The sequence below is a fragment of the Antarcticimicrobium sp. genome (assembly GCF_029212575.1).
Classification (GTDB): Bacteria; Pseudomonadota; Alphaproteobacteria; order Rhodobacterales; family Rhodobacteraceae; genus Antarcticimicrobium.
In genome coordinates this window covers 1-56,265 of the sequence record NZ_JARGPK010000014.1, presented here as the reverse complement: position 1 = coordinate 56,265, position 56,265 = coordinate 1, and the positions used below count along the sequence as shown (strand labels likewise).

General features: G+C 65.5%; 54 protein-coding genes. 11 read left to right on the top strand and 43 right to left on the bottom strand.

Going from position 1 to position 56,265, the window contains the following annotated elements; translation table 11 throughout:
- Positions 1-314: 314 nt before the first annotated feature.
- Together P1U75_RS02535 and P1U75_RS02530 are read left to right on the top strand one after the other, a co-directional pair.
- Positions 315-1,769: a DEAD/DEAH box helicase gene (locus P1U75_RS02535; protein ID WP_300239411.1), complete on the top strand. Its 1,455-nt coding sequence runs from the start codon at positions 315-317 to the stop codon at positions 1,767-1,769.
- A 186-nt stretch (positions 1,770-1,955) separates the two neighbouring features.
- Entirely contained in the window at positions 1,956-2,273 is a 318-nt protein-coding gene (locus tag P1U75_RS02530) for a hypothetical protein (RefSeq protein ID WP_300239409.1), read from the top strand.
- 76 nt (positions 2,274-2,349) lie between these two features.
- On the opposite strand, the gene P1U75_RS02525 is transcribed toward P1U75_RS02530, so the two are convergent.
- The 34 genes from P1U75_RS02525 to P1U75_RS02360 all read right to left on the bottom strand — a co-directional run bounded on the left by P1U75_RS02525 (position 2,350) and on the right by P1U75_RS02360 (position 36,156).
- Positions 2,350-4,020 carry a ribonuclease J gene (locus P1U75_RS02525; RefSeq protein ID WP_300239407.1) on the bottom strand — a complete coding sequence of 557 codons (1,671 nt, stop codon included), beginning with the start codon at positions 4,018-4,020 and terminating at the stop codon, positions 2,350-2,352.
- Positions 4,020-4,796 (bottom strand): type III pantothenate kinase, encoded by a 777-nt coding sequence (locus P1U75_RS02520; RefSeq protein ID WP_300239404.1) that lies wholly within the window; start codon positions 4,794-4,796, stop codon positions 4,020-4,022. Before P1U75_RS02520 ends, P1U75_RS02525 begins: the two co-directional genes overlap by 1 nt.
- 19 nt (positions 4,797-4,815) lie before the next feature.
- Positions 4,816-5,565: a biotin--[acetyl-CoA-carboxylase] ligase gene (locus P1U75_RS02515; RefSeq protein WP_300239402.1), complete on the bottom strand. Its 750-nt coding sequence runs from the start codon at positions 5,563-5,565 to the stop codon at positions 4,816-4,818.
- 66 nt (positions 5,566-5,631) lie between these two features.
- Positions 5,632-7,071: an NADH-quinone oxidoreductase subunit NuoN gene (gene nuoN, locus P1U75_RS02510; RefSeq protein WP_300239400.1), complete on the bottom strand. Its 1,440-nt coding sequence runs from the start codon at positions 7,069-7,071 to the stop codon at positions 5,632-5,634.
- Between the two features lie 13 nt (positions 7,072-7,084).
- Positions 7,085-8,626: an NADH-quinone oxidoreductase subunit M gene (locus tag P1U75_RS02505; protein ID WP_300239398.1), complete on the bottom strand. Its 1,542-nt coding sequence runs from the start codon at positions 8,624-8,626 to the stop codon at positions 7,085-7,087.
- Positions 8,626-10,737 (bottom strand): NADH-quinone oxidoreductase subunit L, encoded by a 2,112-nt coding sequence (nuoL, locus tag P1U75_RS02500; RefSeq protein ID WP_300239395.1) that lies wholly within the window; start codon positions 10,735-10,737, stop codon positions 8,626-8,628. The genes P1U75_RS02505 and nuoL overlap by 1 nt, the downstream gene beginning before the upstream one ends.
- Before the next feature lie 6 nt (positions 10,738-10,743).
- Positions 10,744-11,049 carry an NADH-quinone oxidoreductase subunit NuoK gene (gene nuoK, locus P1U75_RS02495; protein WP_282094509.1) on the bottom strand — a complete coding sequence of 102 codons (306 nt, stop codon included), beginning with the start codon at positions 11,047-11,049 and terminating at the stop codon, positions 10,744-10,746.
- An 83-nt stretch (positions 11,050-11,132) separates the two neighbouring features.
- Positions 11,133-11,282: a hypothetical protein gene (locus P1U75_RS02490; protein WP_300239391.1), complete on the bottom strand. Its 150-nt coding sequence runs from the start codon at positions 11,280-11,282 to the stop codon at positions 11,133-11,135.
- Positions 11,283-11,286: 4 nt separating this feature from the next.
- The gene (locus tag P1U75_RS02485; RefSeq protein WP_300239388.1) at positions 11,287-11,889 is read right to left on the bottom strand and encodes an NADH-quinone oxidoreductase subunit J; all 603 of its coding nucleotides are present in this window, start codon (positions 11,887-11,889) and stop codon (positions 11,287-11,289) included.
- Positions 11,886-12,299 (bottom strand): carboxymuconolactone decarboxylase family protein, encoded by a 414-nt coding sequence (locus P1U75_RS02480; RefSeq protein WP_300239385.1) that lies wholly within the window; start codon positions 12,297-12,299, stop codon positions 11,886-11,888. Before P1U75_RS02480 ends, P1U75_RS02485 begins: the two co-directional genes overlap by 4 nt.
- Positions 12,296-12,790 (bottom strand): NADH-quinone oxidoreductase subunit NuoI, encoded by a 495-nt coding sequence (nuoI, locus tag P1U75_RS02475; protein WP_300239382.1) that lies wholly within the window; start codon positions 12,788-12,790, stop codon positions 12,296-12,298. The genes P1U75_RS02480 and nuoI overlap by 4 nt, the downstream gene beginning before the upstream one ends.
- Positions 12,791-12,792: 2 nt before the next feature.
- Positions 12,793-13,830 (bottom strand): NADH-quinone oxidoreductase subunit NuoH, encoded by a 1,038-nt coding sequence (nuoH, locus tag P1U75_RS02470; protein ID WP_300239380.1) that lies wholly within the window; start codon positions 13,828-13,830, stop codon positions 12,793-12,795.
- A gap of 6 nt (positions 13,831-13,836) precedes the next feature.
- On the bottom strand, positions 13,837-14,226 hold the full coding sequence (locus P1U75_RS02465) for a hypothetical protein (protein WP_300239378.1): 390 nt from the start codon (positions 14,224-14,226) through the stop codon (positions 13,837-13,839).
- Positions 14,223-16,238 carry an NADH-quinone oxidoreductase subunit NuoG gene (gene nuoG / locus P1U75_RS02460; RefSeq protein WP_300239375.1) on the bottom strand — a complete coding sequence of 672 codons (2,016 nt, stop codon included), beginning with the start codon at positions 16,236-16,238 and terminating at the stop codon, positions 14,223-14,225. The genes P1U75_RS02465 and nuoG overlap by 4 nt, the downstream gene beginning before the upstream one ends.
- 3 nt (positions 16,239-16,241) lie before the next feature.
- Positions 16,242-16,655: a DUF5333 domain-containing protein gene (locus P1U75_RS02455; protein ID WP_300239372.1), complete on the bottom strand. Its 414-nt coding sequence runs from the start codon at positions 16,653-16,655 to the stop codon at positions 16,242-16,244.
- Between the two features lie 98 nt (positions 16,656-16,753).
- A complete protein-coding gene (locus tag P1U75_RS02450) occupies positions 16,754-17,155 on the bottom strand; it encodes a hypothetical protein (RefSeq protein ID WP_300239370.1) in 402 nt (133 codons plus the stop codon).
- On the bottom strand, positions 17,155-17,862 hold the full coding sequence (locus P1U75_RS02445; protein WP_300239368.1) for a class I SAM-dependent methyltransferase: 708 nt from the start codon (positions 17,860-17,862) through the stop codon (positions 17,155-17,157). Before P1U75_RS02445 ends, P1U75_RS02450 begins: the two co-directional genes overlap by 1 nt.
- A 139-nt stretch (positions 17,863-18,001) precedes the next feature.
- Positions 18,002-19,297, bottom strand: coding sequence for an NADH-quinone oxidoreductase subunit NuoF (gene nuoF / locus P1U75_RS02440; protein WP_300239365.1), 1,296 nt, complete (start codon positions 19,295-19,297; stop codon positions 18,002-18,004).
- A gap of 5 nt (positions 19,298-19,302) precedes the next feature.
- Entirely contained in the window at positions 19,303-19,527 is a 225-nt protein-coding gene (locus tag P1U75_RS02435; RefSeq protein ID WP_300239363.1) for a DUF5337 domain-containing protein, read from the bottom strand.
- 43 nt (positions 19,528-19,570) lie between these two features.
- Positions 19,571-20,734, bottom strand: coding sequence for an NADH-quinone oxidoreductase subunit E (locus P1U75_RS02430; protein WP_300239360.1), 1,164 nt, complete (start codon positions 20,732-20,734; stop codon positions 19,571-19,573).
- 88 nt (positions 20,735-20,822) lie between these two features.
- On the bottom strand, positions 20,823-22,043 hold the full coding sequence (locus P1U75_RS02425) for an NADH-quinone oxidoreductase subunit D (RefSeq protein WP_300239356.1): 1,221 nt from the start codon (positions 22,041-22,043) through the stop codon (positions 20,823-20,825).
- Entirely contained in the window at positions 22,043-22,213 is a 171-nt protein-coding gene (locus P1U75_RS02420; RefSeq protein ID WP_300239354.1) for a hypothetical protein, read from the bottom strand. The genes P1U75_RS02425 and P1U75_RS02420 overlap by 1 nt, the downstream gene beginning before the upstream one ends.
- Positions 22,213-22,818 (bottom strand): NADH-quinone oxidoreductase subunit C, encoded by a 606-nt coding sequence (locus P1U75_RS02415; protein WP_300239352.1) that lies wholly within the window; start codon positions 22,816-22,818, stop codon positions 22,213-22,215. Before P1U75_RS02415 ends, P1U75_RS02420 begins: the two co-directional genes overlap by 1 nt.
- Positions 22,819-22,843: 25 nt before the next feature.
- Entirely contained in the window at positions 22,844-23,377 is a 534-nt protein-coding gene (locus P1U75_RS02410) for an NADH-quinone oxidoreductase subunit B family protein (protein ID WP_300239349.1), read from the bottom strand.
- The gene (locus P1U75_RS02405) at positions 23,368-23,733 is read right to left on the bottom strand and encodes an NADH-quinone oxidoreductase subunit A (protein ID WP_300239346.1); all 366 of its coding nucleotides are present in this window, start codon (positions 23,731-23,733) and stop codon (positions 23,368-23,370) included. Before P1U75_RS02405 ends, P1U75_RS02410 begins: the two co-directional genes overlap by 10 nt.
- A gap of 305 nt (positions 23,734-24,038) precedes the next feature.
- Positions 24,039-24,827 (bottom strand): crotonase/enoyl-CoA hydratase family protein, encoded by a 789-nt coding sequence (locus tag P1U75_RS02400; protein ID WP_300239344.1) that lies wholly within the window; start codon positions 24,825-24,827, stop codon positions 24,039-24,041.
- A gap of 3 nt (positions 24,828-24,830) precedes the next feature.
- Positions 24,831-25,694 carry a hydroxymethylglutaryl-CoA lyase gene (locus P1U75_RS02395; protein WP_300239522.1) on the bottom strand — a complete coding sequence of 288 codons (864 nt, stop codon included), beginning with the start codon at positions 25,692-25,694 and terminating at the stop codon, positions 24,831-24,833.
- A 69-nt stretch (positions 25,695-25,763) separates the two neighbouring features.
- Positions 25,764-27,701, bottom strand: coding sequence for an acetyl/propionyl/methylcrotonyl-CoA carboxylase subunit alpha (locus P1U75_RS02390; RefSeq protein ID WP_300239342.1), 1,938 nt, complete (start codon positions 27,699-27,701; stop codon positions 25,764-25,766).
- An 81-nt stretch (positions 27,702-27,782) separates the two neighbouring features.
- Positions 27,783-28,757: a nitronate monooxygenase gene (locus tag P1U75_RS02385; RefSeq protein WP_300239339.1), complete on the bottom strand. Its 975-nt coding sequence runs from the start codon at positions 28,755-28,757 to the stop codon at positions 27,783-27,785.
- 22 nt (positions 28,758-28,779) lie between these two features.
- Complete coding sequence (locus P1U75_RS02380) at positions 28,780-30,384, bottom strand: carboxyl transferase domain-containing protein (RefSeq protein WP_300239336.1); 1,605 nt, start codon at positions 30,382-30,384, stop codon at positions 28,780-28,782.
- Positions 30,381-31,919, bottom strand: a complete 1,539-nt coding sequence (locus P1U75_RS02375) for an AMP-binding protein (RefSeq protein WP_300239334.1) — start codon at positions 31,917-31,919, stop codon at positions 30,381-30,383. Before P1U75_RS02375 ends, P1U75_RS02380 begins: the two co-directional genes overlap by 4 nt.
- On the bottom strand, positions 31,916-33,079 hold the full coding sequence (locus P1U75_RS02370; RefSeq protein ID WP_300239331.1) for an isovaleryl-CoA dehydrogenase: 1,164 nt from the start codon (positions 33,077-33,079) through the stop codon (positions 31,916-31,918). The genes P1U75_RS02375 and P1U75_RS02370 overlap by 4 nt, the downstream gene beginning before the upstream one ends.
- 131 nt (positions 33,080-33,210) lie before the next feature.
- The gene (locus P1U75_RS02365; RefSeq protein ID WP_300239328.1) at positions 33,211-34,701 is read right to left on the bottom strand and encodes a PAS domain-containing sensor histidine kinase; all 1,491 of its coding nucleotides are present in this window, start codon (positions 34,699-34,701) and stop codon (positions 33,211-33,213) included.
- A 255-nt stretch (positions 34,702-34,956) separates the two neighbouring features.
- Positions 34,957-36,156: an aminotransferase class I/II-fold pyridoxal phosphate-dependent enzyme gene (locus P1U75_RS02360; RefSeq protein WP_300239326.1), complete on the bottom strand. Its 1,200-nt coding sequence runs from the start codon at positions 36,154-36,156 to the stop codon at positions 34,957-34,959.
- Positions 36,157-36,285: 129 nt separating this feature from the next.
- Between P1U75_RS02360 and P1U75_RS02355 the strand changes: the two genes are divergently transcribed.
- Positions 36,286-37,590, top strand: coding sequence for an MmgE/PrpD family protein (locus P1U75_RS02355; RefSeq protein ID WP_300239324.1), 1,305 nt, complete (start codon positions 36,286-36,288; stop codon positions 37,588-37,590).
- Here P1U75_RS02355 and P1U75_RS02350 read toward each other — a convergent pair.
- Entirely contained in the window at positions 37,566-38,237 is a 672-nt protein-coding gene (locus P1U75_RS02350) for an HAD-IA family hydrolase (RefSeq protein ID WP_300239322.1), read from the bottom strand. The genes P1U75_RS02355 and P1U75_RS02350 overlap by 25 nt on opposite strands.
- A 131-nt stretch (positions 38,238-38,368) precedes the next feature.
- On the opposite strand from P1U75_RS02350, the gene glmU reads away from it, so the two are divergent.
- On the top strand, positions 38,369-39,724 hold the full coding sequence (gene glmU / locus P1U75_RS02345) for a bifunctional UDP-N-acetylglucosamine diphosphorylase/glucosamine-1-phosphate N-acetyltransferase GlmU (RefSeq protein ID WP_300239320.1): 1,356 nt from the start codon (positions 38,369-38,371) through the stop codon (positions 39,722-39,724).
- Complete coding sequence (gene glmS, locus P1U75_RS02340) at positions 39,724-41,547, top strand: glutamine--fructose-6-phosphate transaminase (isomerizing) (RefSeq protein WP_300239318.1); 1,824 nt, start codon at positions 39,724-39,726, stop codon at positions 41,545-41,547. Before glmU ends, glmS begins: the two co-directional genes overlap by 1 nt.
- Positions 41,548-41,574: 27 nt before the next feature.
- Here glmS and P1U75_RS02335 read toward each other — a convergent pair whose 3' ends face one another.
- Positions 41,575-42,123 (bottom strand): FkbM family methyltransferase, encoded by a 549-nt coding sequence (locus P1U75_RS02335; protein WP_300239315.1) that lies wholly within the window; start codon positions 42,121-42,123, stop codon positions 41,575-41,577.
- A 6-nt stretch (positions 42,124-42,129) separates the two neighbouring features.
- Entirely contained in the window at positions 42,130-42,294 is a 165-nt protein-coding gene (locus P1U75_RS02330) for a hypothetical protein (protein ID WP_300239313.1), read from the bottom strand.
- A gap of 91 nt (positions 42,295-42,385) precedes the next feature.
- Between P1U75_RS02330 and P1U75_RS02325 the strand changes: the two genes are divergently transcribed.
- Positions 42,386-43,090, top strand: a complete 705-nt coding sequence (locus P1U75_RS02325; protein WP_300239311.1) for a DNA alkylation repair protein — start codon at positions 42,386-42,388, stop codon at positions 43,088-43,090.
- Here the strand turns inward: P1U75_RS02325 and P1U75_RS02320 are convergent.
- A complete protein-coding gene (locus P1U75_RS02320; protein WP_300239309.1) occupies positions 43,075-43,527 on the bottom strand; it encodes a hypothetical protein in 453 nt (150 codons plus the stop codon). The two genes, P1U75_RS02325 and P1U75_RS02320, sit on opposite strands and share 16 nt — an antisense overlap.
- Before the next feature lie 84 nt (positions 43,528-43,611).
- On the opposite strand from P1U75_RS02320, the gene moaA reads away from it, so the two are divergent.
- Genes moaA through P1U75_RS02305 form a run of 3 tightly spaced genes read left to right on the top strand, consistent with a single transcriptional unit; the run spans position 43,612 to position 46,954 of the window.
- Positions 43,612-44,619: a GTP 3',8-cyclase MoaA gene (moaA, locus tag P1U75_RS02315; protein ID WP_300239306.1), complete on the top strand. Its 1,008-nt coding sequence runs from the start codon at positions 43,612-43,614 to the stop codon at positions 44,617-44,619.
- Complete coding sequence (locus tag P1U75_RS02310; RefSeq protein WP_300239304.1) at positions 44,620-45,918, top strand: 3-deoxy-D-manno-octulosonic acid transferase; 1,299 nt, start codon at positions 44,620-44,622, stop codon at positions 45,916-45,918.
- The gene (locus P1U75_RS02305) at positions 45,911-46,954 is read left to right on the top strand and encodes a glycosyltransferase family 4 protein (RefSeq protein ID WP_300239301.1); all 1,044 of its coding nucleotides are present in this window, start codon (positions 45,911-45,913) and stop codon (positions 46,952-46,954) included. Before P1U75_RS02310 ends, P1U75_RS02305 begins: the two co-directional genes overlap by 8 nt.
- Positions 46,955-47,063: 109 nt before the next feature.
- Here the strand turns inward: P1U75_RS02305 and P1U75_RS02300 are convergent, their stop codons facing one another.
- From P1U75_RS02300 to P1U75_RS02280, 5 genes are all read right to left on the bottom strand, one after another.
- A complete protein-coding gene (locus P1U75_RS02300; RefSeq protein ID WP_300239298.1) occupies positions 47,064-48,227 on the bottom strand; it encodes a M20 aminoacylase family protein in 1,164 nt (387 codons plus the stop codon).
- Between the two features lie 136 nt (positions 48,228-48,363).
- Complete coding sequence (locus tag P1U75_RS02295; protein WP_300239295.1) at positions 48,364-49,533, bottom strand: M20 aminoacylase family protein; 1,170 nt, start codon at positions 49,531-49,533, stop codon at positions 48,364-48,366.
- A gap of 40 nt (positions 49,534-49,573) precedes the next feature.
- Complete coding sequence (locus tag P1U75_RS02290) at positions 49,574-50,740, bottom strand: M20 aminoacylase family protein (RefSeq protein ID WP_300239293.1); 1,167 nt, start codon at positions 50,738-50,740, stop codon at positions 49,574-49,576.
- Positions 50,741-51,913 (bottom strand): acetylornithine deacetylase, encoded by a 1,173-nt coding sequence (gene argE / locus P1U75_RS02285; protein ID WP_300239291.1) that lies wholly within the window; start codon positions 51,911-51,913, stop codon positions 50,741-50,743.
- Positions 51,914-51,921: 8 nt separating this feature from the next.
- Complete coding sequence (locus P1U75_RS02280; RefSeq protein ID WP_300239289.1) at positions 51,922-53,742, bottom strand: ABC transporter ATP-binding protein; 1,821 nt, start codon at positions 53,740-53,742, stop codon at positions 51,922-51,924.
- Positions 53,743-54,012: 270 nt separating this feature from the next.
- Here P1U75_RS02280 and P1U75_RS02275 point away from each other — a divergent pair, with 270 nt between their 5' ends.
- Both P1U75_RS02275 and P1U75_RS02270 read left to right on the top strand, forming a co-directional pair.
- A complete protein-coding gene (locus tag P1U75_RS02275; protein WP_300239286.1) occupies positions 54,013-55,716 on the top strand; it encodes a peptide ABC transporter substrate-binding protein in 1,704 nt (567 codons plus the stop codon).
- A gap of 93 nt (positions 55,717-55,809) precedes the next feature.
- The coding region (locus P1U75_RS02270; RefSeq protein WP_300239283.1) for an ABC transporter permease at positions 55,810-56,265 on the top strand (456 nt) is incomplete at its 3' end.

Below are 56,265 nucleotides of genomic sequence, written 5' to 3'. Positions count from 1 at the left end.
CGGCAGGAGGTTGACGAGAAGAAATGCTAATTTCAGAATATCTGTACATCCGCGCCGAAACAGCTTTATGGCCCGACACTCCGCCGCCAGCCGGGACGTTATCGGTTCGCGAACAGTTCTGGAAATTTCACTTTATTGTTTCGAAATGCCCCCAATCCTGCGGCGATTGCCCGCGTGTGGTGACTCTGTTTGACCGGCCCTCGGGTTTTTGCTATGCGGCGTGCAGGGCTATCATGCGCAAGACGCGGGACCATCCGGGTCCGGCCCACACCAGACGCGCGGGCCATGTCGATGTCCGCGAAACGCGGAAACACATGACAAAATTTACTGATCTGAATCTCAACCCGAAGGTTCTCAAGGCCATCGAAGAGGCCGGCTATGAAACGCCCACACCGATCCAGTCGGGGGCGATCCCGCCCGCGCTCCAGGGTCGCGACGTGCTGGGCATCGCCCAGACCGGCACCGGCAAGACCGCCAGCTTCACGCTGCCGATGATCACCCTGCTGGCGCGCGGCCGGGCGCGGGCGCGCATGCCGCGCAGCCTTGTGCTGTGTCCCACACGGGAACTCGCTGCCCAGGTGGCCGAGAACTTCGATACCTATTCCAAGCACGTCAAGCTGACCAAGGCGCTGCTGATCGGCGGCGTCAGCTTCAAGGAGCAGGATGCGTTGATCGACAAGGGCGTCGATGTTCTGATCGCCACGCCGGGACGGCTGCTCGATCATTTCGAGCGCGGCAAGCTGCTGCTGACCGGCATCGAGATCATGGTCGTGGACGAGGCCGACCGCATGCTCGACATGGGGTTCATCCCCGATATCGAGCGTATATTCTCGCTCACGCCCTTCACCCGGCAGACCCTGTTCTTCTCCGCCACCATGGCGCCCGAGATCGAGCGGCTGACAAACACCTTCCTGTCCAACCCCGACCGGGTCGAGGTCGCCCGCCAGGCCACCGCCGCCGAAAACATCGAGCAAGGCGTGGTGATCTTCAAGGCGTCGCGCAAGGACCGCGAGGCCAGCGAGAAACGCAAGCTGCTGCGCGCGATGATCGACGGCGAGGGCGACAAATGCACCAACGCGATCATCTTCTGCAACCGCAAGACGGATGTGGATATCGTCGCGAAATCGCTCAAGCAATACGGTTATGACGCCGCCCCGATCCACGGCGATCTGGACCAAAGCCAGCGCACGCGCACCCTGGACGGCTTCCGCGAGGGATCGCTGCGGTTCCTGATCGCCTCGGACGTGGCCGCGCGCGGGCTGGACGTACCCAGCGTCAGCCATGTGTTCAACTTCGACGTGCCTGGCCATGCCGAGGATTACGTGCACCGGATCGGCCGCACCGGCCGTGCCGGACGCGACGGCAAGGCGATGATGATCTGCGTTCCGCGCGACGAAAAGGCGCTGGATGCGATTGAGCGGCTGGTGGAAAAGGAAATTCCGCGGCTGGAAAACCCGCTGGGCTCCGCACGCCCCGAACCGGCGGAAGAGTCCGTGCCGCGACCGGCGAAATCGCCCCGCTCCAAGAAGGAAAGCGCGGCGGAGGTCCCGGCCGAGGCGCCCGCAGCCAGGCCCCAACCGGCGCCTCGTGACCCCGCGCCCGAACCCGCGGCCCGTGACGAAGATCGCGGCCCCAAGCCGTCGCGCAAATCCAGCAGCGCGCGCAGCCGCAGCGACCGGGGCGACAGGAAGAGCAGCAACGTGGTCGGCATGGGCGATCACATGCCCAGTTTCATCGCGCTCAGCTTCGATGATCGCCGCGCCGGCTGACACGCTGAGAGCGTTCGGCCTTCACGCAAAGGTGTTGCAGCCAACGCAGGGAAAGAATCGCCAAGGCTTTCATTAGCTTTGGGTTGTAATCCGGTTTGACGCGTCATCCCCATCTCACTAGTTTTTAACTTGGGCAGCTTCTGTCGGAGCTGCCCTTTTTCTTTTAGTGAAAATGGACTGGGTAACATGATGAAAAAAATTATCGCCGCCGCTGGTTTCAGCTTGCTGTTTGCAGCACAAGCCATGTCCGCCGATCAATCCGTTGTCGGCAGCTATAACATGACCTGGGGCAACGGGAAAACTGGTACGTACGAAATTCACGCAATCGACGACAAAGCGGCCAAAGTTACCTACAGCTATGGCGGCAAAGCCAAGACGAAGGTGCTCAAGGTCAAGAAGAACAGGATCGTCGGAGGGGGCTGGTTCCCGACAGCGACCTTGGGCGGCGGCGGTGTTTCCGACGCCTCGCACTCCGGCGGGGGCGCATCGGTTAGCCGAAACTGAATCTGATCTGTCGAAAGCCTGGACGGCGCAGCTTGCTGCGCCGTTTCTTTGCATAAGACGACGGACGACGCGACTGTCAGCCCAGCCGGCTGACCACCACCGTGACTTCGGGTTTCTTGCCGATCTCGGCCAGCGCGCTCTGCCGTGCGACCCGGCGCAACCCCTCTTCCAGCTTGTCGTCATCGGTCAGGGTCTTGCGCCCGGCCCGGCCAAGGAACTGCCGCAGGTCCTCTTCCAGGACATCCACCAGCGGCGCGTTCGAGGTGCCGGTTCCAGCCAGCCCCATGGCATCCACCCAGGCGCCGTCGATCGGCTCGTCCTGCTCGTCCATCACGACCGAAACCACCAGGTGCCCGTTCAGCGCCATGCGGATGCGGTCGCGCACGATCCCGTCCAGCGCCCCGATCTTGACCGACCCGTCCAGATAGGTGCGCCCGGTCTCGACGTATTCGGCCACTTTGGGGGCATTGCCCGACAGGTCCAGCATCATCCCGTTGACCGCAACCACCGAGGCGATCCCCTGCGCCTCGCCCAGGCGGGCATGGGCGCGCAGGTGGCGATGCTCGCCATGCATCGGGATCAGCATCTGCGGCTGCACGATCTGGTGCAACCGCTCCAGGTCCGGCCGGTTGGGGTGCCCCGAGACGTGGTAAACCCCGGAGCTGTCATCGACCACGTCGACGCCCTTCTCGCTGAGCTGGTTGATGATGCGGATCACGCCGCGCTCGTTGCCCGGAATGGTCTTGGACGAGAACAGGAACAGGTCGCCCTCGGCCAGTTCCAGCCCACGGTACTTGCCGCGCGCAAGCTGCGCGCTGGCCGCTCGCCGTTCGCCCTGGCTGCCAGTCACCAGCAACAGCAGATGATCGCGCGGGATGTCCTTCGCCTCTTCCGGGCTGATCACCTTGGGGAAGGACCGCAGCACGCCGGTCTCGACCGCCGCCTCGATCATACGCCGCATCGCGCGCCCCAGCAGAACGATGGACCGCCCGGCGCGTTCGCCCGCCTCGGCCAGCGTTTTGACCCGCGCGACGTTGGAGGCAAAGGTGGTCGCCACCACCATACCCCCGGCGTTCGACACCAGCTCCTCGATTGCCGGGCCCAGCTCGGATTCCGAGCGCCCCGGGTGCAGCGAAAACACATTGGTGGAATCGCAGATCAGCGCTCGCACCCCCGGCTTTGCCACCTCGGCCCAAAGTTCGGGATCAAACGGTTCGCCCACTACCGGATCGGGGTCGAGCTTGAAATCGCCGCTGTGGATCACCCGGCCCTCGGGGCTGTCGATCACGAGGCCTGCGCTTTCGGGGATGGAGTGTGACACCGGCAGGAAGCCCACCTTGAACGGACCCGCTTCGACCTGCTCGGGCCAGGCCGAAACCGTGCGCACCGCCTCTTCCGGATGGCCGAACTCGTCCATCTTGCCGCGCGCGATATTGGCGGTGAAGGCACGCGCATAGATCGGCGCGCCGAGGTCGCGGTAGAAATGGCCGACCGCGCCGACATGATCCTCATGCGCGTGGGTGATGAAGATCCCCTCCAACCGGTCGGCGCGGTCCTTCAGCCAGGTGACGTCGGGCAGGATCAGATCAACCCCGGGAGAGCCGTCCATATCGGGAAAGGTCACGCCCAGATCCACCAGGATCAGGCGTTCCTTTCCCGGCGCGCCATAGCCGTAGACATAGGCGTTCATGCCGATCTCGCCGGCCCCGCCCAGGGGCAGGTAGATCAATCGTTGTTTACCACTCATTACGTAGCGTTTTCCTTGTTGTAGCGATGGATCACGGTCAGCCCGTGCATCGTCAAATCATCTTCGAAGACGTCAAACAGCGCCTCGGTCTGCTGGAACAACGGCGCCAGCCCGCCGGTTGCGATCACTTTCATGGTCTGGTCACGCTCGGCCTTGATCCGGGCGCAGATTTCGCGCACCAGGCCGACATAGCCCCAGAACACGCCCGATTGCATGCAGGCCACCGTATTGGTGCCCACCACGCGCTGGGGCTTGGCGATATCCACATGCGGAAGGGCCGCCGCGGCCATGTGCAGCGCCTCGAGGCTCAGGTTCACCCCTGGCGCGATCACGCCGCCCACATAGGCGCCGTCATGGCCTACCACGTCGAATGTAGTGGCGGTTCCGAAATCTACAACGATCAGGTTGCCGCCATGCCGGTCGAATGCACCGGCGGAATTGACCAGACGGTCGGGGCCGACCTGGGTTCCGGCATCGACACGCGGCTGTTGCGGCAGCAGGCATTCGGGCTTGCCCACCACCAGCGGGCGGCAGCCAAAGAAACGGTCGGCGAAAACCCGAAGGTTGAACACCACCCGCGGCACGGTCGACGAAATGATCACCTCGGTAATATCCGCCTCGATCTGATAATGTTTCACCAGCGTCGAATACCAGGTGAAATAGGCATCCGCCGTGCGCGCGTGGTGGGTCGAGGTGCGCAGGGTACAAAGGAATGTCTCACCGTCCCAGATCGAGAACACGGTATTGGTGTTGCCGCAGTCGATGGCCAGAAGCATGGGTCTTCCCCCTCGCGTTTCAGAAAAAGACGTCGGCCGCAGGAATGCGCACCCGCCCTGCCGGGGTCATTAGAACAAGCTGCCCCTCGGCGTCCACCGTCTCGAAGGTGCCGACCGTCTCGGCATTGCCGGTGCGCGCCGTGACCTGCTGCCCCAGCCGCGCCGCGCGGGACAGCCAGGCCTCGCGAATCGGGGCAAAGCCAAAGGATGCGAACTGCGCCTCATGCCGGGCATAGGCGGCGGCCAGTTCGGTCAGGAAATCCTCGGGGCCGACCCGGACTCCGGTTTCCCCGGCCAGCGACACCGGCAGCAGCGCGCGCGCCTCGACCAGATCGGCGGGCGGTGCCTCGGACAGGTTGACACCTACGCCGATGAACAGCGGCATCGCCCCACCACCGCCTCCTGCGCTCTCCAACAGGATGCCGGCCAGTTTGCCGCCATTCAGCAGCACGTCGTTGGGCCATTTCAGCGAAAACCCGTCGGGCCGCCCGGTCACCGCGACACAGGCATCGAACAGCGCCAGGGCGGCGACGAAACTGCGCAGGGCCGCTTGCTGCGCCGGGCCGTCCAGGCGCAGGACCAGCGTGGCGGCGAAATTGCCGGTGGGGCTGACCCAACCGCGGCCTCGGCGACCGCGCGCCGCGGTCTGGCGGCGGGCCAGGATCCATTCCGGCGCCGCGAGGTCCGGCGCGATCCGGGCCGCCTCGTTCAGCGTGCTGTCCACCTCGTCAAGCACACGGCGCCCGTAACCATCCGGCCAGTCCGTCATGCGCCCTGCCCCGGAACGGATACGGCCGCCAGAGCGCTCCGGCGGCCGCGCACCTTCTGAAAGGGATCAGTTGACAAGCGTTGCCGCCGCGGCCGCGGCCGCCCCCTCGACACCGAACATGTTGACAATGCCCAGCAGCATCATCGCCGCGGCGCCGGTCAGCACCACCCAGAGCACCGGAGAGGAATGGGTGTCCAGCTCTTCGCCCTCCTCGCCAAAATACATGTAGTAGACGATGCGCAGATAGTAAAAGGCGGCGATCACCGAGGCGACCACACCGGCGATGGCCAGCCAGGCCAGCCCGCCCTCATAGGCCGCGCGCAGCACATAGAACTTCCCGAAGAAGCCCAGCATCGGCGGCACGCCGGCCATCGAGAACATCAGGATGAGCATCGCCAGCGCCTTGCCCGGCTCGCGCTTGGAATACATGTTCAGGGCGCGGATGTCCGTCACCGGCTTGCCGTCCTTTTCCATCATCAGGATGAATGCAAAGGTGCCAAGGTTCATGGTCACGTAGATCGCCATGTAGATCAGCATGGACTGCACGCCAAAGGCGGTGCCAGCCGCCAGTCCCATCAGCGCATAGCCCATATGCGCGATCGAGGAATAGGCCATCAGGCGCTTGATGTCGCGCTGGCCGATCGCGGCCACGGCGCCGAGGAACATCGACAGCAGCGACAGCAGCGCGATCACCTGGCTCCAGTCTGCCACGGCATTGCCGAAGGCGTCATGCAGAACCCGCGCGATCAGGGCCATCGCGGCAACCTTGGGCGCGGTGGCGAAGAACGCGGTCACCGGCGTGGGCGACCCCTCGTAGACATCCGGCGTCCACATGTGGAACGGCACCGCCGAAACCTTGAAAGCCATGCCCGAGATCAGGAACACCAGCCCGAACAGAAGGCCCACCGAAACCGAACCATGCTGCGCGGTCTGGATGATGCCGCTGAACAGCGTGGTGCCCGCGTAACCATAGACCAGCGACGCCCCGTAGAGCAGCAGACCCGAACTCAGCGCGCCGAGCACAAAGTACTTGAGCCCTGCCTCGGTCGATTTCACGCTGTCGCGGCGCAGCGCCGCCACGACGTAAAGCGCCAGCGACTGCAGCTCCAGCCCCATGTAGAGCACCATCAGGTCGCTTGCGCTGACCATGACCATCATGCCCACCGCGGCCAGCGTCACCAGCAGCGGATACTCGAACCGCAGCAGACCGCGGCGCGACATGTACTCCTGGCTCATCACCAGGACGGCGGCGGCCGAGAACAGGATCGCCACCTTGGCGAAGCGGGCGAACCCGTCGTCCAGGATCATGCCGCCAAAAGCCGCACGGGTGCCGCCCGGCCCTGTCATGATCCACAGCCCCAGAAGCGCCATCAGCGCCCCCGTGGTCCAGACCAGCGTCGGTGCGAGCCGGTCCTTGGAGGTATAGACCGCCACGATCAGCGCCAGCATGGCGTAAACCGCCAGAACGACTTCCGGCAGGATAACGGTGAGATCGGCCTGGATCATCTGTCCGGCTCCCTTAGTTCGAGGCGTGCTGGGTGGCGGCCTCGGCCGCGGCCAGCGCAGTGTCAAATTTATCGATCAGGGCAGTGGTCGAGGGTCCGATGATGTCGGTCACCAGCGACGGGTAGACGCCCAGCAGCAGGGTCATCGCCACCAGCGGGGCAAAGATCCACTTTTCGCGCGCGGACATGTCCTGGATGGTCTTCAGGCTTTCCTTGATCAGGTCGCCGAACACCACCCGCCGGTAGAGCCAGAGCGCGTAACACGCCGAGAAGATCACCCCCGAGGCCGCCACGGCTGTGACCCAGGTGTTGACCTGGAAGGCGCCCATCATGGTCAGGAATTCACCGATGAACCCGGAGGTGCCCGGCAGGCCGACATTGCCCATGGTGAAGAACATGAACACCAGCGCATAGGCCGGCATCCGGTTCACCAACCCGCCATAGGCGTCGATATCGCGGGTGTGCATGCGGTCATAAATGACGCCGACACAGAGGAACAGCGCGGCAGAGATGAACCCGTGGCTGACCATTTGGAAGATCGCCCCGTCGAGCCCCTGCTGGTTGGCGGCGAAGATGCCCATGGTGACAAAGCCCATGTGCGCCACCGACGAGTAGGCGATCAGCTTTTTCATGTCGTCCTGCACCAGCGCCACCAGCGAGGTGTAGACAATCGCGATCGCGCTCATCCACAGCACTAGCGGCGCCATCACCTCGGAGCCGACCGGGAACATCGGCAGGCTGAACCGCAAGAAGCCATAGCCGCCCATCTTGAGCATGATCGCGGCCAACACGACCGATCCGGCGGTCGGCGCCTGGACGTGCGCGTCCGGCAGCCATGTGTGCACCGGCCACATCGGAATCTTGACCGCGAAGCTGGCGAAAAAGGCCAGGAACAGCAGCGTCTGCATCCCGCCGAGCACATGGAAGCCCAGCACCGAGAAACCGTCCGAGGCGAACTCATGCGCCAGCAGCATCTCGATATCGGTGGTGCCGGCATCGGCGAACATCGCCACCATCGCAACCAGCATCAGCACCGAGCCGAGGAAAGTGTAGAGGAAGAACTTGAAGCTGGCATAGATCCGGTCCTTGCCGCCCCAGATGCCGATGATCAGGAACATCGGGATCAGCCCCGCCTCGAAGAACAGGTAGAACAGCACCAGATCCAGCGCCATGAACACGCCCAGCATCAGCGTTTCCAGCAGCAGAAAGGCGATCATGTATTCCTTGACGCGGGTCTTGACCTGCCAGCTCGCCAGGATGCTCAGCGGCATGATGAAGGTGGTCAGCAGGACGAACAGAACGCTGATGCCATCCACGCCCATCTTGTATTTCAGCCCCAGCAGCCATTCGCCCTCTTCCACCATCTGGAATCCGGTATCGGCCGGATCAAAGCCGGAATAGATCGCGAGCGACACCAGGAAGGTGACCGATGTGGCAAACATTGCAACCCACTTGGCGTTGCGCTGCGCCGCCGCGTCCTCGCCCCGCAGGAACAACGCCAGGATCAGCGCGGCCAGCGCCGGGATGAAGGTGACAATCGAAAGAAGGTTGTCCATCAGTGCGCTCCTCCGCCGATCGACATCCAGGTGACAAGGGCGGCGATCCCCAGCACCATCCAGAAGGCATAGGTGAAGATGAAGCCCGACTGCGCCCGACCGGCAAGCCGGGTAAAGAACGGGATGATCCCAAGGGCGACACCGTTGAGGAACCCGTCAATGGCGCTGCCGTCGCCGCGCTTCCACAGCAGCCGACCCAGCATCAGGACCGGCTTGACCAGCACGGCGTCATAGATCTCGTCGAAATACCACTTGTTCTTGAGGAACAGGTAGAGCGGCCGCTGGTTCTCGGCCAGCCGGCCGGGCAGCGACGGGTTCACGATATAGAACCAGACCGCCATCAGCAGGCCCAGCACCATGGCGACAAAGGGTGAAACCTTGACCCATTTCGGTGCCGCGTGCGCATCGTCCAGCACCTGGTTGTCCGGCGCGATGTAGATCGCGCCCTGCCCCGGTTCCCCGGCAAAGACATAGTGGTGTTCGCCCGCATCGGCGGCGTGACCGGTGTCTTCGCCATGGGTGGTGGCCGCTTCGTCGTGGGCGGCGCCTTCGGCGGCCGCCTCCTCATGGGCGCCGGCCTGCACCACCGGAATACCGTAGAACTTGCCGACCTGATCGGCATGACCGAAAAAGTTGCCATACCACAGCATCCCCGCAAAGACCGCGCCCAGGCTGAGAACGCCCAGCGGCACCAGCATGGTCATCGGGCTCTCATGGGCGTGGTCGTGGGTATGCTTGTCTCCGCGCGCCTCGCCGAAGAAGGTCAGGAAGATCAGCCGCCAAGAATAAAAGCTCGTCATCGCAGCGGCAATCACCAGGAGCCAGAACCCGTAACCCGAGCCACCGGCCCAGGCGCTTTCGATGATGGCGTCCTTGCTGAGAAAGCCCGCGAACCCGATCTGGGTCAGCGGAATTCCCACCCCGGTGATCGCCAGCGTCCCGATCATCATCGCCCAATAGGTATAGGGGATCTTCTTGCGCAGACCGCCATAGTTCATCATGTCCTGCTCGTGGTGCATCGCGTGGATGACCGAACCGGCCCCGAGGAACAGCAGCGCCTTGAAGAAGGCATGCGTCAGCAGGTGGAACATCGCCGCCGAATACATGCCCACACCGGCGGCCACGAACATGTAGCCCAGCTGCGAACAGGTCGAATAGGCGATCACGCGCTTGATGTCGGTCTGCACCAGCCCCACGGTCGCGGCGAAAAACGCGGTGGTCGCCCCCAGCACGGTGACGAAACCGGCGGCATGGGGCGCAAACTCCATCAAAGGCGACATCCGGCAGACCAGGAACACGCCCGCGGTCACCATGGTCGCGGCGTGGATCAGCGCCGACACCGGCGTCGGGCCCTCCATCGCGTCGGGCAGCCAGGTGTGCAGGATCAGCTGCGCTGACTTGCCCATCGCGCCGATGAAGAGCAGCACCGCGATCACCTCGGTCGCGGTCCATTCGCCCCACAGGAAGGTCAGCTTGGTCTCGGCCAGAACCGGCATGTCGGCGAAAAGATCGTCGAACAGGATGCTGTCACTCAGGAAGAACAGCGCGAAGATCCCCAGCGCAAAGCCGAAATCGCCCACCCGGTTGACGACAAAAGCCTTCATCGCCGCCGCGTTGGCGCTGGGTTTGCGGTAGTAGAACCCGATCAGCAGGTAAGAGGCCACGCCGACCCCTTCCCAACCGAAGAACATCTGCACCAGGTTGTCGGCGGTCACCAGCGACAGCATGGCAAAGGTGAAGAACGACAGATAGGCGAAGAAACGCGGCTTGTAGCTCTCGCTGTCGCGAAAATTGGCATCATGCGCCATGTAGCCAAAGCTGTAGAGATGCACAAAGGCGGACACCGTGGTCACCACGATCAGCATGATCGCGGTCAGCCGGTCCAGCCGGATCGACCAGGAGGTCGAAAGCGTGCCGCTCTCGATGTACTTCAGGATCTCGATATGCTGGGTGACCCCGTCGAAGCTGAGAAAGACGATCCAGCTCAGCACGCAGGACAGGAACAACAGGCCCGTCGTCACCCACATCGCGGCGGTCTCGCCGATCGCCCTCCAGCCGAAGCCGGCCAGGACGGCGCCCACCAATGGGGCAAGCAGGATAATGGTTTCCATGATCTCTTACCCCTTCATCACGTTGATGTCTTCGACCGCGATGGTGCCGCGGTTGCGGAAGAAGCAGACCAGGATCGCCAGCCCGATGGCGGCCTCGGCGGCGGCCACTGTCAGCACGAACAGGGTAAAGACCTGGCCCACCAGATCGCCCAGAAAACTGGAGAACGACACAAGGTTGATGTTCACCGCAAGCAGCATCAACTCGATGCTCATCAGCAGGATGATCACGTTCTTGCGGTTCAGAAACAGCCCGAAGATTCCGATGACGAACAGCGTCGCCGCGACGGTCAAATAATGTTCAAGTCCGATCATGTCGTCCCTCTGGGCCCGCGCCCGTTCGTTCCTTGTCTGTCGGTCCCGGTTGCACCGGGGCCTGCCGGATCATCGCGCCCGGCCTAGTCCTTGATCACCGCCACCGCGGTGCGTTTGATCTTCCACCAGCGGTAGAGCGTCCAGCTCACTGCCAGTTTCAAACCCCATATCAGCGCGACCCCGAAAATCCCCACCTTGCTGAAAAGAAGGTGGGCAAGGCCGATCAGCTCCATCGCGTTACAACCCCTGCCCCGGCTTGACGTCCCGCAACTCCATCGCCTTGGCCGGATCGCGGTAGATCTGCGCCAGAATGTCCTGCCGCTTGATGTCCTGGCGGTGGCGCAGCGTCAGCACGATCGCCCCGATCATCGCCACCAGCAGGATCAGCCCCGCCAGCTGGAACAGGATGAAATACTGGTCGTAAATGATCGCGCCCAGCGCCTCGGTGTTGTGCATGTCCGTCGGAATCGGCTGCGCCCGCAGCCCCTCGGCGGCCGAATTCGCCTCCCAGGCGCCAAAGGCCATCACGAACTGCATCAGGATGATCAGCCCGACCAGCAGCGCCAGCGGCATGTAGCGGGCCATCTCGGCCTTGAGCTCGGCGAAATCGACGTCGAGCATCATCACCACGAACAGGAACAGCACCGCCACGGCGCCGACATAGACGATCACCAGCAGCATGGCGACGAATTCCGCCCCCAGCAGCACAAAGAGCCCCGCCGAAGAGATGAAGGACAGGATCAGCCACAACACCGAATGCACCGGCTGGCGGCTGATCACCGTGAACAGCCCGCCAACGACGGCGCTGATCGCGAACAGATAAAAGGCAAACACGCTCATGCTTCGTCATCCTCGTTCTCGCCGCCCATGGCCTCCTGCGCCAGCTCCAGCGCCCGGGTCATGGCCGGAATGCCGGCAAACACCGACATCTGGCCGATCGTTTCCACGATCTCTTGTTTCTTCGCACCCGCCGCGATGGCATGGCGCACCGTCTGGCGCAGCGCCGTATCGGCCTGCGCCCCCTGGCAGGTCAGCCCCGCCAGCGTCAGCAGCAGCCGTGTCCTGGCATCCAGCCCGCCCTTGTTGAAGGCGTTCCCGAAGATCAGCTCCATCACGTCCTTCGGCATGGTCGGCCACAGCGCCTCGAACCCCTTCGGGCTGAAGTTCTCCAGCGCCGGGTTGAAGGCCCGGGCCATGTCCTGGGCCTGCTTCATCATGGCCTCGAAGGGGTTTCTGGGCGTGTCGTTCATCGGTAGGGCGCGTCCAACTCCAGGTTACGGGCGATCTCGGCCTCCCAGCGGTCGCCGTTCTCAAGCAGTTTCTGCTTGTCGTAGAACAGCTCTTCGCGGGTCTCGGTGGCAAATTCGAAGTTCGGTCCCTCGACGATGGCATCGACCGGGCAGGCCTCCTGGCAGAAGCCGCAATAAATGCATTTGGTCATGTCGATGTCGTACCGCGTGGTGCGGCGGCTGCCATCCTCGCGCGGTTCGGCATCGATGGTGATCGCCTGCGCCGGGCAGACCGCCTCGCAGAGCTTGCAGGCGATGCAGCGTTCCTCGCCGTTGGGATAGCGGCGCAGCGCGTGCTCGCCGCGAAATCGCGGGGAGAGCGGACCCTTTTCGTGCGGGTAGTTCAGCGTCGCCTTGGGCGCGAAGAAGTATTTCAGCCCCAGCTTCATGCCGACGAAGAAGTCGGCCAAAAGGAAGTATTTGGCGGCGCGGGTATAATCGATCTGCGTCATTGTCAGCCCCCCGTGGCCCAGCGGGCAAAGCTGCCCCAGAACCAGTCGAATTTTGCGGCGAAGGATACGAAGACCACCCAGACCAGGCTGAACGGCAGGAACACTTTCCAGCCCAGCCGCATAAGCTGGTCATAGCGGTAGCGCGGCGTGATCGCCTTGACCATCGCGAAGAGGAAGAAGAAGAACGCCATCTTGCCGACCATCCACAGCACGCCGTCAGGGATGCCCGGGATCGGCGACAGCCAGCCGCCGAAGAACAGCAGCGAGGTCAGCGCGCACATCAGGAAGATGGCGATGTATTCCCCGGCCATGAACAGCAGGAAGGGCGTGGCGGAGTATTCCACCTGATACCCCGCAACCAGTTCCGATTCCGCCTCCGGCAGATCGAAGGGCGGGCGGTTGGTCTCGGCCAGCGCCGAGATGAAGAACAGGAACACCATCGGCAGATGCGGCAGCCAGTACCAGCTGAAGAACCCGAACCGACCGTCCTGCGCCTCGACGATATGGGAAAAGTTCATCGAGCCGGTGGAGATGATCACCCCGATGATGATCAGCCCGATCGACACCTCGTAAGAGATCATCTGCGCGGCCGAGCGCAGCGAGCCGAGGAACGGGTATTTCGAGTTCGACGCCCAGCCGCCCATGATCACGCCGTAGACCTCGAGCGAGGAGACCGCGAAAACGTACAAAATGGCCACGTTAATGTCCGAAAGGACCCAGCCGTCGTTGAACGGGATCACCGCCCAGGCGATCATCGCCAGCACGAAGGAGGTCAGCGGCGCGAGGATAAAGACGGCTCGGTCGGCCCCGGCCGGCACCACCACCTCTTTCACCACGTATTTCAGCGCGTCTGCCACCGATTGCAGGATCCCGTAGACGCCGACCACATTGGGCCCGCGCCGCATCTGCACCGCCGCCCAGATCTTGCGGTCGCCGTAGACCAGGAACAGAAGCGAGATCATGACGAATGCGACGACGGCAAGCACCTGCGCCAGGATCAGGATGGCGATGCCGCCCGGGGTGGAAAAGAATTCAGCCATAGGTCCTCACACCGTGGGTATTCCGTTCTCCGCGCAATGCGCAACAACAACCTCGGCGTCGAGATTGCGCAATCCGCGGGGCAGCGATGGCGAGATGGTGTAAACAGCATCTGCCGACCACACGCCACCCTCTTCTTGTACATTTGTGCGCAGATGCCGGGCAAAACCGTAGCCACGGATCAGCGCGTATTGCGCCGCCGCGCATTCGGCATAGGCATCCACGTCCGCATTGTCGCCGGCGCCGGTCATCGCGACGGTGAACTGCACCAGATCGCCGTCGAGCAGGCGGGTCTCGACGCCGCGGTATTCCGGCGCGATTTGCTGCGTCACCGCGCCGCCGGGCTGCATTGCGCAGGCCGCCAGCACCAGGGGCGATATGAGCATCGCCCGGATCATTCCGCCGCCAGTTTCCCGGATTTTCGCGCAGCCGCATTGGCGCTCAGCTCGGCCATCAGGGCCGAGGCGCGGGCGATCGGGTTGGTCAGGTAGAAATCGCGGATCGCGTTGCGGAAATCGGCCTTGCCCAGCGGGGCGGCCTCCAGCGGCTGCCAGGCGTTCTCCGGCACGCTGCCGATTCCGGCCAGGTGCGGCACCTCTGCGACCAGCGCCTGGCGCAGCTGCGCCAGCGAGTCATAGGGCAGCGCGGCCCCCAGCTCGCCCGACAGCGCCCGCAGGATCGCCCAGTTTTCCTTGGCCTCGCCGGGGGCAAAGCCCGCCCGAAGCGCCAGTTGCGGGCGCCCCTCGGTATTGACGAAAAGCCCCGGCTCCTCGGTATAGGCGGCGCCGGGCAGGATCACGTCGGCCCGATGCGCGCCACGATCGCCGTGGCTGCCCTGGTAGATGACAAAGGCGCCCTCGCCGATCTCGACCTCGTCCGCACTGAGGTTGTAGATCACGTCGGCGGAACTGACCGCCTCCATGCCGCCCTCGGCGGTGGCATCCACATCCATCGCGCCGACCCGGCCCGCTGCGGTGTGCAGTACCAGCAGTTTCGACCCCGTGGCCTCGGCCATCTGCATCGCCTTGGCGATCACCGCGGCGCCGTCGGCCTCGCGGATGGCGCCCTGGCCGAGCACGATCACCGGGTTCTTGTCGGCCATGTCATGCGCATTGGCCGCCGCCGCATCCAGCGCGGCACGGTCGCTGCCCACATGGGTATAGTCATAGGTCAGATCGACCGCCTCGCCGATCAGCCCGACCGCCGCGCCATTGATCCAGGCCTTGCGGATGCGGGCGTTGAGCACCGGCGCCTCATCGCGCGGGTTGGTGCCGATCAGCAGGATCGCCCTGGATGCGTCGATATCCTCGATCGCCGCGGTGCCGACATAGGCCGAGCGGTTGCCGGAAGGAAGCCGGGCGCCATCGGTGCGGCATTCGACGACACCGCCCTGCCCCTCGATCAGTTGCTTGAGCGCAAAGGCCGCCTCGACCGGGGCCAGATCGCCGACCAGACCGGCGAGCTTGTCGGCGCCCTTGATCGCGGTGGCGGCCTTGTCCAGCGCCTCCGGCCAGGTGGCCGGGCGCAGCTTGCCGTTCTCACGGATATAGGGCTTGTCCAACCGCTGGCGCCGCAGCCCGTCCCAGACAAAGCGGGTCTTGTCGGAAATCCATTCCTCGTTCACGCCGTCATGGTTGCGCGGCAGGATGCGCATCACTTCGCGCCCCTTGGTATCGACCCGGATGTTCGATCCCAGCGCATCCATCACGTCCACGCTCTCGGTTTTGGTGAGTTCCCAGGGGCGCGCGGTAAAGGCATAGGGTTTCGACGTCAGCGCCCCCACCGGGCAGAGGTCGATGATATTGCCCTGCAGGTTGCTGTCCAGCGTCTCGCCCAGGTAGGAGGTGATCTCGGCATCCTCGCCGCGCCCGGTCTGGCCCATCTGGGTGATGCCGGCCACCTCGGAGGTGAAGCGCACGCAGCGGGTACAGGAAATGCAGCGCGTCATGTGGGTTTCGACAAGCGGGCCAAGGTTCAGGTCATCGACCGCGCGCTTGGCCTCGCGGAAGCGCGAGAAGTCGACGCCATAGGCCATCGCCTGATCCTGCAGATCGCATTCGCCGCCCTGGTCGCAGATCGGGCAATCCAGCGGGTGGTTGATCAGCAGGAACTCCATCACCCCTTCGCGGGCCTTCTTGACCATGGGCGAGTTGGTCTTGACCACGGGGGCCTGACCCTCGGGCCCCGGGCGCAGGTCCTTGACCTGCATGGCGCAGGAGGCCGCCGGTTTCGGCGGGCCGCCGACCACCTCGACCAGGCACATCCGGCAGTTGCCGGCGATCGACAGACGCTCGTGATAACAGAACCGCGGAATCTCGACCCCGGCCTGTTCGCAGGCCTGGATCAGGGTCATGGCCCCGTCCACTTCGATCTCGGTTCCGTCGATGTTGACTTTGCGCAGGTCAGACATGGTCTATCTCGCCCTCAGTAGCGCGCCGATTGCGCTGTTATTCTCGATTTCCAACCGACCCAGCCGGCACAGATCGCCCGGTGTGTCGTAATCCAGCCCCTTGCTGGCCATGTATGTTCTGCCGCGCTCGATCATCCGGGCCTTTTCCGCCTTGGAGTCGAGCAGCGCGCGGATCTCGCCGTCGGAATAGCCCAGATCGTTCGCCCGGGCCTTGAGCCGGCGGATCCGGGCGATCCCCTTGAGAAGCCGCCCGCCGATATCGTCGCATTTGCGGCGAATCTCGTTTGCGACAACAATCATGAATATGCCGTCGGCAATCTCGGGCACCTCGCGCAGCGGCGGCTTGGCCGCGGCGGCCCCGGCAGGCAGCCCCAGCAGCAAGGTGGCGGAAATCAGAACGGCAGACAGAAACGACATGGCGGAACCCTCCAATATGGAGCGTTCAGCACAGGCCACAGGGGCACCGTTATGCAATAACGGCCACCCGGGCAGGCGGGGATATGCCGCCTGCATGCTCATGGTTTCAGACAGGTCCCGCGGAAAGTCAGCGTATCGCCCTCGATCACCAACTCACCGGGATCGGTTTCCGGGCCGATGGCCCAGTCGATGCGCGACGAGCCGAAGTTGGCGATGCAAAAGCGCGTTCCGGCGTATTCCCCGGCGGCCCGTGCACCGTCCAGGGATTGCGTGGCCTTCTTGACCTCGACGCCGAAATCGGCGGCCGAAACCTTGCGGTCGGTCAGCTTGGCCTTGGTGCGGAAGTGGTGGCCGTCGAACAGGATCCGCTTGTCCTTGTCGGCGTTGCAGCCGCCAAGCAAAAGCAGACAGGAGACAGCCGTCAGCCCGGCAATCACACCACGGCGGGCGGATTTCGGTGCGGTCGAGGCGAGGCGGGACAGGATCATCTTATGTTTCATCAGCCCACCCGCGAATGCGTTGGCCGGTGCACCGGCTGCTTTTCGATCACCGTGATCGAGTCGTGGATGTGCAGGCCAGAAACCTGCCCGCCCAGGTCCGGATGGCGCAGGCCCTTTCGATGGTACCAGCGGTGCATGTCATCGATCAGTTCCCGGACGTAACGAAAGAAATTGTCGCCGCTGCGATAGCCGCCGCCGTACTTCGGGAAATAGGCGGTGTGGAGATCCTCGATCATGTAGATGCCATTCTCGGCCAGCCGCGGAAACAGGATCTCGAGCGAGGCGCGGACATGTTCCATCTTGTGGCTGCCGTCGTCCAGCACCACATCGACGCCGCCCATCTCGTCCACCACCTTGTTCAGGAACTCCGGATCGGCCTGACTGCCGATGCGCACCTGCCCGGCCTCACCGTCGAACTTCGCGCAATCGGGATTGATGTCGATCCCGAACACCGTGGCATCCTGGCCGAAGTAGCTGCGCCACATCTGCAGCGATCCGCCCTTGTTCACGCCGATTTCAAGAAACCGGACCTTGCCGCCCCGGAACTGCGAAAAATAGCGGTCATAGATCGGGATGTAGTGGTGCCATTTGTGCACCACCTCGCCCTTGTTCTCGGAAAACAACGCCAGCAGATCACCGTCGAACGCGTATTTGTCGCGGATATCCTGCGCCACGTCGGCGCCTTCTTCGAACCTCAGGCGCCTCATGCCGCTGCCCTCCGCGCAAGGGATGCCCGCCCGAACCGGGACCACCGCCGTCCGGTTCCGGCGCCGAGGCCGCCGGTGCCTGTTTGGGCGATGTGGGTGCGCGTGGTCATCTGTGTTTCCTGTCCTTCGTCCGGGCCGGTCACTCGGCCGCCATAGCGCCCATGCGCCCGGATTTCTTGGCCTTGATGCGATCCTCGATCTCCTCGCGGAAGTGCCGGATCAGGCCCTGGATCGGCCAGGCCGCCGCATCGCCCAGCGCGCAGATGGTGTGGCCCTCGACCTGCTTGGTGACCGAGAGCAGCATGTCGATCTCCTCGACCTCGGCGTCGCCGGTCACGAGACGGTCCATCACCCGCATCATCCAGCCGGTGCCCTCGCGGCACGGCGTACACTGGCCACAGCTTTCATGCTTGAAGAATTTCGACAGCCGCCAGACCGCCTTCACCACGTCGGTGTTCTGATCCATCACGATCATGCAGCCGGTGCCGAAGGAACTCTTGTTCTCGCGCATCCAGTCAAAGTCCATGATCGCGTCTTCCAGCGCGTCCTTGGGCAGCACCGGGCAGGAGGCGCCGCCGGGGATGATGGCCTTGAGGTTGTCCCAGCCGCCGCGAATGCCGCCGCCGTGCTTTTCGATGATCTCGCGCACCGGCATCGACATCGCCTCTTCGAAGACGCAGGGCGTGTTCACATGGCCGGTCAGCGCCATCAGCTTGGTGCCGTGGTTGTTGGGCCGCCCGAAGGAGGAAAACCACTCCGGCCCGCGCCGCAGGATGGTCGGCGCCACCGCGATGGATTCCACGTTGTTCACCGTGGTCGGGCAGCCATAAAGGCCGGCACCGGCCGGGAATGGCGGCTTCATCCGCGGCATCCCCTTCTTGCCCTCGAGGCTTTCCAGCAGCGCGGTTTCCTCACCGCAGATATAGGCACCGGCACCGTGATGCAGGTACAGGTCAAAGTCCCAGCCCGACTTGGCCGCGTTCCGGCCCAGAAGTCCGGCGTCATAGGCCTCGTCGATGGCGGCCTGCAGCGCCTCGCGCTCGCGGATGTATTCGCCGCGAATATAGATATAGGCAGCGTGCGCGCCCATCGCGAAGCTGGCGATCAGCGCGCCCTCGATCAGCGTATGCGGATCGTGGCGCATGATCTCGCGGTCCTTGCAGGTCGCGGGCTCGGATTCGTCGGCGTTGATCACCAGATAGGCCGGGCGACCGTCGCTCTCCTTCGGCATGAAGGACCATTTCAGCCCGGTGGGAAAGCCCGCGCCGCCGCGTCCGCGCAGCCCGCTGTCCTTCATCTGCTGAATGATCCAGTCGCGGCCGTTGCCGATGATGCCGGCGGTTCCGTCCCAGTGGCCACGGGCCATCGCGCCCTTGAGCGAGCGGTCATGCATCCCGTAGAGGTTGGTAAAGATCCGGTCCTGGTCCTTGAGCATGAGAGCTACCCTTGGCTGTCCTGGCGCATGCGCCAGAGTTGATAGATGTTGACGAAGGCCCAGAGAAAGGCCGCGATGGCGCCGAGATAGATCAGCATCTCGTAGCGGATCGGCAGACCCAACTGATGCACGATCCAGGGCGCAAGCAGCGACAACAGCGCAGCCGCGGCGATCACCACCCCGGTGATCCGCCCCTTTCGGGCCATGGCCTTGTCACGCTCGTCGCTCATCGTCTTCCGTCACTCCTGCCCCCGCGCGGCGCGCGGGCGGCGGTCAATCGTACAGTTTGTCTTTCTTCGCGCGCTTGGCGAATTCGGTTTCCTCGCCCGCGGCAAGCTGCCTGGCCTGCGCGATCCAGCCGTCGCGCAGGATACGACCCTTGAAGGTCAGCCGGTTATCGACCCAGGCCACCTCGGCAGGCCCCCAGGCGGCGATCTGGTCGAAGTGGAAAAAGCCCAACTCGTTCAAGGTTTTCTCCAGTTTCGGCCCGACACCCTTGAGCATCTTCAGATCGTCCGCGCCACCCTCGCGCGGGCCGGTCAGGGTTTCCGGCGCGGCCTCGGTGACCTCGCCTTCGGTCTCGGCGGATTTCTCCGGCACGGGCGCAGGCTCGGCCACCGGCTTGACCGGGGCGGCCTGCTTGGAGACGCCGGTTGCATCCACTGGTCGCCCCTCGGAGCGGTCGTCGGTATCCGTGGCCATTTCATCCGCAGGCGCGCCCGGCGCGGCGTCGCGCACCCATGGCGTCAGGATCGGCACCTCGGTGCCGTCGATGCGCTTGACGGTGTCGCCCAGCTCGACCGCGCGGGCGACGCTGGCATTGTACTGGGTGCGACCGCTTTCGAAATCCTTGAGCGTGGTCAGCCCGGCGGCCGGCTCCGACGCGTAGCGCCCGTTCTGCGGGCCCGGCACCGGCACCTTGCCGGCGGCCAGATCGTCGAGGATCCCGGCGAACCGTTCGGCGGTCAGATCCTCGTAATAATCCTTGCCGATCTGGGCCATCGGCGCGTTGGCGCAGGCGCCCAGACATTCGACCTCTTCCCAGGAGAACTTGCCATCGGCGCTGAGCATGTGCGGCTTCGGCGCAATCTTGTCGCGGCAGACCGCGATCAGCTCGCCCGCGCCGCAGATCATGCAGGTGGTGGTGCCGCAGATCTGGATATTGGCGACCGAGCCCACCGGCTGCAACTGGAACATGAAGTAGAACGAGGCAACCTCGAGCGCGCGGATATGTGCCATGCCGAGCATGTCGGCGACATGCTCGATCGCCGGACGGGTCAGCCAGCCCTCCTGTTCCTGCGCGCGCCACAGCAGCGGAATGATGGCGCTGGCCTGACGACCCTCGGGATACTTGGTGATCTGCGCCTCGGCCCAGGCCCGGTTGGCGGGCGTGAAATCGAAGCTGTCAGGCTGTTCGTGGTAGAGACGGCGAAGCATTATTCTGTCCCCCTGTGAGGGCCGCAGCGGAGGAAGCCTCCGGCAGGAGTATTTCTGCAAAGAAGAAGAAGCGAGTGCATGCGGATCATCACCGGTCCACCTCGCCGAACACGATATCGAGCGAGCCGATGATCGCGGCCACGTCGGCCAGCTGGTGCCCCTTGGCGACATGGTCCATCGCCTGCAGATGCAGATAGCCCGGCGCGCGCAGCTTGGCGCGATAGGGTTTGTTGGTGCCATCGGCGACCAGGTAGACGCCGAATTCGCCCTTGGGCGCCTCGACGGCGGCGTAAACCTCGCCCGCCGGCACGTGGAAGCCCTCGGTATAGAGCTTGAAGTGATGGATCAGGCTTTCCATCGAGGTTTTCATGTCGCTGCGCTTTGGCGGGGTGATCTTGCCGCGGGCCAGAACCTCGCCCTGCCCCTCGGGCGCGCGCAGCTTTTCGATCGCCTGCTGGATGATCGAGACCGACTGGCGCATCTCTTCCATCCGCACGAGGTAGCGGTCGTAGCAATCGCCGTTCTTGCCGACAGGGATCTGGAACTCGAACTCGTCATAGCATTCGTAGGGCTGCGCACGGCGCAGGTCCCAGGCCAGGCCCGAGCCGCGCACCATCACGCCGGAAAAGCCGTATTCCTGGATGTCTTCCTCGGTCACTACGCCGATGTCGGCGTTGCGCTGCTTGAAGATGCGGTTCTCGGTCAGCAGCCCGTCGATATCGGCCATCACCCGGGGGAAATCATGGCTCCAGGCCTCGATATCGTCCAGCAGGTCCGGCGGCAGATCCTGATGCACGCCGCCGGGCCGGAAATAGGCCGCGTGCAGACGCGCGCCGCAGGCCCGCTCGTAGAAGATCATCAGCTTCTCGCGCTCTTCGAACCCCCAGAGCGGCGGGGTCAGCGCGCCCACGTCCATGGCCTGCGTGGTCACGTTCAGCAGGTGGTTCAGCACCCGTCCGATCTCGGAGTATAGCACCCGGATCAGCGAGGCGCGGCGCGGCACCTGGGTTCCCGTCAGCTTCTCGATGGCCAGGCACCAGGCGTGTTCCTGATTCATCGGCGCGACATAATCGAGACGGTCGAAATAGGGCAGGTTCTGCAGGTAGGTGCGGCTTTCCATCAGCTTCTCGGTGCCGCGGTGCAGCAGCCCGATATGCGGATCGCAACGCTCGACGATCTCGCCGTCCAGCTCCAGCACCAGCCGCAGCACCCCATGCGCCGCCGGGTGCTGTGGCCCGAAGTTAATGTTGAAATTGCGAATCTTCTGTTCGCCGGTCAGGGCATCGTCAAAGCCTTTGGAGCCGTCCATCAGAGTTTCTCCAGCTCTTGCAGTTTCACCGCCATGACCCAGGCCAGGATCGGCACGGCGATCGGGATGACACAGGCCAGCGCCCAGTACTTGTGAATGCCGAAATGCGGCAGCAGTTTCAGCATCGGGATCGCCGTGACCGCGAAGATCGCCCAGAACAGGAATTCCATCACTTGGCCTCCGGCTTCTCATCCCCCGGCAGGATGTACTCCGCGCCTTCCCAGGGGCTCATGAAATCGAACTGGCGGTATTCCTGGACCAGGCTGACCGGCTCGTAGACGACACGTTTTTCCGCCTCGTCGTACCGCACCTCGGTATAGCCGGTGGTCGGGAAATCCTTGCGCAGCGGATAGCCGCGGAAGCCGTAGTCGGTCAGGATGCGGCGCAGGTCCGGATGGCCCGAGAACAGGATGCCGAACATGTCGAACACCTCGCGCTCGAACCAGTTGGCGCTGGGGTGGATGCCGATGATCGAGGGCACCATGTCCTCTTCACGGATCGACACCCGCAGGCGGATGCGCTGGTTCTGGTACATCGACAGCAGGTGATAGACCACGTCGAACCGTTTCGGCCGATCCGGATAGTCCACTGCGGTGATGTCCACCAGCGTCGAGAATTTGCAGGTTGCATCGGCCTTGAGAAATTCCACGAACCCCAAAAGGTTGGCCGGGGCCACGTCCACGTTCAGCTCGCCGTGGCTGACATCCCAGCCCAGGACGCAATCGGCGCGCTTGATCTCGATATGCGCGCCCAGCTCGTTCAGTGCTTCGCTCATCGTGCTCTCTCCATCCTCGCGCGGGTCAGCGCACGATCGTTCCGGTGCGGCGGATCTTGCGTTGCAGCTGCATCAACCCGTACAGCAACGCCTCGGCGGTCGGCGGGCAGCCGGGCACATAGACATCGACCGGCACGATGCGGTCACAGCCGCGCACCACCGAATAGCTGTAGTGATAATAGCCGCCGCCGTTGGCGCAGGACCCCATCGAGAGCACGTAACGCGGCTCGGGCATCTGGTCGTAGACCTTGCGTAGCGCCGGCGCCATCTTGTTGGTCAGCGTGCCGGCGACGATCATCAGATCGGACTGGCGCGGAGAGGCGCGTGGCGCGATTCCGAACCGCTCGGCGTCGTAGCGCGGCATGGATGTATGCATCATCTCGACCGCGCAGCAGGCCAGGCCAAAGGTCATCCAGTGCAGCGATCCGGTCCGCGCCCAGTTGATGATGTCCTCGGTCGAGGTCAGCAGGAACCCCTTGTCCTGCAACTCGCGGTTCAGCACCTGGGTCGCGACCTCCTTGTCGGCCCCGGCGGTGTTGGCTCCGGCCATCACTCCCATTCCAGCGCCCCCTTCTTCCATTCGTAAGCAAAACCGATGGTCAGAACGCCCAGGAACACCATCATCGACCAGAAGCCCAGATCGCTCAGATTTTTGAAGCCGACCGCCCAGGGAAACAGCATCGCGATCTCCAGATCGAAGATGATGAACAGGATCGACACAAGGTAGAACCGGACATCGAACTTCATCCGGGCGTCGTCAAAGGCGTTGAAGCCGCATTCGTAGGCGCTGACCTTTTCCGGATCCGGGTTGCGCACGGCAAGGATGACAGCGGCGAGGATCAGAACCACCCCGAGACCGACAGCGACCGCCAGAAACACCAGAATCGGGAGATATTCCCGCAACAGCTCTTCCACGAGTGGCTCCTTTCCCGCGCGTTGATCGAGACGCGCCGTCAATTGGCATGTTGACCTGCCGCTTCTCTACTCTCGCCGGTCCGGAGCGTCAACCGAGCGGGGCGCATTCGCGGCCTGTTCTTGTGGTGGGACAGTAAGTGTTCAAATTGCTGAATATGTTCAGCTTTTCCGCGGCCCTCTCCGGCGTGCCGCGATGCGGCGCAATCGCGGCGGGCGCGCCCGCATGCAACCGTATGCCGGGTTTCGCGCCATCGACCGCAAAGACCGGGCAGAGTGAGTCCCTTTCCCCCCCTCTGCAACCCGGCTCAGCCGCCGAAGGCCCACCCCGGTTTGCGCTTGTCGAAGAAGGCGGCGATTCCCTCGCGGGCCTCTTCGCCCTCCCAGCGGTCCACCAGGGCGCGGATGGTATGGTCGATCACCGCCTCGTCGATACGGGGCCCCAGCTCCCGCGTGAGCCGTTTTGCCGCGGCCACCGCCCCCGGCGCGCAGGCGAGATAGGGGGCGACCTCGGCCTCGGCGGCCTCGGCAAGCTCGTCGGCCGGCACCGCGCGCGCCAAGAGGCCCAGTTCCACCGCCTCACCGGCATCGAAAAGCCGCGCCGACATGAACACCCGGCGCGCCCGCGCCTCGCCCATTCGGGCGATCACATAGGGCCCGATCGTCGCCGGGATCAGCCCCAGCCGGGTCTCGGTCAGCCCCATCTTCAGGTGATCCGCCCCCAGCGTCACGTCACAGACCGAGGCCAGCCCGACCCCGCCGCCAAAGGCATTGCCCTGCAGCGCGCCGATCAGCGGCTTGGGCAGGGTGTTGAGCGCCTGCAGCGCCAAAGCCAGCTTGCGCGCCTCGATGAATCGGGTTTCGGGATCGGCGGCCATCTGGTCCTGCATCCAGCCCAGATCGCCCCCGGCGCAAAAGCTCTTGCCCGCGCCGGTCAGGATCACCGCCCGCACCGTCGCATCGGCCGCCAGTTTCTGCGCCGCCTGCGCCAGATCGGCGATCATCGTCGCCGACATCGCGTTGTGCTTGTCCGGCCGGTTCAGCGTCAGCGTCGCGACGCCGCGCGCATCGGTTTCGATGGTGATGGTGTCCAACATGTCTCAGCTCCCCTCACCCGCGCGCATCGCCCGCGCCATTTCCGCCGCTTCGGCGATCACCGCCGCATCCAGCCCGGTTTGATAGCCCGACCGCTCCAGATGCGCCTGCACCGCCTCGGTCGCCACGTTTCCCGCCGCCCCCGGCGCATAGGGGCAGCCCCCCAGGCCACCGACGGCGGCGTCGAACACCCGAACGCCCAGCGCCAGCGAGGCGTCGATATTCTCCAGCGCCCGACCGGCGGTATCGTGATAGTGGCCGGCCAGCTTTCCCGCCGGCACCTCGCCCGTGACCGCACGAAGCATCGCCGTCATGCTCTCCGGCGTGCCCTGCCCGATGGTATCGCCCAGCGAAATCTCGTAGCAGCCCATGTCGAACAGCGTCCGGGCCACCTCGGCCACCTGCCCCGGCGCGGTCGGACCGTCAAAGGGGCAATCGGTCACGCAGGAGATATAGCCGCGCACCGGCAGGCCGATCTCGCGCGCCGCCGCCATGATCGGCTCGAACCGCGCGATGCTCTCGGCGATGGTGGCGTTGATATTGGCCTTGGAAAACCCCTCGGAGGCGGCGGCGAAGACCGCCACCTCGTCGGCCCCGGCCGCGACCGCATCCTGGAACCCGCGCATGTTCGGCGTCAGCGCCGCATAGCGCACGCCGGGGGCGCGGGCGATGCCGGCCAGCACCTCGGCGCTGCCGGCCATCTGCGGCACCCATTTGGGGCTGACGAAACTGGCGCATTCGATGCGGGCGAATCCGGCCCGGCTGAGGCAATCGACCAGCGCCACCTTTTCGGAGACCGGAATCGCGCGTTTCTCGTTCTGCAGCCCGTCGCGCGGACCGACCTCGAAGATCTCTACCCGTTCGCCCATCATGCTCCCTTTCCCCGCTTCTTCTCTTTCCAAATCCTCAATGGCCGGACCCCGCCACAGGCCCGCCGCTCAGCCTTCTTGCTCCTCCAGCCGAACCAGCGGCGCCCCGGCCTCGACTTGCGCGCCGGCCTCGGCCAGGACCTCGGCCACGGTGCCGTCGCGCGCCGCGGTCAGGGTATGCTCCATCTTCATCGCCTCGAGCACCGCCAGCTTCTCGCCTTCGTTCACCGCCTGCCCCGCCGCCACGAAGACCGCCTTGACCAGCCCCGGCATCGGCGCCTCGATCAGGTTGCCACTGCCACCCGCCTCCTGCACGCGGTCCAGCGCGTTGAGGATCGTGAAGGCAAAACCGGGGCCGTCGAACAGGGTCAGGGTGCTGCCGCTGCGGCTCGCGGGCGCGGCGCGCCGCCCGCCGAAGGTCCAGCCGCGCGCTTCGCGTCGGGCTGCCACGGTCTCATCCCCGATCTCGATCTCGGCGCTCTCGGCACCCGAAACCCGGATCACCGCGCGAATCTCCTCGCCGTCGTGCACCAGGTAGATGCTGCGCGCCAAGGGCGCCCACAGGGTAAAGCCGGCGGTCGCATCCGCCTGCATCAGCCCGGCGGCGGCCAGCGCGGCCTGTGCCACGATCCGGGCCGAAGGGGCCGCGGCCTCCACCAGGGTCTCCAGATCCCGCTCGATCAGCCCGGTATCGACATCGCCCGCGGCAAACCCCGTATGGCGGGTCAGCGCGGCGAGGAAGGACAGGTTGGTGACCGATCCCGCCACCTGGCTGCCTTCGAGCGCCCGGGTCATCCGGGCCAGGGCGATCTGCCGGGTCGGGCCGTAGGTAATGACCTTTGCAATCATCGGGTCGTAGAACGGGCTGATGGTGTCGCCGCTGCGCACGCCGCTGTCGATCCGCGCAGCGGCCGGGAACTCCAGGTGCGTGAGCGTGCCGGTGGCGGGCAGAAAGCCCTTGGGCACATCCTCGGCATAGAGCCGCGATTCAAAAGCGTGGCCCGACAGTGTGATCTCCTCCTGCCGTAGCGGCAAGGGCTCCCCGGCGGCAACGCGGAGTTGCCATTCGACAAGGTCGATGCCGGTGATCGCCTCGGTCACCGGGTGCTCGACCTGCAGCCGCGTGTTCATCTCCATGAACCAGAACCGGTCAGGGCGCAGCCCATCGGAGCCGTCGACGATGAACTCGATGGTGCCCGCGCCCTTGTAGCCGATGGTCCGCGCCGCGCGCACCGCCGCATCGCCCATCGCCTCGCGCATCTCTTGCGTCATGCCGGGGGCCGGGGCCTCCTCGATCACCTTCTGGTGGCGGCGCTGCAGCGAGCAGTCGCGCTCGAACAGGTGCACCGCGTCGGTGCCGTCGCCAAAGACCTGAACCTCGATATGGCGCGGTTTTTCCACGTATTTCTCGATCAGCACCGCGTCGTTGCCGAAGGCGGTGCGCGCCTCGCCGCGCGCGCTGTCCAGCGCAGATGCGAAATCCTCAGGGCGGGTGACCTTGCGCATACCCTTGCCACCACCGCCCGCGACGGCCTTGATCAGCACCGGGTAACCGATGGTGTCGGCCGCGCCCGAGAGATGCTCGGGGTCCTGGTTTTTCCCGTGATAGCCCGGCACCACGGGCACCCCCGCTTCTTCCATCAGTTTCTTGGCCGCGTCCTTCAGACCCATCGCGCGGATCGCGTCGGCAGAGGGGCCGATGAAGGTCAGACCGGCGGCCTCGACCGCCTCGACAAAATCGGGGTTCTCGGACAGAAAGCCATAGCCGGGGTGGATCGCCTGGGCGCCGGTGTCCCGCGCGGCCCGGATGATCACCTCGCCACGCAGGTAGCTGTCGGCCGGGGCCGAGCCGCCGATATGTACGCTTTGGTCGGCCAATTGTACATGTTTGGCCCCCGCATCGGCGTCGGAGTAGACGGCCACGGTTTTCACCCCCAGGGCGCGGGCGCTTTCGATCACGCGAACTGCGATCTCGCCGCGGTTGGCGATCAGGATCTTGGTGAACATGTCAGGTCCTTTCATCTGCGGCGGAACGGGGCACGATCCTGCCCGGCGAAATCGAAAATGAGTTAACGGGTAAAACAGGCCTCATGCCCGGCTCCGGTTCCAGCCGCCGCCGAGCAGGGCCTCGGCCTCGGCAACCATCCCGGTCAGGATCTCCGACGCGGGCGGTCGATCGCGGATCAGGCCGGCGGCCTCGCCGACGAAGGTATTGGCGCGCGCCGGATCGCCGGCCTCCCAACCCGCCTTCCAGTCGGCGGCGATTTCCTCGGCATGGGCCGCCACCCCCGTCGGGTCATCGTGCCAGCGGTCGGTGACCGGGTTCTTCAGCACCCGCGCGGTGAAGCGGCCGGGCCAGGTCAGCCCGCGCGCCGCGTCCATCACCGTGCTGCGGATGGTGTCGTCGCCACTGGCGGCGATGGCGGCGTCGGTCATGCCCGGCGCGGTCAGCGATTCCGCGCTGGCCCAGAAGCGGGAACCGACCAGAACGCCATCTGCGCCCAGCATCAAGGCGGCGGCCAGCCCGCGCCCGTCGGCGATGCCTCCGGCGGCGACCAGCAAGGTCTCGGGCGCATGTGCGGCAAGCCAGTCGGCCACCTCGGGCACCAGCGTCAGGGTGGCGCGTTTCTCACCATGCCCGCCCGCCTCAGCGCCCTGGGCGACGATGACATCGGCCCCTGTCCCGGCGGCCAGCTTGGCGTCCGCCAGGGTCTGCACCTGACAGATCAGCGGCACGCCCGCCGCCCGGATTGCTGGGGCAAAGGGCGCCGGATCGCCGAAGGAGAGGAAGATCGCCGCAGGCTGGCGCATCAAAACGTCGTCGAGCAGACCCGGCGTTTCCGCCAGCTTCCAAGTGATGAAACCGCAGCCGACGGCGGTGTTGCCCGCCGCAGCAAACTCCCGCGCGATCCAGTCCGCATCGCAATAGCCGCCGCCGATCAGGCCAAGCCCACCCGCGCGCGTGACCGCCGCCGCCAGCCGCCCGCCGGTGGCCAGCGCCATCGGCGCGCAGAGCACCGGGGCGTCGATGCCGAAGCGTTTTGTCAGTCGGGTTTCGATCATGGCGTCTCTCCCTGCCCTGCGCTCACATCCGGAACACGCCGAAGCGGGTGTCGTCGATCGGGGCGTTGAGCGCGGCGCTGAGCGACAGGGCCAGCACGTCGCGGGTCTTGCGCGGGTCGATCACGCCATCGTCCCAGAGCCGCGCGGCGGCGTAGAGCGGATGCGACTGGCGCTCGAACATCTCCAGCGTGGGGCGCTTGAACTCGGCCTCTTCCTCCTCCGACCAGCTGCCGCCGGTACGTTCGATGCCGTCGCGCTTAACGGTGGCCAGCACGCCGGCGGCCTGTTCGCCGCCCATCACGCTGATGCGGGAATTGGGCCAGGTCCAGAGGAACCGCGGCTGATAGGCGCGTCCGGCCATGCCATAGTTGCCGGCGCCGAAGCTGCCGCCCAACAGCATGGTGATCTTGGGCACATTGGTGGTGGCGACGGCGGTGACCAGCTTGGCCCCGTGGCGCGCGATCCCCTCGTTCTCATACTTGCGCCCGACCATGAAGCCGGTGATGTTCTGCAGGAAGAGCAGCGGGATATGACGCTGGCTGCAAAGTTCGACGAAATGCGCGCCCTTTTGCGCCGCCTCCGAGAACAGCACGCCGTTGTTGGCGATGATCCCCACCGGACACCCCTTGAGATGGGCAAAGCCGGTGACGAGGGTTTCGCCGAAACGCGGCTTGAACTCGTCAAAGCGCGACCCGTCAACCACCCGCGCGATCACCTCGCGGATGTCATAGGGGGTGCGCAGACCGGCGGGCACCGCGCCGAGGATCTCGTCGGGGTCATAGGCCGGCTCCTCGGGGGATTGCCACTGCACCGTCTGCGGCTTGGCGCGGTTCAGATGGCTGACCGCGCGGCGCGCCAGCGCCAGCGCGTGGGCGTCATCCTCGGCCAGGTAATCGGCCACCCCGGACAGGCGCGTATGCACGTCGCCGCCGCCCAGATCCTCGGCGCTGACCACCTCGCCCGTTGCCGCCTTGACCAGCGGCGGACCGGCGAGAAAGATCGTGCCCTGATCCCTGACAATGATGGTCACGTCCGACATCGCCGGCACATAGGCGCCGCCGGCGGTACAGGACCCCATCACCACGGCGATCTGCGGAATGCCGCGCGCCGACATGTTGGCCTGGTTGTAGAAGATGCGACCGAAATGGTCGCGGTCGGGGAACACCTCGTCCTGTTGCGGCAGGTTGGCGCCGCCACTGTCCACCAGATAGACGCAAGGCAGGGCGCATTCGGCGGCGATCTCCTGCGCGCGCAGGTGTTTCTTTACCGTCATCGGGAAATAGGTGCCGCCCTTCACGGTGGCGTCGTTGCAGACCACCATGACCTCCTGCCCGTGCACCCGGCCGATTCCCGCGATGACCCCGGCGCAGGGGGCGGCGCCATCGTACATGTCGTGGGCGGCGGTGGCGCCGATTTCCAGGAACGGGCTGCCGGGGTCTAGCAGGTTGGCGACCCGGTCGCGCGGCAGCATCTTGCCGCGCGACACGTGGCGGGCGCGGGATCTCTCGCCGCCGCCCTCGGCGGCCAGGTCGGCGGCCTCGCGGATCACCGCCAGCGCCTCCAGATGGGCGGCGCGGTTGGCCTGAAACTCCTCGGACGAGGGGATGATCTTGGATGCGAGCTTCATTGTTCGGCCTCCTGTTCCGCCGTCGCGCGGCGTTTGAGTTCCTTGCGGATCACCTTGCCCGTCACCGTCATCGGCAGCGTGTCGAGAAAGGCGATTTCCCTAGGGTATGAATAGCTTGCCAATCGGTCCTTCACGTAGTCCTGAAGGGTTTTTCCGGTCGCTGTTGCGCCGGGTTTGAGCGCCACATAGGCCTTGACGGTCTCGGTGCGCAGCGGATCGGGCTTGCCGACCGCGCCCACGGTGGCAACGCCCGGATGGGTCATCAGGCAACCCTCGATCTCGGCCGGGCCGATGCGGTAGCCGGCCGATGTGATCACATCATCCTCGCGCCCGACAAAGCGCAGGTAATCCCCCTCCCAGATGCCGCGGTCGCCGGTGATCAGCCACTCGCCACGAAACTTCTTCGCGGTTTCCTCCGGGTTGTTCCAGTATTCCAGTAGCATCGAGGCCGAGCCGCGCCGCACGGCGACGTCGCCCTCGCCCTCGCCCTGCGTCGGGTTGCCCTGCGCGTCGAGAACGGCAATCTCGTGCCCCGGCACCGGCTTGCCGATGCAGCCGGGGCGCGCCGGGAAATCGGTGCCGCAGGAGGTGGCGATCATGTTGCATTCCGTCTGGCCGTAGAACTCGTTGATCCCGAGGCCGAAGGCACGGCGCCCCCAGGCCAGCATCTCGGCGCCCAGCGGTTCGCCGCCCGAGGCGACCGAGCGCAGCCCGGGGATACCCTGGTCGGCGGCTTTCAGCATGCGCAGCGCGGTGGGCGGGAAAAACACATTTCGGACAGCAGCTTGCGCGATGATTTTTGCAGCACCTTCGGGGCTGAATTTCTCCATCCGCGCGGCCACCACCGGCACGCCCAGCGCCAGCCCCGGCATCAGCACGTCAAAGAGGCCGCCGATCCAGGCCCAGTCGGCCGGGGTCCACAGGCAATCGCCCGGCTGGCCCAGGTTGTCATGGCTGAGCGCCACCCCCGGCAGATGGCCGGTGAGCACCCGGTGCCCGTGCAGCGCCCCCTTAGGGCTGCCAGTGGTGCCGGAGGTATAGATCAGCACGGCGGGATCCACGGGGCCGGTATCGGCGAAGGGGACCGGGCCGCCTGCGATCCCCGCCTCATCCGCCATCAGCGGCCTGGCCATATCCCCCAGCAGCGCCGCGCCCTGCGCGTCGGTCAGCACCAGCCGCGCGCCGGCGTCGCCGACCCGGCTTTGCAGCGCGTCATGCTTGAAGAACTTGAACAAGGGCACGGAAATCGCAGCGATTTTCCAGATCGCCAGATGCGCCGCGGCACACCAGGGCGACTGGCTGAGCAGCACGCCGACCCGGTCGCCGGGCGCCACGCCTTCGGCCAGAAGCCGGCGGGCCAGCGCATCGGTCATCGCAGCAAGGTCCGCTGCGGTCACGTCCCGCCGCGACGGCCCGGTGAGGTCGATGATCGCCACCCGGCCCGGATCGCCCGCAAGCGCCTGCGCGGCCATGTTCAGCCGCGCGTGGATCTGCCAGCGTCCCGCATCGTCAAGACCGGGCAGCGCCGCGCTCATCCCATCGCGCCCATGAGTTCGCGCCCGATCAGCATGCGGCGAATCTCGGAGGTGCCGGCACCGATTTCCATCAGCTTGGCATCGCGGAAGATCCGGCTGACCGCGGCATCGGAAAGGAAGCCCGCCCCGCCCATCGCCTGCACCGCCTGATGCGCCTGCTTCATTGCCTCCTCCGAGGCATAGAGACAGCAGGCGGCGGCATCCTGGCGGGTGACGGTGCCCTTGTCGCAGGCCTTGGCGACCTCATAGACATAGGCGCGGGCCGAGTTCATCGCGGTGTACATGTCGGCGATCTTGCCCTGCATCAGCTGGAAATTCCCGATCGGCTGGCCGAACTGCTTGCGCTCGGCCAGATAGGGCATGATCTCGTCCAGGCAGGCGGCAATGATGCCGGTGCCGATGCCCGCGAGCACCACGCGTTCATAGTCCAGCCCGGACATCAGCACGCGCACGCCCTTGCCTTCTTCGCCCAGCACGTTCTCGAACGGAACTTCGCAATCGTCAAAGATCAGCTCGGCGGTGTTGGAGCCGCGCATGCCCAGCTTGTCGAAATGCGGGCTGGTGGAGAACCCCTTCATGGTCTTTTCGACGATGAAGGCGGTGATGCCCCTGGCGCCCGCCTCCGGGTCGGTCTTGGCGTAGACCACCAGCGTATCGGCGTCGGGGCCGTTGGTGATCCAGTACTTGTTGCCATTCAGCAGGTAGTAGCCATTGCGCTTTTCCGCCCGCAGTTTCATCGACACCACGTCGGACCCGGCGCCGGGTTCGCTCATCGCCAGCGCGCCCACATGTTCGCCCGAGATCAGCCCCGGCAGATACTTCTTTTTCTGCTCCTCGCTGGCGTTCAGCTTGATCTGGTTGACGCAAAGGTTGGAATGCGCCCCGTAAGACAGCGAGACCGAGGCGCTGGCGCGGGCGATTTCCTCGACCGCGATGGTATGGGCCAGATAGGACATGCCGGCGCCGCCGTATTCCTCGGAAACGGTGATGCCGAGAAGGCCCAAGTCACCCATTTCGGTCCACAGGTCGGCGGGGAAATCATTGCTGCGGTCGATTTCGGCCGCCATCGGCTTGACCCGCTCCTGCGCCCAGCGATGCACCATCTCGCGCAGCGCATTCACATCTTCGCCCAGATCGAATTGCATGGTTGCGTTGAACATGGCCCCTCCCGGTGCGTTTAATGAACACATGTTCATTTAATACCGGCAAGACGTGAGTCGCGTCAAGCATTGCATGACCCGGTCGCGCGAAGTGGCTTACTTTTCGGTGCCCTCAGGCGGTGAAGCGGATGCTAGACGCAGGGGATCAGGTAGAACGAGAACTCCGAGCCCTGCCCTTCGACGCTTTGCACCTTGATCGCCCCGCCGTGCGCCTCGACGATGGACCGCGCGATCACAAGCCCGAGGCCGGCGCCATCGGATTTGCGCGTATCGGACTGATCCGCCTGGGTAAACGGCTGGAAGATGTTCTTGAGAAACCGCTCTGAAATGCCGATGCCCTGATCGATGACGGAAACAGCGATCCGTGCTCCGTCCTGCTGCGCGCGGACCTCGACCTCGCTCTCGGGGTCGGAAAACCGCACCGCGTTGGTTAACAAGATCCCGAACACCTTGAAAAGCCCCGCCTCGTCCCCTTTGACGCAGATCGGCGTCTTTTTCGGATTGTACCGGACCCTTATGTTCTTTTCCGGCTTGTAGGCAGCGACGTCGGAAATCGCCTCGGTGATCACCTGGTCAAGGTTCACCCGCGTCAGCCTGGATGTCATGCGCCCGGTCGCGATCCGCTCCACATCCAGAAGATTCTCGATCAGGTATTCGAGGCGCGCGGTGTTCTTGAGCCCCATGTCGGCAAGACGGCCGGCCGTGCCACCGGTCCCGCCCTCGGCCTTGGTGTTGATCAGACCGAAGGCCCCCTTGATCGCGGTGAGCGGCGTCCGCAACTCGTGGCTGACGTTTGCGACGAACTGCTGCTTGGCGATCTCTGCCTGCTTGCGCTGGCTGATGTCACGCACATGGGCGAGGAAACGCGGACTCTCGTCGCGTGGACGCATGAGCTGTATGGTCACTTCGGCCGGGGTCGTTCGCCCGTCCGGGCGCCGCTGTTCAGCCTCGAACGTGAGCCACTTCCGCCCGCCGGCAAGAAGCCCGTTCAGCCGTGCGAGCATCTCCTGCTTCGAATGGCCTTCGAGCAGATCGCATGGCGTCAGGTCCGTTGTGGCCCTCCCCAGCGCCCGCAGCCGGATGCGCGCGCTTCGGTTGGTGTAGAACACCTCGAGCGTCTCTGGCCAGAAAAGGTAAATCTCGTCCTTGATATGGTCAAAGGACATCTGCCGCTGCAAGTTCGCCTCGGCAGATTTGACCTCGGTGATGTCGGTGTGAATGGACAGGAATTTTTCCGGCTGACCGCTTGGCGAGAAAAACGGAACAATGGTCGTCTTGGCCCAGTAATGCTCGCCGCTTTTCTTGACCTGCTTGACTTCGCCGGCCCATGTCAGGCCACTCCTGATCGTGGACCAGATGTCTTCGAACAAGGCCGCGGGCTGGTCGCCCGAGCGCAGGATGCGGTGGGTATTCCCGATCAGCTCGCACCGGGAATACCCACTGATTTCAGCAAAGCGATCATTGACATAGACGATTTCTTCCTTGGCGTTGGTCACGCTCACCAGCGCGTGCTGATCCAACGCGTATGCCAGAAAGCTTTCTCCAGCCCCAGTCCCGGCGGATCGCCTGATGGTTGCAGGAAACAGAGTAGCCAGGTCCCCCTGGACCGTGCCTCTTGCCATATCGCCTCTCCTCAATGCCATTCCGTGTTGTCCCGCGGAACGGCTTTCTTGTTTTTGGTGTTGGCTACACTATAGGTTGCCGATGCACAGGTCAGTCAACATTTAATTGATTTTACAACGACCCTGCGGCGGTTTCCGCACACATTCGCGAAAACCGGGAACGACAAAACACCACTAGATAACAGCACCGCAAGGCAACTACGCTGCAAATTTGCGCACAACCAGCGCACCCAAATCAAGGGTTACGTATCGGTTTTACGGCAAGTGTTCCTGAAATACGCCACTTACCTCGGCACGGATGATCCGCGCGATCGTCGCGCAATCCTCAAGGCTGAAGGTCAGCGGCACCCGCATGTCCAATATGCCGACAAGGATCCGGTCGGTCTTTGGCATGGCCGCAGACGGCGCATAGCGCCAGCTGTCATAACGCGAGGTGAAACCCTGAGGCTCGGCCGCGCCGAACCATTTCAGCTCGACCCCGCGCACCGCGCAGCGCCGCAGCACCGCCCCGATCTTGTCCTCCGGCCAGTCGAGCAGGAGAAACTGAAACGACGACCCGACAGGGGTTTCGGCCTTGGGCCGGTCGATCACCGTCAGGCCGGGCGTATTGCGCAGCCCGGCCTCCAGCACCGCGTAGCGTTCGTTCCAGCGCGCCACTTGGGCATTGAGCGCGCGCAACTGCGGCCTCAGGATCGCGGCGCGCAGGTTGTCCATCCGGCCAGAGATGTTCGGGGTATCGTATTTGACCCGCTCGAAGACCTCGGGGCCGGGCGCGGCGAGGTGGCGTTCGTAAAGCATGTAGGAGCCCGACAGGATCACCGCCCGCGCGGCGACCTCTTCATCGTCGGTGACCAGCAGCCCGCCTTCGCCCGAGTTCACATGCTTGTAGGTCTGGCAGGAAGAGCAGCCCACCAGCCCGTGCCGCCCCGAGGGCACAGCGTTCCAGGCCGCGCCCATGGTATGGGCGCAATCCTCGATCACCGTCACCCCGGCGGCGGTGCAGATCTGCATCAGCCGATCCATGTCGCAGATATGCCCGCGCATGTGGCTGAGCAGCAGCACGCGCGCCTGACCTGCCTTGGCCGCCAGATCGTCGAGGTCGATGGTCAGATCCTCCGTCACTCCGACGAAAACCGGCTGTGCTCCGATCGCGGCGATCGCGCCGGGCACCGGGGCAAGGGTAAAGGCGTTGGACAACACCCTTTCGCCCGGCCTTACCCCCACCGCCCGCAGCGCCGTGGAGAGCGCATAGCCGCCCGACGTCACCGCGAGACAGTATTTCGCCCCTATCTGCGCGGCGAACTCCTGTTCCAGCAGCGACGCCTCGCTCACCTCGCCCTCGGTCACGTTGTAGCGATGCAGCCGGCCATGGCGCAGCACCGCAAGCGCCGCCTCGATCCCCTCTTCCGGGATCGGCTCTTGCTGGGTGAAACTGCCTTTGAATGTCTCGCTCATGCGGTGTTTGTGAGCCGACGGCGCAGCGCGGTCAATATCCCGGGCGTCGAAATCACCGGGGTTGGAACAATGGCGGCAACAGGTCGCAAACGGGACAGAAACCGGGGGACCCCGCCCTAGCCTGAGCGCATGACACCGCTCGACCTGATCCACGGATTGTCCTGGCGCGACCTGCCGCCCGAGGTGCGCACGCGGGCCCGGATGTGCGTTCTGGACCTGATCGGCATCGCCGCCGGTGGCCACGGCACAAGGTTGAGCGCGATCATCCGCGACCACGCCGCCGAAGATTTCGGTGGCGATGCGCCGATGCTGTTCGACCACCGCCGCGCCAGCCTGCCGGGGGTGGCGCTGGCCGGCGGCATGACGATCGACGCGCTGGACGGGCATGACGGCTACAACCCGTCCAAGGGCCATATCGGCTGTTCCCTGTTTCCCGCCGCGCTGGCCGCCGCGCACCGGGCCGGCGCCAACGGCGCCGAATTCCTGACCAGCATTGCAATGGGCTACGAATTCGGCGCCCGCGCGGCCGAGGCGCAGCACGCCACGGTGCCCGACTATCACACCTCCGGCAGCTGGGGGGCGGTGACGGCGGCGGCCGCCGCCGCGCGGCTTCTGGCCCTGGACCGCGACCAGACCCGCCACGCGCTCGGCATCGCCGAATACCACGGCCCGCGCAGCCAGATGATGCGCTGTAACGACCACCCCACCATGGTCAAGGACGGCTCCGGCTGGGGCTCGATGGCCGGGGTATCGGCCGCGCTGCTGGCGCAAAAGGGGTTCACCGGCGCGCCGGCCGTGACGGTCGAGGACGCGCCGGAATACTGGCGCGACCTTGGCACCCGCTGGGCGATCCTGGAACAGTATTTCAAACCCTACCCGGTCTGCCGCTGGGCCCACGCCCCGGTAGAAGCGGTGTTGGCGTTGCGCCGCGCCCATGGCCTGACCCCGGATCAGGTGGCGCGGATCGAGGTCGAAACCTTTCACGAATCCGTCCGCCTGGCGATGACCGAACCGAAATCCTCGGACGAGGCGCAATATTCCACCTCCTACCCCGCCGCGCTGGCCATGGTGCATGGAGAGATCCGCCCCGAGCATCTGGCGGACGAGGCCCTGACCGACCCCGAAGTCCTACGGCTGTCGCGCGGGATGATCCTGCGCGAGGCCGACTTTCCGAATGCCGAATTTCCGCTGCGCCGCTTCGCCCGCGTCACACTGGCGCTGCGTGACGGGCGCGAGGTGCAAGGCGGCTGGGTTACCCCGCGCTGGGATCACACCGATCCCCCGACCGAGGAAGAATTGCGGGCCAAGTTCCACGATCTGGCCGACCCGGTTCTGGGACGCGACCGCGCCCGCGCCATCGAAGACGCCCTGTCAAAACTGGACAAAACCGGGCTCGCCCCGCTGACCGATCAGCTGTTCGCGCCGATCAACTGAGCCACCAGGCCCGGCAGATCCTCGAACCTATCCAGCAGCGCCTCGGGCGCCAGCGCTGCCATGTCGGCGCCGGAGGGACCGAAGGTCACCAGAACCGAGGGCACACCGGCGGCAAGGGCGGTGTTGCGATCGGTATCGGAATCGCCCACCAGCAGGGTTTTCGCGGGATCGCCCCCGGCGCGCCGGGCGGCCTCGCGCAGCGGTTCGGGATCGGGTTTGCGCACCGAAAGCGTGTCGGCGCCCACCAGCGCGGCGAAAGCATCGCGCACGCCCAGGCGCCGCAACAGCAGATCGGCCAGCCCCTCGGGCTTGTTGGTGCAAATGCCGACGCCATAGCCCGCTGCGCCCAGCTCCGACACCGCCGCCATCGCGCCGGGATAGAGCACGGTGCGCCGGTCGATATCCTCGGCGTAGGCCTCCAGCAGCACCGGATAATAGGCCTCGACCGTCTCGGCGTCATACCGCCCCAGCCGCTCCAGCCCCACGGTCAGCATCCGCTTGCCGCCACGCAGCGCAACGCCTTGGTCGGCACCGGGATCAAGCACGTCGCCAACCCCCATCTTCCGGAAACAGGCATTGGCCGCCGCGATCAGATCACCCGAGGTATCGGCAAGCGTCCCGTCCAGATCGAAGATTACCGTGCGCATGCCCTGTTCCCTTTCGGCGTGTTTCCGCCCGCCCCTGTTGCAGCCCGCAACCTTGTTTGATCACGCCAACTGTTGCGCTGCCGCCCGCAGCGGATAAAACGGGCCGGAGCAAAAGACAAAGAGAAAACGCAATGCCCATTGCCCTTGTCATCCTCGCCGCCGGAAAAGGCACGAGGATGAAATCCGACCTTCCCAAGGTTCTGCACCCGATCGGACAGGCGCCGATGTTGGCCCACGCGATGCAAAGCGGCGCGGCGCTGGAGCCCGCGCGCACCGTCATCGTCGCCGGGCACGGGGCCGATGCGGTAAAAGATGCCGTTCAGCAGATCGACGAGACGGCCCAAGTGGTGATCCAGCACGACCAGCAGGGCACCGCGCATGCGGTTGATCAGGCCCGCGCGGCGCTGGAGGGGTTCGCCGGCGATGTGGTCGTGCTCTACGGCGACACCCCCTTCGTGCGCCCCGACACGCTGGAACGGATGCTGGCCGCGCGGGCGCAGAATGACGTGGTGATCCTGGGCTTTCACGCCGCCGACCCGGCCCGCTACGGACGGCTGGTGATGGCGGGCGAGCATTTGGACCGCATCGTCGAATACAAGGATGCCACCGAGGAAGAACGCGCCATAAGCTTTTGCAACAGCGGGCTTATGGCCTGTGATGCGCAAACCCTGTTCGACCTGATCGCGCAGGTCGGCAATGATAACGCCTCGGGCGAATACTACCTGACCGACGTGGTCGAACTGGCGCGCGCGCGGGGCCTTTCGGTCACCGCCGTGGCCTGCGACGAGGCCGAGACGATGGGCATCAACTCCCGCGCCGACCTGGCCGGGGCCGAGGCGGTGTTCCAGGCCCGGGCGCGCGCGGATCTGCTGGAGGCCGGGGTCACCATGACCGCGCCGGACACGGTGCACCTGGCCTTTGACACGGTGATCGGCCGCGACTCGCTGATCGAGCCCAACGTGGTCTTCGGACCCGGCGTGACGGTGGAGAGCGGCGCCACGATCCGCGCCTTTTCGCATCTGGAGGGCTGTCATGTCAGCCGCGGCGCGGTTGTCGGCCCCTATGCAAGGCTGCGCCCCGGCGCGGAACTGGCCGAGGATGTGCGCGTCGGCAATTTCGTCGAAATCAAGAACGCCGAGATCGCCGAGGGCGCCAAGGTGAACCACCTGAGCTACATCGGTGACGCCAGCATCGGCCCCGGCAGCAACATCGGCGCCGGCACCATCACCTGCAATTACGACGGGGTGATGAAACACCGGACCGAGATCGGCAAGGGTGCCTTCATCGGGTCGAACACCATGCTGGTGGCCCCGGTCAGGGTCGGTTCCGGCGCGATGACGGCGAGCGGTTCGGTGATCACCCGCAACGTCGAGGATAACGCGCTCGCCCTGGCCCGCGCGCCGCAGCAGAACAAACCGGGCCGGGCCCGCAAATTGTTCGATTTATTAAAGGCTCGGAAAGAAAAGCAGCAGCGGGAGGCCGATTGATGTGCGGAATTGTCGGGGTCCTGGGTAGCCATGAAGCCGCGCCGATCCTTGTGGAGGCGCTGAAACGGCTGGAATATCGCGGCTATGACAGCGCCGGAATCGCGACCATAAACGACGGCGTGCTGGACCGTCGGCGAGCGGTGGGCAAGCTGGTCAATCTCGGCGATCTGCTGGTGCATGAGCCGCTGGCGGGCAAATCCGGCATTGGCCACACCCGCTGGGCCACTCACGGCGCGCCGACCGTCAACAACGCCCACCCGCACCGGGCCGGAGCGGTGGCCGTGGTACACAACGGGATCATCGAGAATTTCCGCGAGCTGCGCGCGGAACTGGCCGGGGACGGCATCGGGTTCGAGACCGATACCGACACCGAGACCATCGCGCTTATGGCCGAACGCGAACTGCGGACTGGCTTACCCCCGGTCGAGGCGGCGCTGAAAACCATCGAGAGGCTTGAAGGCGCCTTTGCGCTGGCCTTCCTGTTCGACGGCGAGGACGACCTGATCGTCGCCGCGCGCAAAGGCTCGCCACTGGCCATCGGCCACGGCACCGGCGAGATGTACGTGGGCTCCGACGCCATCGCCCTGTCGCCCTTCACCGACCGCATCACCTATCTGGAAGAGGGCGACAAGGCCATCCTCACCCGGACCTCTCTGGAAATCCGCGACACCGGCGGGGCGCTGGCCAACCGCCCCGTCAAGACCATCCAGATCGACACGACCCGCATCGACAAGGCCGGGCACAAGCACTTCATGGCCAAGGAAATCGCCGAGCAGCCGGCGGTGGTCGGCGAGACCATCCGCCATTACCTGCCCGTTGACGAGGACTCCGTGCGGCTGCCGGGCGACGGGCTCGACTTCTCCAAGGTGCAGCGGCTCACCCTGGTGGCTTGCGGCACCGCCTACTACGCCTGCCTGACGGCGAAATACTGGTTCGAACAGCTGGCGCGGATCCCGGTCGAGGTCGATATCGCCAGCGAGTTCCGCTATCGCGAACCGCCCCTGCCCGGAGGCACCGTCGCGATCTTTGTCAGCCAGTCGGGCGAAACCGCCGACACGCTGGCGGCGCTGCGCTATTGCCGGGACAAGGCGGATCGCATCGTTTCGGTGGTCAACGTGCCGGAAAGCTCGATCGCGCGCGAAAGCGACCTGGCGCTGCCGATCCATGCCGGGGTCGAGATCGGCGTCGCCTCGACCAAGGCCTTTACCTGCCAGTTGACGGTGCTCTTGATCCTGGCGCTCAAGGCGGCGGCGGATCGCGGCGAGATGACGCCCGAGGCGCTGGCCGATCAGATCTCGGCGCTGCGGGGAGTACCGCAGTTGATCAACAGCGCGCTGGACCGCAACGACGGCCTGCGGGCGGCGGCGCAGCAGTTGAGTACCGCGCATGACGTGCTGTTCCTGGGCCGTGGCCTGATGTTCCCCCTCGCCCTTGAGGGTGCGCTGAAACTCAAGGAAATCAGCTATATACACGCTGAAGGTTATGCGTCCGGAGAGTTGAAGCACGGCCCGATTGCCCTGATCGATTCCAGCGTTCCGGTGGTGATGATGGCGCCGATGGATCCGCTGTTCGACAAGACGGTGTCGAACATGCAGGAGGTGATGGCGCGCGAGGGCAAGGTGCTGCTGATCTCCGATGCCGCCGGGCTGAAGGGGGCGGGCGACGGGGTCTGGCTTTCGGTGGCGATGCCGGAGGTGACACCGGTTCTGGCGCCGATCCTCTATGCGGTGCCGGCGCAATTGCTGGCCTATCATACCGCCGTCGCCAAGGGCACCGACGTGGACCAGCCCCGCAACCTGGCGAAATCGGTGACGGTGGAGTGATCCCGCGGAGCCTGGTCCGTACGAAATTCAGTCGCGAACGTACAGAACGTTGCCATGCCGCGGCACCTGCATAGGCAGGTGTGAAGCGGGCTTGAACCCCCTTGACTGAAGAAACGCATCGACGTCGGGGAACAGTGCGCCACCATCGTACAGTTGGACACGGCTGACCTCGCACTCGCACAGGGAGAAGAGCCTCAACGCTTCTCCGCACCCCTTCAGCACCTCGAGTTCGTGTCCCTGAACATCCACCGTCAGCATCGCCCTGGATGCCGCCGCGATTTGCAGCCCATGCCGGGCCAGGATCTCCGGCAGGGTGCACGGCACGATTTCGATCACCTCTCCGCTTTCGTGCACATGCGGAAATCTCTCGAGCAGGGCATCCGTCGCGGTGTGGACCGAAGACGACCCACCGTCGCCATTGAAGCGATGAAAGCGCATCGGTCGGCCACTGGAGGCAGAAACCAGCGCGTTCTCCGTCAGGTGGCGCGTGGGTCCAGCGCGTGCGGACAGCGCCTCGGTCAAGATAGAATAGGTATCCGGATCGGCCTCGATCCACAGAACGGCGTTGGCGCCCAAGGATTCTTAGAATGCAGCTTCCTGGCCCAAATGGGCCCCGACATGCACGATCAGATCGATCGGGCCATGCCCCTGGATCAAGAACTCGAGGTTGGATGCACTGAGGTACTTTAGCCAGCTCCGGGCGACCGTGCGTTTCGCCGCCCGTTCAATCCGATCCATCACGCGCATCATTGCCCCCCTTTGCAAGTCTGGTCCTGATTAGCATCCCCTTTTATGCAACAACAGCCGAACCTATGGTTCCGCAAAGAAAGGACGCGCCATGTTCTCTTCCTACCTGGCCCAGATCGAAGTCCATGCCGACCCCGGGCGTGCGGCTGGCATGAAAGCCTATCACAAGGCTGCGCGCCGCTACCTCGGGGTGCCCAATCCGGCGCTCAACGATCTGACCAAGGGCTGGCGGCAAAGCCTTTCGCTGGCTGAACGGGTGGCGCTCTCTGCCGCGCTGTGGCGCAGCGATATATTCGAGGGCCGGCTGGCGGCGGCGAAACTCCTGACCCTGGCGCGCATTCGCCCCGACGATGCGGTCTGGGCGCTGATCCAAAGCTGGGTTCCGGAATTCGACAGCTGGGCGATCGCCGATCACGCCTGCATGGCAGCGCAGAAGCGGCTGGTGGCCGATCCCGCGCGGCTGGACGCGGTCGAGGGCTGGACCCGGTCAGACCATATGTGGACCCGCCGCGCCGCGCTGGTCGCCACCCTGCCCTGGACCAAGCAGAACCATCCGAAACCGGCGGAACTGGAGCAACGCGACCGCATCCTCGGCTGGGCGGCGGGCTATGTCACCGACCCCAACTGGTTCATTCAAAAGGCGGTGGCCTGGTGGCTGCGCGAGTTGAGCAAGCATGACCCGGAGCGCGTGCGGGCGTTTCTGGCCGCGCATGGCGACGGGATGAAGCCCTTTGCCCGCAAGGAAGCGGCGAAATACCTGACCGGGACGCCCGGCGCGGATCAGCCTTCGGCGTAGACCTCGACCTCGATGAGATCGGTCAGCGGCGCGCCGAGGATGCGGAACGCCTCCAGCGACAGCCGGCTGCCCGCGGTGACCGCGCCATCGGCCGGGATCAGCGCCACCGCGACCCAGCGCCCGGTGGTCGGCCAGACCACGCGCCCGCGGCCACCCGCCGTGACCAGCGGCGTTTCCAGCCAGAGCCCGGTCTTGCCCGGATCGCCCAGCCCGACCACTGTCCGGCCAAGCCCGCCATCGGCGGCCTGCGGCACGACGGCGACCGGCGGTTCGTCCGGAACGGAATCGGCGGCGGGGGGCAGCGGGGGCGCCTCCTCCGCTTGCCGCGTAGTGGACATTCCAAGGCCACCGAGACCGCCGCGCACGGTATCGACAACGCCGCTCACCTGCGTGCAGCCGGTCACGAGGACAAGGGAAAGGATCGCCAGATGTCTCATGGGCGCGACCCTATCCCGATGCCGGGCGCCCTGCCAGTGCCAAACCCTCTTGTCGCGGGGTCGGCGGCGCTTTACCTATGACGCATGAACGCCCCTCTGATCGACCCCTTCGCGCGCGCGATCACCTACCTGCGCGTCTCCGTCACCGACCGGTGCGATTTCCGCTGCGTCTACTGCATGTCGGAGAACATGACCTTTCTGCCCAAGAAAGAGCTGCTGACGCTGGAGGAGCTGGACCGCATGTGTTCGACCTTCGTGCATCTCGGGGTCGAGAAACTGCGCATCACCGGCGGCGAGCCGCTGGTGCGGCGCGAAATCATGACGTTTTTCCGGTCGATGACCCGGCACCTGGACAGCGGCGCACTGAAAGAGCTGACGCTGACCACCAACGGATCGCAACTCGAACGCTTTGCGCAGGATCTGTACGATGCCGGCGTGCGCCGCGTGAACATCTCGCTCGACACGCTGGACGAGGCGAAATTCGCCGAGATCACCCGCTGGGGGCGGCTGCCGCAGGTGCTGCGCGGCATCGACGCGGCGCAAAACGCCGGGCTGCGGGTGAAGCTCAACGCGGTGGCGCTGAAGGGCGTCAACGAGGACGAGCTGCCGCGCATCACCGAATGGTGCGCCGAACGCGACATCGACCTGACCTGGATCGAGGTGATGCCGATGGGCGACATCGGCAACGAGGACCGGCTGGATCAATACTGGTCGCTCAAGGACGTGCGGGCGCGTTACGCGCAGCATTACACCGTCACCGACCTGGCCGAGCGCACCGGCGGACCGGCACGCTATGTGCGGCTGGAGGAGACCGGCCAGAAGATCGGCTTCATCACGCCGCTGTCGCATAACTTCTGCGAAAGCTGCAACCGCGTGCGCCTGACCTGCACCGGCGAGCTTTACATGTGCCTGGGGCAAGAGGACATGGCGGATCTGCGCGCGCCCTTGCGCGATCATCCCGACAGCGACGCTGCGCTGGAACAGGCGATCCGCGCCGCGATCTCGCACAAGCCCAAGGGCCATGATTTCGACTATTCCCGCCAGCGTCCCGATGGGCAGATGTCGCGCCACATGAGCCATACGGGCGGCTGAATGCCCTCGCCCCCGGCGCTGTTCCGGCTCTATCGCGCCGTCACGCCGTTGATTCAGCCGCTGGCCTGGCGGGTGATGGCGCGCAAGCTGCGCGCGCATGGGGTGGACGCGGAACGCGCGCGCGAACGGCTGGGCCGTGCCACCCTGCCCCGCCCCGATGGCCCGTTGATCTGGTTCCATGCCGCCAGCGTCGGCGAAAGCCTGTCTGTGCTGTCCCTGATCGCGAAGCTGGGGGAGCGCCTGCCGCGGGCGGCGTTCCTGATCACCTCGGGCACCGCAACCTCGGCCGAGCTGATCGAAAAGCGGATGCCGCCACGGTGCCGCCACCAGTTCGCGGTGATGGATGCGCCGGGGCCTGTCGGTCGGTTCCTCGACCATTGGCGACCCGATGCCGCGCTTTTCGTGGAAAGCGAGATCTGGCCGCTGATGATCGTCGAAGCCGCGAATCGCGGCGTGCCGCTGGCGCTGATCAACGCGCGGCTGTCGGCGAAATCCGTCGCCGGGTGGAAGAAACGGCCGGTGACCGCTCAGTTCCTGTTTTGCCATTTCGCCCTGCTGATGGCGCAGACGCGGGCGACCGCCGGGGACCTTGTCGCCCTCGGCGCCCCCGAGGACCGGGTCGCGGTGGGGGTGAACCTCAAGACCACCTCAGCGCCGCCGCCGGTGGATGCGCAGACCGTCGCGGCGCTGCGCGCGCAGATCGGGGCGCGACCGGTCTGGCTGGCCGCCTCGACCCATACGGGCGAGGAAGAGGTCGTGCTGGCGGCGCACCGGCAATTGCTGGGCGACCGCCCCGACCTGCTGCTGCTGATCGCGCCGCGCCATCCCGAGCGCGGCGATGCGGTGGCGGCGCTGATCGAGAGGGGCGGCTTTTCCTGCGCCAGGCGCAGCCGGGGCAAGGAGATCGGGGCGAATACCCAGGTCTACCTCGCCGATACGCTGGGCGAGACCGGGGCCTGGTATACCCTTGCCCCCTTCGCCTTTCTCGGCGCCTCGCTGGTCGACAAGGGCGGCCACAACCCGCATGAGCCGGCGCAGTTCGGGGTGCCGCTGATCACCGGCCCGCATCTGGACAACGCCCGCGCGGGGTATGAGGCCCTGCGGGCGGCGGGCGGGCTCGTCGAGGTGCGCGATGCCGCGACCCTAGCGGCGACGGTGGCGGATTGGCTGGATCACCCCGCGCGGCTCGCGGCGGCACAGGACGGGGCGCGCTCCCTCTCGCGGCGCGGGGACGACGCGCTGGAGGGGCTGATGGACCGGCTCTGTGCCGCACTGGACCTGGGGGCGGGCCTTGGCTGAGCTGTTCGTCACCAACTTCAACCGCAATTTCACCGGGGTCTCGGCCACCGCCGCCAACGTGATCCGGCAGCAGGTGAAGAGCCATGAAATGGAGCTGGTGGGCCGCCCCCTGCCCGGCTGCCCGGAGCCGATCCCGGTTGCAAAGGCCCGCGCCCTGTCGCGCCGGGTTCCGCCGGGCCGCCCCTTTGCCATCTGGCATGTGCGCCGCAACGCCGAGATGCGCGCGGCGCTCTTTGCCCGTGATGTGCTGCGCCTGCCCATTCGCATCGTCTTTACTTCAGCCGCGATACGGCGGCATTCGGCGCTGCCGCGCTGGCTGATCAGCCGCATGGACGCCGTCATCGCCACCACCGAGGCGGCCGCCGGTTTCGTGCCCCATGTGCGCGCGGTGGTGCCGCACGGGGTGGATACCGATCTCTTCGCGCCCGCCGGGGATCGCATGGCCGCCTGGGCGGCGCAGGGTTTCGGCGGCACCACGGGGATCGCCACCGTCGGCCGCATCCGCCCGGAGAAGGGCACCGACCTCTTCGTGCAGGCGATGCTACGCCTCTTGCCCGATCTGCCCGGCGCCGTGGCGCTGGTGCTGGGCCGCGCCGCGCGCGAGCATCAGGGGTTTCTCGACGGCTTGAAGGCACAGGTTGCCGAGGCCAGGCTTGCCGATCGCATTCTCTTCCCCGGCGAGGTGCCCGCCGCCGATCTGCCGGCGCTGATGCGCGCGCTCTCGCTGGTGGTGCAACTGCCGCGCTACGAGGGCTACGGCATGGTGCCGCTGGAGGGGATGGCCAGCGGCGTGCCCTTCGTCGCCAGCGAGGCTGGCTATTACCGCGCCTTTGCCGCCCAGGGGCGCGCCGGCGTCATAGTGGCGCAGGAGGCCGCCAACGCCGCCGCGCAGGCCGCCCGCGCGCTGCTGACCGATCCTGATCGCCACGCCGCGATGCGCCTGGCCACGCGCGAGATCGCCGAGGCCGATTTCAGCGCCCGCGCCGAGGCCGAGGGGATCGAGGCGGTTTACCAGGCGCTCTGGGCGGAGGGCTGACACCGCAATGAAACGGGGACGGAGCCGAAGCCCGCCCTCTTCTTCTCGTGTCAAATACTCCGGGGGGCGCGCGCAGCGCGGGGGGCAGAGCCCCCTCCGCGCCCGGCGGTCAGGCGGCCGGCATGCGGCTTTCGACGATTTCCGCCCACCAGGAACATCCCGCCGGGATCGCCTCGTCGTTGAAGTTGTATTCCGGGTGGTGCACCATCGCGGTGTCGCCGTTGCCGACCAGGATATAGGCGCCGGGGCGTTCCTCGAGCATGAAGGCGAAATCCTCACCCCCCATCACCAGCGGCGCGTCACTGCATTGGCCCGAGACCTTGCGCGCCACCTCGGCGGCGAATTCGGTCTGCTCCTCGGAGTTCACCATCACCGGGTAGCCGCGGTGATAGTCCACCGAAACACTGCCGCCAAAGGTGGCGGCGACGCCGGTGCAGATCTCCTTGATGCGGGTCTCGGCCAGGTCGCGCATGGCGTGGCTCATGGTGCGCACGGTGCCCTTCAGGTGCACTTTCTGCGGAATCACGTTGAAGGCGTTCGACGAGGTCTCGAACGAGGTGACCGAGACCACGACCTGATCGACCGGGTCGGCGTTGCGGCTGGCGATGGTCTGCAGCGCAGTCACCGCCTGCGCCGCCATCACGGTGGTGTCGACGGTTTCCTGCGGCTTGGCGGCATGGCCGCCCTTGCCCTCGAAATGGATGTCGAACTGGTCGGTGGCGGCGAAAAAGGCGCCGGGACGGATGGCGAAGCTGCCGGTGGGCAGGCCCGGCCAGTTGTGCATGCCGTAGACCTCCTGAATGCCCCAGCGCGCCATCATGCCGTCGTCGCACATCTCCTTGCCGCCGCCGCCGCCCTCTTCGGCGGGCTGGAAGATCACCACCACGGTGCCGTCGAAATTGCGCGTCTCCGACAGGTACCTGGCCGCGCCCAGCAGCATGGCGGTATGGCCGTCATGACCGCAGGCATGCATCGCGCCCGGCGTCTTGGAGGCATAGCCGAGGCCGGTCGCCTCTAGGATCGGCAGCGCGTCCATGTCGGCGCGCAGCCCGATCACCTTGCCCGAACCGTTCTGCTTGCCCTTGATCAAGCCGACCACGCCGGTGCGGCCGATGCCGGTGACCACCTCGTCGCAGCCGAAGTCCTTGAGCTTCTCGGCGACCACGGCGCTGGTGCGGTGGGTTTCGAACAGGATCTCGGGGTTTTCGTGCAGATCGCGCCGCCAGGCGGTGATCTCGTCCTGCAGTTCGGCAAAGCGGTTCTTGACCGGCATGGGTCACACTCCTTGTTGTTCGCGCCCTCGGGGCGCCCTTGTTGTTCCACGCGCCCCGAGGGGCGTGTTTTCGTCACCGGGTGACGGGTTCCGCATGTTTTCTGCGAAAACACGCTCTGTCCGCAGGCGGCGCAGGCTAAGCCAGCGCCGTAGGCATCCGGCGTTCGACCAGTTCGGCGAACCAGCTGCAGCCGGCCGGGATCGCCTCGTCCTCGAAATTATACTCCGGGTGGTGCAGCGCGGCACTGCCGCCATTGCCGACGAAGATGAAGGCGCCGGGCCGTTCCTGCAACATATAGGCGAAATCCTCGCCCCCCATGATCAGTGGCGCCTCGGCGCAGCCTCCGGAAACCGCCTGGGCCACCTCTGTGGCAAAGGCTGTGGGTTCCTCGGCATTGATGGTGATCGGCACGTGGCGCAGGTAGGTGACCTCGGCCTGCGCCCCGAAGCCTGCGGCGATGCCGCGCGCCATCTCGCCCAGACGGACCTCGATCATGTCCTGCATTTCCGGTGAATGGGTGCGCACGGTGCCGCGCAGTTTCACCGATTGCGGGATCACGTTGTAGGCCGTCGACGATGTCTGCACCGAGGTGACTGAGAGCACCCCCTGCGCCACCGGGTCGGCGTTGCGGCTGACGATGCTTTGCAGCGCAAGGATGATCTGGCTGGCGGTGACGGTGGGGTCGATCGCCTCGTGCGGCTTGGCGGCATGGCCGCCGCGGCCAGTCACTTCGATGAAAAACTCGTCGGTCGCCGCCAGCAGCGCGCCGGGGCGGATGGCGAACTGGCCCACCGGCAGGCCGGGCATGTTGTGCATGCCGTAGACCTCCTTGACGCCGAACCGGTCCATCACGCCGTCGTCGATCATCGCCTTGGCGCCGCTGCCCAACTCCTCCGCCGGCTGGAACAGCAGGACCACGGTGCCATCGAAATTGCGGGTCTCGGCGAGGTACTTCGCCGCCCCCAGCAGCATGGCGGTATGGCCGTCATGGCCGCAGGCATGCATCGCGCCGGGGTTTTCCGAGGCATAGGCGGCGCCGCTGGCCTCATGGATCGGCAGCGCGTCCATGTCGCCGCGCAGCCCGATCACATGGCCCCGGCTGTCGGTCCGCCCCCGGATCACACCGACCACGCCGGTTCCGCCGATGCCGGTCACCACCTCGTCACAGCCGAACGCGCGCAGCTTCTCGGCCACCAGCGGGGCGGTACGATCCAACTCGAAGCCGATCTCGGGATGGGCGTGAATGTCCTGCCGCCAGGCGGCGATCTCGGGCAGAAGCTCGGCAAAGCGGTTCTTGATCGGCATCGGTGGTGTCCTTGTCGAAATGCGGTGGCGCAGGCGGCGCCTACGCCGCCGGCATGCGTCGTTCGACCAGTTCGGCGAACCAGCTGCACCCCAGCGGGATCGCCTCGTCATCGAAGACATAGGCCGGGTGGTGGCACATCGGCGTGTCGCCGTTGCCAAGGAATATATAGGCGCCGGGCCGCTGTTCCAGCATGAAAGAGAAATCCTCGGCCGGCATCACCGGGTCGGTGTCGTCATTGACGTTGTCCGAGACCGCGCGCGCCGCATCGGCGGCGTACTGGGTCTCCTGCGGGGCATTGACGGTGACCGGGTAACCCTCGATCCAGGTGACCTCGGCCTGCGCCCCGAAGGCGGCGGCGGTGTTTTCCACCACCCGGCGGACCCGTGCCTCGGCCACGGCCCGCTCCTCGGGATCGAGCGTGCGCACGGTGCCCTTCATCCGGACCTGGTGGGCGATGACGTTCGAGGCATTGCTGTCGGTCTGGAAGGTGCCGACGGTGACCACCACCCGTTTCACCGGGTTGACGTTGCGCGCGACGATGGATTGCAGCGAAACAACGATCTGGGCGGCCACCAGCGTTGTGTCGATCGCCTCGTGCGGGGCGGCGGCATGGCCACCCTTGCCGGTCACGGTGATCTCGAACTCATCCGCCGAGGCCAGCAGCGGGCCGGGCCGGATGGCGAACTGCCCCACCGGCAGGCCGGGCATGTTATGCAGCCCGTAGACCTCCTGAATGCCCCAGCGGTCCATCAGCCCGTCGTCGCACATCGCCTTGCCGCCGGCGCCGCCCTCTTCCGCCGGTTGGAAGATCAGCACCACCTTGCCGTCGAAATTGCGGGTCTCGGAGAGGTATTTCGCCACCCCCAGCAGGATCGAGGTATGCCCGTCATGGCCGCAGGCATGCATCACCCCCGGCGTTTGCGAGGCATAGCCGACGCCCGAGGCCTCGGTGATCGGCAGCGCGTCCATGTCGGCGCGCAGCCCGATCACCCGGCCCGAGGTATTGGTCCGCCCCTCGATCACCGCGACCACCCCGGTGCGGCCGATGCCGGGGGTGATGTCTGTGAGGCCGAATTCCTTCAACCGCTCGACCACGAAGGCAGCGGTTTCGTGCACCTCGTACAAAAGCTCGGGATTTTCGTGCAGATGGCGGCGCCAGCCGGTGATCTCATCATGCATCTCGCCAAGGCGGTTCTTGATCGGCATCTAGGCCTCCTGCTGCAGGCGGGCCACCAGCCGCGCCATGAAATCCTGCCCCTCGGCGAACTGGGCCAGGGTGATGAATTCATCCGGTTGGTGCGCCTGGGCGATATCACCGGGGCCGCAGACCACCGCCGAATAGCCTGCCTCCTGAAACTGGCCGGCCTCGGTGCCGTAGCTGACCACATGGGTGGCGTTGTCGCCGGTCAGCGCGCGCGCCAGCGCCTCGGCCGCGCCGTTCTCCTCGGGTTTCAGACCCGGCACGGCAAAGCGGGCATCGACGTCGATCCGCGCCTCGGGGTGCACCGCCTTCATCCCGGCCTCGACCTCGGCGATCTTGTCGCGGATCATGGCCCGCCACCCATCCATGTCGGCATCGGGCACGGCGCGGAAGCCCAGGTCGAAGCGACAGTGCTTGGCGGTGATATTGGCGGCGGTTCCGCCCTCGATCAGGCCGCAGTGCAGGGTGGTCCAGGGCGGATCGAAGATCGCCGCCACATCCGAGGGCCGGCGCGCGCGTTCCTCGTCGTTCACGGCATTGGCCCAGTCGATGATCTTCGCCGCCTCCATGATCGCGTTGACGCCGGTGTGCATGATCGAGCTGTGCACCTCGAAGCCCCAGACGTCGATCCAATAGCCCTGCCCGCCCTTGTGGCCGGTCACCGCGTGCATCGTCGACGGTTCTCCGACGATCACCGCGCTGCCCTTGGGCAGAACAGGCTGCATCGCCCGGATCATCGGCGGCGCGCCGGTGCAGCCGACCTCTTCGTCGAAACTCAGCGCCAGTTGCAGAGGCCGCGCCACCCCGCGCGCCTGCGCCTCGACCAGAGCCCAGATCGACAGCGCGTCGTACCCCTTCATGTCGGTGGTGCCGCGCCCGAAAAGCTTGCCGTCACGCTCGGTCAGGGTGAAGGGATCCGATGTCCAGGGCTGGCCATCGACGGGCACCACATCGGTATGGCCCGAGAGCACGACCGCGCCCTCTTCCCAGGGGCCGACATGGGCGAACAGCGCCGCCTTGTGCGGTTGATCGGGATCGGTCCAGCGGTGCGCGGTGATGCCGTGGGTGGCGAGGTATTCCTCGACCCAATCGACCAGTGGCAGGTTGGTATCGCGGCTGACGGTCGGAAAGCCGACCAGTTTTTCCAGGATCTCGCGCGGGGTCAAACGGTCGCTCATAGGTGCCCTCAATAGCCGCTGTCGGTGGTCAGGACGAAATGCCCCGGCTCCACCTCGTCGTAGCGTGACGGTTCGGGGGCGTAGCCCAGCGGATGGATCGGCGAGGGGATCGGTTTGAAATTCAGATCCTTCTCGGACTTGCGACGGCGCGGATCGGCGATCGGCACCGCCTTCATCAGCGCCTGGGTATAGGGGTGCTGCGGGTTCTCGAACACCCGCTCGCGCGGCCCCATCTCGACGATCCGGCCAAGGTACATCACGCCCACGTGGTGGCTGACGCGCTCGACCACCGCCATGTCGTGGCTGATGAAGAGATAGGACAGCCCAAGTTCGGCCTGAAGCTCCATCATCAGGTTCAGGACCTGCGCCTGCACGCTGACGTCCAGCGCGCTGACCGCCTCGTCGGCGACGATCAGCTTGGGGTTCAGCGCCAGCGCGCGGGCGATGGCGATCCGCTGACGCTGGCCGCCGGACATCTCGTGCGGGTAGCGCCGCATGAAGCTGGGCGGCAGGTGAACCCGCTTGAACAGGTTGGCGACCCGGTCCTGGATCTCGGACCCCGAGGCGATGCCAAAGTTGCGCATCGGTTCGGCCACCTGGTCCAGCAGTTGCATCTGCGGATTGAGCGAGGCGAAGGGATCCTGAAAGATCATCTGCATGTCGAGCCGCGCCTTGCGCAGATCGCGGTCGTTCAGCGCCATGATGTCCTTGCCGGCAAGCTCGATCTGCCCCGCCAGCGGCTCCACCAGCCGCAGCACGGAGCGGCCGCAGGTGGATTTGCCGCAGCCGGATTCGCCCACCAGGCTCAGCGTCTGGCCCTTGTTGACGGTGAAGGAGACATCCTCGACCGCGTGCACATTGGCCACCGTGCGGCGGAAGAACCCGCCCTTGACCTGGAACCGCGTGGTCAGCCCCCGGACCGAAAGCAGCGGCTCGTCCGTGCCCGGGATCGGCGCGATGTTCTGCCCCTCGACCCCCAGCAGCTTCATCGGCTCCGGCGCCGCCTTGCCGCGCATCTCGCCCAGCTTGGGCACAGCCGCCAAGAGCGCCTTGGTATAATCGTGCTGCGGGGCCTCGAAGATCTGCTCGACCGGCCCCTCCTCGACCTTCTTGCCGCGGTACATAACCACCACGCGGTCGGCCATCTGGGCCACCACCGCCATGTCATGGGTGATGAACATCACCGCGGTGCCGGTTTCCCGCTTCAGCCGGTCCATCAACGCCAGGATCTCGGCCTGGATCGTCACGTCGAGCGCGGTGGTCGGCTCATCCGCGATCAGCAGGCGTGGCTTGCAGGCCATCGCCATGGCGATGACCACCCGCTGGCGCATACCGCCCGAAAGCTCGTGCGGATACTGGGTCAACCGCCGCTCCGGCTCGGGGATGCGAACCTCGCGCAGCAGGTCCAGCGCACGGGCCTCGGCCTGGGACCGGGTCATGCCCATGTGCACCCGCAAGCCTTCGGTCAGCTGGCGGCCCACGGTAAAGACCGGGTTCAGCGCCGTCATCGGCTCCTGAAAGATCATGCCGATCTCATTGCCGCGGATATGGCGCATCAGATCCTGCCCGGCACCGGCCAGATCGAGGTTCCCGCCGTCCTTGCGATCAAAAATCAGGCGCCCTGCGGCAATTTCACCCCCGCCGAACTCGACCAGCCGCATCAGCGACAGGGAGGACACCGATTTGCCGGACCCGGATTCGCCGACAATGCAGACGGTTTCGCCCGGCGCGATCTCGAACGAGACGTCCTCGACCCCGATGACCGGGCCATCCTTGGTTTCAAACGAGACCCTGAGCCCCTCGATCCGGGCAATCGGATTATCCAGCACGGCGCCATCCCCTTGTTGAGGTCTGAACGCTAAGGCGGCGTCAGGGCGCGTGTCAAACCCCCCCGGCATGTTTTCCCCACGGCAAGGCTTGCTTTTTTCGCAAACTCTGTTTCGATGGTCGCGTATTCGCTGCCCGGACCGTCGGTTCATCTGCGTGGGAGGACAAAAATCCCCGACGCAACAAACGGTTGTCCTGCGCGGCGGACATATCGCCATCCGCATCTCAAGCGGAAAATAAGGGGCACGGAAGTGTCCAACAAGGAGTGTAACATGAAGATGAAAGCCCTATTGCTCGGCGCGATCGCATCCGCGGCGCTGGCCCCGGCCGCTATGGCGGAACGGGGAACCGATGGCCAGGTCAGCCTGATCTATTGGCAAGCGCCGTCCATTCTGAACCCCTATCTGTCCGGCGGAACCAAGGAACAGGAAGCCTCGGCCATCGTTCTGGAGCCCCTGGCCCGTTTCGACACCAAGGGCGCGATGGTGCCCTACCTGGTGACCGAGATCCCGACCGTCGAGAACGGCGGCGTCAGCGAGGACCTGACACAGATCACCTGGAAGATCACACCGGGCATCAAATGGTCGGACGGCACCGCCTTTACCTCGGGCGACGTGAAGTTCACCTATGAATACTGCACCCACCCTGAGGGTGGCTGTGCGCAGCTGCGCCATTTCGAGGGCGTGACCAGTGTCGAGACGCCCGATGACACAACCGTGGTCATCACCTTCGACGAACCGACGCCCTATCCCTACGGTCCCTTCGTCGGCGCCGAGAGCCCGATCATTCAGGCCGCGCAATTCGCCGAATGCCTGGGGGCCAGGGCACCGGAATGCACCGAAGCCAACTTCGGCCCGATCGGCACCGGCGCCTATGTGGTGGATGAATTCCGCCCCAACGACGTGATCACCATGTCGGCCAACCCGAACTACCGCGATCCGAACAAGCCGGCCTTCTCCAAGCTGCTGTTCAAGGGCGGCGGCGATGCCACCGCGGCCGGCCGCGCCGTGATGGAAACCGGCGAGTTCGACTATGCCTGGAACCTGCAACTGGCACCCGACGTCATCGCGCAGATGGAAAAGGGCGGCAAGGGTGTTCCGGTTTCGGCCTTCGGCACGCTGGTCGAGCGGATCATGCTGAACCAGACCGATCCGTCGCCCGACCTTCCCGACGGCGAGCGCGCGACCGCCAAGCACGAGCATCCCTTCCTGACCGATCCGGCGGTTTACAAGGCGATGTCGATGGCCATCGACCGTCCGCTGCTGGTCGAGGTCGGCTATGGCAAGGCCGGCAAGGTGACCTGCAACTGGGTTCCGGCACCGGAAGCCTATGCCTCGACCACCTTCGATTGCTCGACCCAGGACATCGAAGGCGCCAAGGCCATGCTTGAGGCAGCAGGGTACAAGGACAGCAACGGCGACGGCGTGCGGGAAACCCCGGACGGCATGCCGATGAAGATCCTGTACCAGACCTCGACCAACGCCGTGCGCCAGGATTTCCAGGCGCTGATAAAGCAGTGGTGGAGCGAGATCGGCATCGAGTCCGAGCTGCGCAACGTCAACGCCTCGGTCTTCTTCGGCGGTGACCCGGGCTCGCCCGACACCTTCCAGAAGTTCTATGCCGACGTCGAGATGTACGCCAACAACTTCAACGGCGCCGATCCGCAGGCCTATCTGGGCAGCACCCTGTGCGACAAGGCCCCGCGCCCCGAGACCCAGTGGCAGGGTGAGAACATCTCGCGCTGGTGCCGTCCGGAGTACGACGCGCTGCACAAGAAGCTGAGCCAGACCGCCAGCCTGAGTGAGCGCGCGGCGATCGCCAAGCAGCTCAACGACATGGTGATCGAAGGCGGCGCGATGATCCCGCTGGTGCACCGTGGCCGCACCTCGGCGCATTCCAACTCGCTCGGCGGTGTCGCTCTGAACACCTGGGACAGCGAGCTGTGGAACATCGCGGACTGGTACCGCATCAAGTAAGGGTCTGAACCGATCCGATAGCGCCCCGGCCCCGTGCCGGGGCGCGTTTATCTCGTCAAAACACCGAAAGACCATGATGCAAAGGCGCCCTGAATGCTGACCTTTACGATACGACGATTGGTTCTGGCGATCCCGACGCTTTTGTTCATCAGTCTTGTGATCTTCCTGCTCCTCGAACTGGCGCCGGGCGACCCGATGGCGCAGGTGCCGCTGACGGTGCCGCCGGAGGTGAAGGAAAAGATGCGCGAGGCGCTGGGCCTTGGCCAGCCGATGCATATCCGGTTCTGGAAGTGGATCGTGCAATTCTTCTGGATCGAACCGCAGGTCCTGATCGACGCGATCTTTGGCAGTTCCTTCTCCGAGGGCGATCTGCGGGTGATCTCGTGGCAGACCCGCAGCCCGGTGATGGACATCGTGGTCCAGCGTATCCCGCAAACCCTCTGGGTGGTCGGCACCGCCTATATCGTGGGCATCCTGATCGCGATCCCGATCGGCATCTATTCCGCCTACAAGCAATATTCCTGGTTCGACCAGACCGGCACCTTCATC

Excerpts from the sequence above, each read along its gene's own strand:
- P1U75_RS02535 (WP_300239411.1), top strand. The coding sequence starts at position 315 with ATGACAAAATTTACTGATCTGAATCTCAACCCGAAGGTTCTCAAGGCC.
- P1U75_RS02530 (WP_300239409.1), top strand. The coding sequence starts at position 1,956 with ATGATGAAAAAAATTATCGCCGCCGCTGGTTTCAGCTTGCTGTTTGCA.
- P1U75_RS02525 (WP_300239407.1), bottom strand. The coding sequence starts at position 4,020 with ATGAGTGGTAAACAACGATTGATCTACCTGCCCCTGGGCGGGGCCGGC.
- P1U75_RS02520 (WP_300239404.1), bottom strand. The coding sequence starts at position 4,796 with ATGCTTCTGGCCATCGACTGCGGCAACACCAATACCGTGTTCTCGATC.
- P1U75_RS02515 (WP_300239402.1), bottom strand. The coding sequence starts at position 5,565 with ATGACGGACTGGCCGGATGGTTACGGGCGCCGTGTGCTTGACGAGGTG.
- nuoN (WP_300239400.1), bottom strand. The coding sequence starts at position 7,071 with ATGATCCAGGCCGATCTCACCGTTATCCTGCCGGAAGTCGTTCTGGCG.
- P1U75_RS02505 (WP_300239398.1), bottom strand. The coding sequence starts at position 8,626 with ATGGACAACCTTCTTTCGATTGTCACCTTCATCCCGGCGCTGGCCGCG.
- nuoL (WP_300239395.1), bottom strand. The coding sequence starts at position 10,737 with ATGGAAACCATTATCCTGCTTGCCCCATTGGTGGGCGCCGTCCTGGCC.
- nuoK (WP_282094509.1), bottom strand. The coding sequence starts at position 11,049 with ATGATCGGACTTGAACATTATTTGACCGTCGCGGCGACGCTGTTCGTC.
- P1U75_RS02490 (WP_300239391.1), bottom strand. The coding sequence starts at position 11,282 with ATGGAGCTGATCGGCCTTGCCCACCTTCTTTTCAGCAAGGTGGGGATT.
- P1U75_RS02485 (WP_300239388.1), bottom strand. The coding sequence starts at position 11,889 with ATGAGCGTGTTTGCCTTTTATCTGTTCGCGATCAGCGCCGTCGTTGGC.
- P1U75_RS02480 (WP_300239385.1), bottom strand. The coding sequence starts at position 12,299 with ATGAACGACACGCCCAGAAACCCCTTCGAGGCCATGATGAAGCAGGCC.
- nuoI (WP_300239382.1), bottom strand. The coding sequence starts at position 12,790 with ATGACGCAGATCGATTATACCCGCGCCGCCAAATACTTCCTTTTGGCC.
- nuoH (WP_300239380.1), bottom strand. The coding sequence starts at position 13,830 with ATGGCTGAATTCTTTTCCACCCCGGGCGGCATCGCCATCCTGATCCTG.
- P1U75_RS02465 (WP_300239378.1), bottom strand. The coding sequence starts at position 14,226 with ATGATCCGGGCGATGCTCATATCGCCCCTGGTGCTGGCGGCCTGCGCA.
- nuoG (WP_300239375.1), bottom strand. The coding sequence starts at position 16,238 with ATGTCTGACCTGCGCAAAGTCAACATCGACGGAACCGAGATCGAAGTG.
- P1U75_RS02455 (WP_300239372.1), bottom strand. The coding sequence starts at position 16,655 with ATGTCGTTTCTGTCTGCCGTTCTGATTTCCGCCACCTTGCTGCTGGGG.
- P1U75_RS02450 (WP_300239370.1), bottom strand. The coding sequence starts at position 17,155 with ATGAAACATAAGATGATCCTGTCCCGCCTCGCCTCGACCGCACCGAAA.
- P1U75_RS02445 (WP_300239368.1), bottom strand. The coding sequence starts at position 17,862 with ATGAGGCGCCTGAGGTTCGAAGAAGGCGCCGACGTGGCGCAGGATATC.
- nuoF (WP_300239365.1), bottom strand. The coding sequence starts at position 19,297 with ATGCTCAAGGACCAGGACCGGATCTTTACCAACCTCTACGGGATGCAT.
- P1U75_RS02435 (WP_300239363.1), bottom strand. The coding sequence starts at position 19,527 with ATGAGCGACGAGCGTGACAAGGCCATGGCCCGAAAGGGGCGGATCACC.
- P1U75_RS02430 (WP_300239360.1), bottom strand. The coding sequence starts at position 20,734 with ATGCTTCGCCGTCTCTACCACGAACAGCCTGACAGCTTCGATTTCACG.
- P1U75_RS02425 (WP_300239356.1), bottom strand. The coding sequence starts at position 22,043 with ATGGACGGCTCCAAAGGCTTTGACGATGCCCTGACCGGCGAACAGAAG.
- P1U75_RS02420 (WP_300239354.1), bottom strand. The coding sequence starts at position 22,213 with ATGGAATTCCTGTTCTGGGCGATCTTCGCGGTCACGGCGATCCCGATG.
- P1U75_RS02415 (WP_300239352.1), bottom strand. The coding sequence starts at position 22,818 with ATGAGCGAAGCACTGAACGAGCTGGGCGCGCATATCGAGATCAAGCGC.
- P1U75_RS02410 (WP_300239349.1), bottom strand. The coding sequence starts at position 23,377 with ATGGGAGTGATGGCCGGAGCCAACACCGCCGGGGCCGACAAGGAGGTC.
- P1U75_RS02400 (WP_300239344.1), bottom strand. The coding sequence starts at position 24,827 with ATGTTGGACACCATCACCATCGAAACCGATGCGCGCGGCGTCGCGACG.
- P1U75_RS02395 (WP_300239522.1), bottom strand. The coding sequence starts at position 25,694 with ATGGGCGAACGGGTAGAGATCTTCGAGGTCGGTCCGCGCGACGGGCTG.
- P1U75_RS02390 (WP_300239342.1), bottom strand. The coding sequence starts at position 27,701 with ATGTTCACCAAGATCCTGATCGCCAACCGCGGCGAGATCGCAGTTCGC.
- P1U75_RS02385 (WP_300239339.1), bottom strand. The coding sequence starts at position 28,757 with ATGATCGAAACCCGACTGACAAAACGCTTCGGCATCGACGCCCCGGTG.
- P1U75_RS02380 (WP_300239336.1), bottom strand. The coding sequence starts at position 30,384 with ATGAAGCTCGCATCCAAGATCATCCCCTCGTCCGAGGAGTTTCAGGCC.
- P1U75_RS02375 (WP_300239334.1), bottom strand. The coding sequence starts at position 31,919 with ATGAGCGCGGCGCTGCCCGGTCTTGACGATGCGGGACGCTGGCAGATC.
- P1U75_RS02370 (WP_300239331.1), bottom strand. The coding sequence starts at position 33,079 with ATGTTCAACGCAACCATGCAATTCGATCTGGGCGAAGATGTGAATGCG.
- P1U75_RS02365 (WP_300239328.1), bottom strand. The coding sequence starts at position 34,701 with ATGGCAAGAGGCACGGTCCAGGGGGACCTGGCTACTCTGTTTCCTGCA.
- P1U75_RS02360 (WP_300239326.1), bottom strand. The coding sequence starts at position 36,156 with ATGAGCGAGACATTCAAAGGCAGTTTCACCCAGCAAGAGCCGATCCCG.
- P1U75_RS02355 (WP_300239324.1), top strand. The coding sequence starts at position 36,286 with ATGACACCGCTCGACCTGATCCACGGATTGTCCTGGCGCGACCTGCCG.
- P1U75_RS02350 (WP_300239322.1), bottom strand. The coding sequence starts at position 38,237 with ATGCGCACGGTAATCTTCGATCTGGACGGGACGCTTGCCGATACCTCG.
- glmU (WP_300239320.1), top strand. The coding sequence starts at position 38,369 with ATGCCCATTGCCCTTGTCATCCTCGCCGCCGGAAAAGGCACGAGGATG.
- glmS (WP_300239318.1), top strand. The coding sequence starts at position 39,724 with ATGTGCGGAATTGTCGGGGTCCTGGGTAGCCATGAAGCCGCGCCGATC.
- P1U75_RS02330 (WP_300239313.1), bottom strand. The coding sequence starts at position 42,294 with ATGCGCGTGATGGATCGGATTGAACGGGCGGCGAAACGCACGGTCGCC.
- P1U75_RS02325 (WP_300239311.1), top strand. The coding sequence starts at position 42,386 with ATGTTCTCTTCCTACCTGGCCCAGATCGAAGTCCATGCCGACCCCGGG.
- P1U75_RS02320 (WP_300239309.1), bottom strand. The coding sequence starts at position 43,527 with ATGAGACATCTGGCGATCCTTTCCCTTGTCCTCGTGACCGGCTGCACG.
- moaA (WP_300239306.1), top strand. The coding sequence starts at position 43,612 with ATGAACGCCCCTCTGATCGACCCCTTCGCGCGCGCGATCACCTACCTG.
- P1U75_RS02310 (WP_300239304.1), top strand. The coding sequence starts at position 44,620 with ATGCCCTCGCCCCCGGCGCTGTTCCGGCTCTATCGCGCCGTCACGCCG.
- P1U75_RS02300 (WP_300239298.1), bottom strand. The coding sequence starts at position 48,227 with ATGCCGGTCAAGAACCGCTTTGCCGAACTGCAGGACGAGATCACCGCC.
- P1U75_RS02295 (WP_300239295.1), bottom strand. The coding sequence starts at position 49,533 with ATGCCGATCAAGAACCGCTTTGCCGAGCTTCTGCCCGAGATCGCCGCC.
- P1U75_RS02290 (WP_300239293.1), bottom strand. The coding sequence starts at position 50,740 with ATGCCGATCAAGAACCGCCTTGGCGAGATGCATGATGAGATCACCGGC.
- argE (WP_300239291.1), bottom strand. The coding sequence starts at position 51,913 with ATGAGCGACCGTTTGACCCCGCGCGAGATCCTGGAAAAACTGGTCGGC.
- P1U75_RS02275 (WP_300239286.1), top strand. The coding sequence starts at position 54,013 with ATGAAGATGAAAGCCCTATTGCTCGGCGCGATCGCATCCGCGGCGCTG.